Origin of the sequence: Calothrix sp. FACHB-168 (assembly GCF_963889195.1) — a bacterium.
GTDB lineage: Bacteria > Cyanobacteriota > Cyanobacteriia > Cyanobacteriales > Nostocaceae > Aulosira > Aulosira anomala_A.
The window spans coordinates 1-57671 of the sequence record NZ_CAWPNJ010000027.1 but is presented as its reverse complement, the minus strand read 5'-3'; the positions used below and the strand labels follow the sequence as shown (position 1 = coordinate 57671).

Sequence of the window (57671 nt, the reverse complement as noted above, 5' to 3'; positions counted from 1 at the left end):
AGTACTGCCGTCGCGTCAAACTGTGGAGAAAGTCCAATATCAGCCTCTTGCCCGACCTTTGTTTATCTACGTTAATTTTCGAGATAAGCAAGACAAAGGATTAGTGAACAAATTTGTAGAATTTTACATTGATAAAGCACCAACAACAGCCAGTGCTGTGGGCTATATACCTTTACCAAATGAAAGCAAACGTCTCAATTACGTTCACTTATATGAAGGAAAAGTGGGAACAGTATTTGGAGGAAAAGCAGAGATGAACCTAACAATTGGAGAGTTATTACGGAAGGAAGGACAGTTCTAGATATGGACAACCCATCCCAAGCAATCAACTTGTTCATTATCAAACTTTAGAATGCAAACTGTGCGAACCCTATGATGAACAAAAAGACTTCAAAACGCCTTTCCTTTCTTGACCGATTCTTGACCTTGTGGATTTTTTTAGCAATGGCTATCGGGGTCTGTTTGGGATATTTTTTTCCTGGAGTTGAAGCGTTTATCAATCAGTTCCAGGTGGGAACGACCAATATACCAATTGCCATCGGGTTAATCCTGATGATGTATCCACCCTTAGCCAAGGTGCGATACGAAGAGTTAGGGGATGTATTTCGCAACGGGAAAATTCTCGGTCTGTCTCTAATTCAAAATTGGATCATCGGGCCAATTCTGATGTTTGCTCTGGCAGCTACCTTCTTACGTGGTTACCCAGAATACATGACGGGATTGATTTTGATTGGATTAGCCCGCTGTATTGCAATGGTAGTTGTATGGAGTGACCTAGCACGAGGCAATACAGAGTACACAGCTGGATTAGTTGCCTTTAACAGCATTTTTCAAGTTATCTTCTACAGTCCTTATGCATGGTTTTTCATCAGTGTGCTGCCCCCAATATTTGGATTACAAGGCAGTGTCGTTAACGTAAGTATTGCTGAGATTGCCCAGAGTGTGTTCATCTATCTCGGTATTCCCTTTTTAGCCGGATTTTTCACTCGTTTCTTCTTAGTAAAGGTAAAAAGTAAGCCTTGGTATCATGAGGAATTTGTTCCCAAAATTAGTCCCATCACATTGATTGCTCTGCTATTTACAATCGTGGTCATGTTCAGCTTGAAAGGAAATTTGATTGTTCAAATTCCCTTGGATGTGGTTAAGATTGCAATTCCAATGATTATTTACTTCGTCGTCATGTTTTTGGTCAGCTTTTACATGGCGTGGCGAATTAAGACGGACTATTCGAGAGCCGCAAGTGTAGCATTTACAGCCGCAGGTAATAATTTTGAGTTAGCGATCGCAGTAGCAATTGCAGTGTTCGGTATTAATTCGGGTGCGGCTTTTGCAGCTGTCGTTGGCCCCCTAGTGGAAGTGCCTGTACTAATTGGTCTTGTTAATGTTGCCTTCTGGCTTCAGAAGCGTTATTTCGCACCAGCTGAATCGAGAACCCTATAAATTTAGTCCCATTATTACAGAGGAGTTGAATAATGAAACGTGTGATGTTTGTCTGCAAAAAGAATTCTGCCCGTTCCCAAATGGCAGAAGGCTTTGCTAAAACCCTTGGTAAGGGAAAGATTGAAGTAATCAGCTCTGGATTAGAAGCAAGTGTTGTCAGACCAGAGGCGATCGCTACCATGAAAGAAATTGGCATTGACATTACCGATCAACACTCCAAACCTCTGAGTGACTTTAAAGCCGAAGATTTTGATGTAGTAATTTCTCTGTGTGGCTGTGGGGTGAATTTGCCACCAGAGTGGGTCGTGCGGGAAGTATTTGAAGACTGGCAGTTAGATGATCCAGCAGAAAAACCTGAAATTTTCCCCAGAGTGCGCGATGAAATTAAAGAACGGGTGACTCAACTAATTGAGTCCCTCAAAGAAGAACTTACGCCTGCTGGATAGAGATTGTAATACTGGGATGAAACACAGGCTCGAACCAATGGAGCAAGAACCAATTCAACCGATAAGAGAAAACCTGTGGTGGGTGATTCCAGGAAAACTGGCTGGTGTGCGTAAGCCTATGGCAGAGGAGTTAACCGAATTACAGGCGGCTGGTATTCATGCGATCGTCTCCGTCATGGATGACCCATCTAATTTAGATTTGTATCAACAGGCAGACATTCCTTACCTTTGGGTGCCTATTAAAGGAGGCACCGCACCCAGTCAGGAACAGCTTCAGAACTTACAAAACTTTATTAACAGTCAAAATGCTCTTGGCAACGGTGTTGCAGTTCATTGCACTAGTGGCAGACGGCGCACAGGAACAATCTTAGCTTCCTACTTGATTAATACTGGTTCGTCTTACGACGACGCAATGCAGAAGATTTTGAATGCCAATCCTGATGTTGAGTTGCGAGAAGCCCAAACCACGTTTCTCAGAGAGTTAGCACAAGGATAAGGCAATTACCATTGAAGTACTTCCTAACATAGACATCCATGCTAAAGGGGTAGTCTCTGAAAAATTTCTTGAATGCTCAATCATGTTTAATCATAATTTAGCTTTTGTTGCTCAATGAGCCAGCTGTACTAGACTCAATCTCAGTAAAGCTGTATTATTAAACACTAAAAGCCAGAAAGTTGATGAAAAAGAATAACTCTTCGTCTGCATTAGAGCCAACAGTCACTTCGTTACAACAAGTGCGTCGTTTGAGATTATCCTTTCTTTACGCTGTGCCGATTGGGGTGTTAGGAGGACTGATCGGCTTGGGAGGTGCAGAGTTTCGGCTGCCAGTTCTGGCCGGAATTTTGGGTTATTCAGCACGGCAAGCTGTACCCTTGAACCTAGCTGTTAGCTTGGTGACAATTGCTGCATCCCTGGCAATTAGGGGCAGTACGCTCTCCTTTAACCTGGTGATTCCGTTGTTACCTGCGGTCTTGTCCTTAATTTTCGGAGCGGTTATCACTGCCTTTTTTGGGGTGGCAATGGCGGGAAGACTCTCAAATGATCAGCTTGAGAGAATCATCCTAGTGCTATTGGTATTAATTGGCGTTGCCCTATTAGTCGAAGGCTTTCTTCCTCAACAAATACCAGCCCTTCTACCTCCTACTTTAGGCTGGCGCATTGGAGCAGGTATTGTATTTGGATTAGCAATTGGGCTGGTAAGCAGTCTTCTTGGGGTTGCAGGCGGTGAAATAATTATCCCAACGCTTGTTTTTGCTTTTGGTGCAGATATAAAAACAGCGGGTACAGCCAGTCTCTTGGTCAGCTTACCAACTGTGCTAGTGGGCGTTATTAAATATGCCAGTCGAGGGGCCTTTACAGACCGCGCAGCTTTAAGCAATACTGTTGTTCCTATGGGAGCAGGTTCGGTGATTGGAGCCGTCGTTGGGGGAATGCTTGTCGGGGTTGTTCCAGCAGCAGTACTAAAAGTCATGCTAGGGATAATCTTGAATGTCTCTGCGTTTCGAGTTTTTCACAAAGCCAAATCTCATGACTAATGACCAGTATGGAATACTACTTTCAAACTTGTTTTGATTTTGGAAGAGTTAGTACCTTCTGCAATATCTCGAACCGTTCTGGTACTAAGCGATAGTAAATCCAAGTCCCACGTCGTTCCTTTTGGAGCAAGCCTGCTTCATACAATACCTTCAGATGATGGCTCACAGTAGGTTGTGATAAACCAAGTGGCTCTATCAACTGGCAAACGCAAGCTTCTTGTGCAGGTTGAACCGCAATAAAACTGAGCAACTGTAAACGAGCGGATTCACCCAGGACTCGAAATAACGCAGCAATCTGAGCTGCTTCATCCGGCTGCAACACCTCTTGCAGCAGGAAAGGACAACACGTTGAAGTAGAGATTGAAGAATTCATATTTATATATTGACACTCATCAATATAGTTTGGCAATATATAGATACTCATAAATATTGATGAGTATCGATTTAAGGAGAACTGCTATGTCTCGTGTTCAACTTGCTTTGAATGTTAGTGATATCGATGCTGCGGTTGATTTCTATAGCAAGCTTTTTGGTACTGAACCTGCAAAACGCCGCCCAGGTTACGCCAACTTTGCGATCGCCCAGCCTCCTCTAAAACTAGTACTAATTGAGAATACAGAGGGCGCTGGCACTTTAAATCATTTGGGTGTGGAGGTTGAGACAGCAGATGAAGTTTTAACCGCAGGCGATCGCCTGCAACAACTTGGACTAGAAACTCGGCCAGAGGAACAAGTGACTTGTTGCTATGCCCTTCAAGATAAAGTGTGGGTGCATGACCCAGATGGCGCACCTTGGGAGATTTATAAAGTTTTGGCTGACTCACAAGTGCGAGATATCAAACCTGTTGAAGTCAACAAGAAGGCGTGCTGCCAATAACCTAGCTGTTTTTAGTCTATAGCTCTACGCTTATTTGTCCTAGCTATTAATCTGTATCCTGACATCTCTATGACGACATTTGACCATCCCCCCAGAATTTTGTTTTTGTATGGTTCCCTGCGTGAGCGTTCCTATAGCCGCCTCTTGGCTGAGGAAGCAGCACGCATTATTGAAGAATTTGGGGCAGAGGTGAAGTTTTTTGATGCGCGTGAACTTCCAATTTATGGCAGCGTACCTGACACTCACCCAAAAGTACAGGAATTGCGCGAATTAAGCCTGTGGTCGGAAGGGCAGGTCTGGTCTAGCCCAGAGCTGCACGGTCAGATTTCTGGCATTATGAAAAACCAGATCGATTGGATTCCCCTCAGCATGGGAGCGATGCGCCCAACTCAAGGTAGGACTTTGGCTGTGATGCAGGTGAGCGGTGGGTCACAGTCTTTTAACGCCGTCAACACATTAAGAATTCTTGGACGCTGGATGCGGATGTTCACTATCCCCAATCAATCCTCCGTTGCCAAAGCCTACCTTGAGTTCAATGAGGACGGCACTATGAAAGATTCGCCCTACCGCGATCGCGTCGTGGATGTCATGGAAGAACTTTACAAGTTCACCTTGTTGCTACGAGACAAGGTGGACTACCTAACTGATCGTTATAGCGAACGCAAGGAGAAAGCAGCAAAACAAATGATTGAGGTAGCAAGCATTGCCTTAGAGATGAACACAAGCCAGAGTTAAATAGGCTAGTTACATGAACACCCCCTCCCACTTTCTCATGACAGCGGCTCTAGATAAGGCTTTAGTGCGAGTACCAATTGTTAAAAGTGCGTTTCTGCTTGGTTCTGTAGCTCCTGATATACCCCTTTGGGTTTTATCTATCAGCGGGGTTGTTTACTATCACTTCATTTTGGGTTGGAGTTTAGGAAACACTTCTCATCTGTTGTTTGACCAACTGTACTTTCATAACCCTGCTTGGATAGCACTCCATAATCTGCTACATGCCCCCGTGCTGCTTCTGCTTGGCTTAGGATTAGTCTGGCGACGCAGACGAAACATTGGGTCACGCGAGCGCTGGTTATTCTGGTTTCTATTAGCATGTCTATTCCATACTGTTGTAGACATCTTCACTCATGCCAATGATGGGCCACTGTTGTTTTTCCCTTTGGAGTGGAGCATCCGCTTTCATAGCCCAATTAGCTACTGGGACACGCGCTATCACGGACGAGAATTTGCACGATTTGAACAGGCTCTAGATGCAGTACTACTTGTCTATCTTCTAGCTTCGCGTTTTTTCTTAAAACGCTCCAAATTGTGTTGAGGTAATTGCGCGCAATTTTATATAAATTTTTTAGTGAAGAGATTGAGTAAATCTTTAAAATCGCATACCAACAAATAACCGAATGTTGGTAAAACGATAAGAATCGGGGATACTGGCGGTAACGCTAACCTTTGCTGCATCGAGTTTCGTCATATGTCTACACTGGATACCTTACCGGATCTCCAATTACCGAAAGTTGGTAAAATGGAAAAATTGAGCCTGCTATCTTCGGGTGCAAGTCGCCGAATCAACGCAGATATGAGGATGTGCGATCGCGGAAATATCTCTTCCCCTGTTTGGCTAAAACAGAGAAGTAAAAAGCTAAACCTTATATAAGGTAAGCTTTTTCAGCCTCTATTTCCGTTTGATAGGGTCGAGATTCCTATACACCATTGTCACCGGATAACTAATATCCGTTGTCTAGCCCGTGAGCTAGAAACATAGTACAAACGATTAAACTCTCTAATCTTTGCCAGGACTGCCTTACTGTCATCTCCTCGTTCTGGATAAAGTCGCTTACTCAAATCTTTACCATCAATACCCGCTTCTAAGAAAGTGCTACCTTGGCTATTGTGAACAGTTAATGCAAAGCAGTTTCTGATGTTGGCAAACTGCTCTGAATGTTTGTAGTACTGCTTCCACAGAAAGGGATTACGCTTGGCACTTTTAAGTAAGCGTTTGGTTTCTTGATCAAATTGTTTTTGCTCATCTTCATGCAGAACATAGATTTGACGCACAATCCCTTCATCTGTCTCTACCTTTAACCTCCAAGTATCATAGTTGTTGTAACGATCCCCAAAGACATCTAAAACAGTAAACTCTGTAGATGTAGAAAGAATCGTAGTTTTACCATCAGGAGCCATCACAGGATCTCTGGTGATTAATCTCTCTCCAGGAATAAAGCGATTGATATTTTCACCATATAAATGTGTGCGAATCTGATGATTGTAAAAGTCAACTTGAGTATTAGTCCAGGATAAAATTCGGAAACAATCTGGGTTTTGAGCAAATTCTCTCTTCATCTTTTTGCAGGCATAACGCAGCAAAGTTTGACGTTTAACCATCAGCGCCCCATTACTTTTATCAGGCAGATATTTGGCATAAGGCTCAAAAGGAAACTTGCTCTTGGTGACTGCATAGCGAGAAGCAGTGACAAACTCTAACAAAGGGCTACCAGTTCCTTGACGCACAACTTGAGTCAAAACTGCTTTATCTGGCACTTGAAAACTAGGAGATTTTCCTTCATTAACTGGATTTAACTGTGCTGGGTCGCCCATGAGAATAATTTTGATTTTTGTCCAGGTGGATGATTGGTTAGCAACATCCTCAATCCAGCGCCAGAGTTGTTTGCCAATCATGGAACATTCATCAATAAAGACAACATCAAATAGATTGATGTAAGAAGGCCCTGTTTGATCAAGTACTTTCTCTTTACCTCTAGTTACCATACCCAGTCCTAACAACTGGTGAATGGTGAAGAATTCTACCCCAGTTACGCCATTTTCTGCCGCCATGCGTTGCAGCACACCTACAGCTTTATTAGTGGGTGCAGTCAGTACAACTCGCTTACCCGCAGCGACAAGAACTTTAACTAGTTGGAATACAATAGTTGACTTGCCGGTTCCCGCATAGCCAACCAGCAGAAATAAAGCAGCCATCACAGTTGGCTGTATAAATGTCCACATTGCATCTAAAGCTTTTTGCTGCTGTTGGGTGAGTTGAAATGGAAAAGAACTTGTTGCAGCGAAAGTAGGAAGTGTTTGGATCATCATCGCGGGAGCTAATTCCATTAATTGATCCACTCAATGCAGCGATAGCTGTTGGTTTTACTTCTCCGAAAAACAATACTCCTTCTGGTTTGAGGAATATGTTTCCATATCCATTCGGCATCATCAGCAATCAATATCCCAAACCAGCCATTTGCTGTTCATGTGTGGACAGCATCATCTGTGCTAGTTCTATGTAAGATTCTTCACCTGTTCGCAGTACGAACATTGCAATCATGACAGTGTAGGCACAATACAATTCGACGATGTGATCGTGCATTCGAGGCCAAACTTGACCCCCAGACTGTTGGTACTGCTGAAGTAGATGAGAGAGTGCGGATTCACCAAAAATGGCGTAGTAAAGAGCGAAGTCTGTTGCTGGGTTGGCAACCGAGGCTTCTGTCCAATCCAGTAGTCCAGTCACTCGGTAGTTCTGGTCAACCAAGATGTGTCCTGGGTGTAAGTCACCGTGGATGAGTGCAGAATGTACAGGCCAGTACGTGTCATCGTCTAACCAGTTATGCTACCTCTACCAGATCGTCTCCGAGATATTGAGTAGGTGTTTTGCTTGCTCCATATTATGGGCGAGAGACTGCCGAACCTCAGCTGGCTGTAGCACCCTGACACCAGCCTTGACTGCTGCATCATGATTAATCGAGTGCAGGGCGGCAAGTGTGCTAGCCAAGGAGTCACTAGTAAATCTTACTACGCAGCAATACGTGTTTTAATATACCGAATACTCTAATATACTGAAAATAGTTTTTAGCGTAGGCGTGGCCCGCCTTAGACATCGCTCGTTTTTTATCCGGCCTCACTTTGGAGTGTTGCTCCCATCTCTATGTTATTTATCAAACAAAAATACCTGCCCTACAGGATTGCATTTTTCAGTGTGGGAGTAACTTTGCTAGTAAAGCTGGGACTAGAGCATCTAACTGGAATCACAAGTTCTTTCAGCTTGTGGCTGATTGCGATCGCTATAAGTACTTGGTACGGTAGTATCATTTCAGGATTGACATCATTGTTTTTGGCTGCTTTAGCTAGTCATTACTTTTTTACAAACCCATCTTCTACTCTCAATAGTTTGGAATTTGTATTATTTGTTATCGAGGGTCTATTAATCAGTGCGCTAACTGCTAACTTTCAGTCAAGCAAACAGCAGTCAGATTCTGATAAAACAGAAGCCCAAATTAATCTAAAAGATTTATTACAGAGTCAGCGTTCACTTCGACAAGGTGAGGAACTATACCGAACATTAACCCAAAATCTACCCAATGGAGTAGTTTTTCTCTTTGATCGAGATATGCGCTTTATGGGTGCTGAGGGTACAGAACTGCAAATTTTTGGTTTAGCAAAAGAAGAGTTTCAAGGTAAAACGCTGCACGAAACTGTTCTCCCTGAGACTTACGAACTGATAGAACCAGTTTACCGTAGTACCTTACAGGGTACTCCAATGTGTATTGAAATTCCTTATAACAATCAAGTTTATCTAATACAAACTTTTCCAGTTAAAGATGAAAATAGCAAAATTCTGACTGGCTTGGCAATCTTCCAAAACGTTACGAACCGCAAACAAGCAGAAGCAAAAATTATCAAGTTAAACCAAGCTTTAAATCGACGAGTTAAAGAACTACAAACTTTGTTAGAGGTGATTCCAACTGGCATTGGCATTGCAGAAGATCCAGAATGCCGAACTATTCGAGCTAATCCGGCTCTTGCTAAACTGCTTGGCATACCTATTGACGCAAATGCCTCTCTCAGCGCTCCTAATGATGAACGTCCAACTAACTTTAAAGTTTACCAGTCAGGCAGAGAACTAGCTCCAGAAGAACTAGCTATGCAATATGCTACCACTCATGGTGTGGAAATACTGGATTCTGAGATTGAGGTGGTTCGTGATGATGGTGTGAGAATTAACCTGTCGCAGTATGCTGCCCCTTTATTTGATGAAGATGGAAAAGTGCGGGGGTGTGTAAGTATATTTCTAGATATTACCCAGCGCAACCAGGCAGAAAGAAAATTGCAAGCTGCTAGAGATCAGTTGCAGACTGTACTGGAAGCTGTACCTGGAATTGTATCTTGGGTCAGTTCCGATTTGTGCTATCTAGGTGTCAACAAGCACTTAGCTGATAGTTTTAATTTGTCTCCTGAAGCTTTTGTTGGTCAGGATATTGGTTTTTTAGCTAGTGGTAATGGGTTTCGTGAGTTCGTGCAAAATTTCTTTGCTGGAGATGAATCTGAAGCATTATATGAGTTGAAATCCATAAGCGCAGATCGTAGTTATTTAATTGTGGCTCAAAAATATGACCAGAACAGAGCCGCATTTTTAATCGGCATTGATATCACTGAACAAAAGCGTGTAGAAGAAGAACTGAGACAAAAGACTGAGGAACTGGCAGAAATAAATCGAGTAAAGGATGAATTCGTCGCTGTCTTGTCTCATGAGTTACGTACTCCCATGCATAATCTCCACGGCTGGGCGCAACTATTGCTAACTGAATCTGAGATGGATGAAGCACTAAAAGTTGAGGGACTGGAAACGATTGAGCGGAATGCCCGTCTCCAAGTTCGCTTAATTGACGATTTGTTGGATCTGGCTAGGATGCAGAAGGGCGAGATGAATTTGGAAATCGAACCTGTTGACCTAGCAAGTGTAATTCGGTCAGCAGCAGATACTATTCGATTGTCAGCCGAAACAAAGGGCATTCAAATTCAGTTACATCTTGATGCTGTTGTGTCCAAGGTTTTAGGTGATGCCATTCGTTTACAACAGGTGGTTTGGAATTTGCTTTCAAATGCAATCAAGTTTAGTTCCAAGAATGAAAGTGTAGAGGTGAGGTTGGAACAAGTTGAGTCTCAAGCTCAGATTACTGTTATTGATCGAGGGAGGGGCATAGAAGCAGAGTTTATACCATTCGTCTTTGAACGGTTTAGTCAGCGTGATGCTTCCACTACTCGTTCTGCTGGTGGATTAGGGTTAGGACTAGCGATCGCTCTCACAATTGTAGAACTCCACAATGGCAATATCACAGCAGCCAGTGCAGGATTCGGCAAGGGTTCGACATTCACGGTGAGACTACCTATCGTGACAATGACAACGCAGTTAAGCAATGATGAACTATTCCTTGGAGAATTGCTGCATGGGAATAAAGAAATTGCCCAATTGCAGAACTTGTGCATTCTGGTTGTAGATGACGATGCAGATGCTCGGATGTTAATGCAGACTGTTCTTCAGAGCGCCGGGGCAGATGTATTAGTGGCAGCATCAGTAAGAGAAGCATTGGCAGTTTTAGAACAGCGTAGGCGTAGCCCAACCCAAACATCGCCCGCTCTACTGATTAGTGATATCAGTATGCCAGATGAGGATGGCTTTACCTTAATTCATCAGGTTCGCTCCCGCAGTATAGAGCAAGGGGGACAAATTCCTGCGGTAAACGAAGTTATGCCGAAGGCGATCGCTCTCACCGCATTTGCTGGAGCCAAAAATGAGCAACGTATTTTAGAAGCAGGGTTTCAACTTTTTATTACCAAGCCAATTGAGCCAATGGAACTCGTGGACAAGATCATTGAGGTGTTAAAAACTTGATCAAATGTCAATTCCTTTCTATTTTAACCAGTGCATCACCTCTAGCGTTGCTGTCCTAGTTTGAGTAGGCGGTCATTTAAGGCGATTCTTCCTAATTCAGAAATAACCTTAACTGGAACACCAACAGATTTAGCTGCTTCTGGGATTGTTACTCTGCTATTTCGCAACAGGTCTAAAACTTGCTGCACTTTAGGAACAACTGGATCGCTTGTGTTGGTGTAACCCCGATTTATAGCAATTCTCAGCCCGGTTTCAATATCATCTACTCTCGCTCTGCGATTTTTATCTATCAATAGTGTCTGCTGTCCGGCGATTGCGCTACTTTCAGAAGCCGCTCTGCGTCTACGCGCACTGCCGGAGACTGCGCGTAGCTTGCTTCCCCCTAGGGGTACGGCAACGTCTTCTGGTGTGTCCGCTATGCGTAGCTTGCTTCCCCCTAGGGGTACGACGATCGCATTTGCAATATGAATACCAATATACTCAGTGTTTCTACGCATTGAAACGATATCGAAGTTGTAGAGTCGTTTTTGTCCCGTTTTGTCTACAGTTTGGACAAGTAAGTTAGTAATGGCAGTGGTGGTAGCGCCTGGAAACTTTAGCGGTTGGATTGCCCTCAGAAAGATGGTTGTGGCGCGTCCGCTTTTTAAATCTGTATCTGTGGTGTAGACCAGTTGTGAAGGATCTGCTACCAAAATGTAGGCGATCGCCTCGTCGGTTTGAGTGAAGCTAATGGGCGTAGCACGTCCTGGAGTAACTTGAACCTGAATCCTACTGCTTGCAGCTGTATCCCGTTCAATCAAGCGATATGCAGGAGTTTGTGCCTGTACAACAGGTATCGTCACCCCAAATAGTATTGTGGTACTAGTAATAACAAGAGTGGCAAATAGTTTCATACCAATTTTTAATTTTGGACTAGAAGTTTTGACTTATAGGCTGTTCCAGTAATCTCAAATATTAAGTTGTAGAACGTTCAGTTTGTATCTATTCAATAGCCAGGATGCTGTATATGAATTGATTCCAATTTGTTTGAATTTTAAGCATTGGTGAATCAGGGGATGATTTCGTCGAATTTGTCAGGAATTTTCAATGGTTTCAACCGCCAATTCATCCCGCATTTATGCAACGCCGAATTTTAAATTGCTGACTACCCGCACCAAATTGGTATCATCGTTCAACTTTCAAAAAACTATTGACGACAACCGAGACTTCTGTACCTTCAGGTAAAAACTGGATATTTGGACGTTGTAGTAATTCCTGTACTGCTTGGTCAGAGCGTCTAGACAGACGTTCACTGACTGGACTAAAAAAGCCTTCTAGCGCCGCCGCCCAAATCTGAGGATTAGAGTTACTAGTAATAGTACTTTGGTTAAAAGTGCCACTAGAAACAACAGTGCTAGATTGAGTGCGGGGCTGATTTACTATGCTTCCCACCTTACCCAAACTACTAAGTAATCCAACTAATAAATCTTGTTGGGCAATATCTGTCCCCACATCATTCAGCTTTTTAGCAATTAACGGTTTTTGTCCTCGACCGCGAATTAATAGAGTCTCAGCGGGAATGGTTTCCTGTTTGACTGTGCCTTGGGAGTCAGGGTAAATAAGCGCGATCGCACTAGCAGATACTAAGTTATTCTTTTTACCTACTGCCACTGTTTTCGTTACTAAAACAGTACCAGCTGGGAGTGCCACCGTGCCGTCTGTGGCTGTGAGAGGTTTAGTTAATTCGATAGCAAAGCGATCGCTGGGATTATTCCCTCCCTGATCCCAAATCATCGGCATGACAATTCTACCTGGGGCAGATGTACCCAGTGCTACCTCTTTAGTTTCATTGACATTGAGATTGGTTGTAGCTACAGGGGTGCGATTGAGGATACCTACCATTCCTGGAGTCAAGTTATCAGTTTTACTGTCAGTGCTTTTGGAGCCAATTAAAACTGTTTGAATACCAGGGTCTTCAGGTGTGGAAATGGATGTCCTAGCTGTTGGTTTCAAGCCTGTTGGAGTTTGAGTGTTCACAGCAACTTCTGACTGAGTTTCAGCTGCTTTAGAGTTACCGATTTGCGACTGTCCCAGGCTAGCTAGTTGGTTCCACTTTTGGAAAGGATCGACATTACTTTCAGGCTGTCGTATTGGTGTTGAAGCTTGATAATTGACAGGATTTGGAGAAATATACCGCACTACTGGGGGCGCAGGTTGAGAAAGTCTTACAGGAGTTATTGGTGTTATGCGTGATGTAGGAGTTGTGCGCGGTGAAAAAGTCTGAGGAGGTCGAGATGGCGTTGGTTTGGATTTATTTTGTAGGGTTGGACTTGGGGATTTAGCCGCAACAGGTTCCACTTTGAGTTGTTGCCGTTGGTCTTGAAAGGCTAATCTGCTTTTCAGTTCGGCAGATTCATCCAAAACTGGTTCGCCTTTTGGAGATGTAGTAGGAGTTTGAACTACTTGTTTAACAGGAGGTTTCGGTTGGAGAAATCCAAACCAGATCAGTGCTACAGAGCCAATAACGATTCCCACTAAGCCAACTACTGAACCTAGTCGAACACTAGGTTTTTCTGCTAACGGTCGCTCTACTGCTCCTTCTGCATCTTGTTTCAAGCGATATTCTTCGGAAATGAGGTGATTTGCGGTAGGGTTATAACCTGCCAACAACTGCTCCTCTTCAGGGCTGATATCATCATCAGCAACCAAAGTGGCTTGGTTAGAGCGATGATTGCCGTTAGTACTGTTGAATTCCGGCGAAGAATCACCAGAGTTTTCATTTAGGTAGTCAAATTCATGGTTTTGATTTGAATTGGTCATAATTCTACCTTTTTCCTTTAGCGTCGTTGCTGAGAATTGAACTCAACCATCTTGGTAATTTGCAGTCCAGACGATCGCACTTCATAAATTTTCTGTTCTACCAGGGGGGCATCTTTACCCAAAGGAGATCGGGGAATCTCCACTGCTTGGACGGTAAATGTGCGGTTAAAAGAAATCCGCTCATCTCTACCAGTAGTACGGTCAACTAAGATACGGGTAGCAATCATGTCTATTTCCCATTCCCCAGGTCGTACTGCTCTCGGTTCTGACAAATAGGAAATAATAGTGGTGCTACGCAGCTGACCTGAAAAGAAGCTAGTAGGAACTAATTCGGCGATCTTCGGTAGAGAAGCTTTGGCAAATTCCGGTTCTAGCAGCAAGGAAGCAAACCAAGTATTTGTGGGAATCCGCCCATTTCTACCAACTTGAATGCCTTGGTCTGGTTGATTAGTGCCAGTGAGTTTGTCATCCCAGTTAAATGTTAGGGTTGTCCAGTCACTAACTACTTTTTGAATTACAGCTGGATAACGCCAGTTACGGTCTTGCTCGGAAATGTAGATTGTCTCGCCATTTACTAACTGGGCAAAGGTCGTCTTGCGATCGGCAATTTTATTGACCCTGAAAGCGGTGAATAGAGTCAACAAAAATATCAGACAGTTAAATGCAGTTAGGCAGATAAAGCAAACAGCCAGGAGGTTTTTGGCTTCTGGAAGTAATGGAGCTTGAAGTCGTTTAATTTGTAGAGTCATACCAAATTGGCATAGGTAGTATTATTTGAAAATCCACCGAACAGCCTTGTGTTAAAGGTTTTTAATTCGTCTTGGAAAGTTATGATTTTTAGCTTGAAAATAGGGACTGGGGAGTAGGGACTGGGGACTGGGGACTGGGAACGAGGGTAGGTTAATTTTCATGTCCTCGTTGTGTGATTCATCACATGACCGTTTAGCTTGAAAATAGGGAATAGGGAATAGGGGAATAAGGATTTTCATCCCTTGATTGTGGGATTTTCCCGTGATTGACTGTCTTGAAAAGTGACGCTCCTCCGTCGCTCTAAACGTACCCCTGCTCTTAAGCAAGCTGCAAGCGTCTCGTAGAGAAGTTATGCCGCAGTCTTTACGCTGCGCTAACGGAGAGGTGCAAGTCGGCGCACCCTGCGGGATCTTGCTACAGACTTTCCGCAAAATCCAAAATCTAAAATCCAAAATTGGTATTACCCCCTGCGGAGTAAAGCAATACTGGTTGCAGTTCCAATGGCACTGCTAAAAATATCGATTAAGCCTTTGACATTGGCAGAAATACCGTTATAGATTGCCATTCCCCCACCTCCAGCTATCAATACCGCCAAAACTGGTGCAAAGATGCTTAGGAAACATAAAAATGCTACATCAGATGCTAATTCAGCACCCGACTTCACCAGCACGACGGCTGCTAAACCTACTAAAATGTTGTAACCAAGTTGAACACCAAACAAGGAAATAAACCCTGTCAGCCACGCCCAAATAGGACGACCTTGTAATGGCAGCAAAGATAAACCAACTGCGATCGGTGCAAATAATGCCGTCAGCAGCAGAGCAGCTTCCAAGATGTTTACAAAGCCCCATTGCAGGGCATACAGGATAAAACGAATAATGGGGATGGCAGTATCTCGAAACACACTACCTGGATCATTGGCAAACTGAACAGCAGTACCGATTTGACCAGGCAAAGTTCTATTCCAGAGAAAACTACCAAAATCTCGTAGTGGTTGGAGTGGAGATTTAGCTTGCTCTTCAGCTTTGGTAACAATTGCCTGTGCCTGGGCTTGCTTTGAGTTCCAGCATTCAACTAACTCTGTACCGACTTTTCCTTGACATTCGCTATAGAGGTTTTCTAGCTGTTGTCTAGCGATACTGCTAATTGCCACATTGGTAATAGCATCTCGAAATGTTAGTTCACCAACTTGAAGCTGAAGAACGCTTTGCACTTGGTTGTAAGCAAAGCCTCGGATAACAGTAATTGTCTTCGCCAGCATATTGCCGTTGGCCCCCAAGAAAATCATAATCACGATGGGCCAAACAAAGATTGATGCCAGTTCTGACCATGATTGTTTTTCAATGATTTCCTTGCCAGTGGTTAGCGCCACAAATAAGATGCTGGCGGCTCCCAAGGTGATGCCCAATTTAATCAAGCCAATCCATAATGCTGAACCGAGCGGATCTAAAGTAACTAGCCAGACGGTATTCCACGACTCAACTGTGGCGCGAGAAAGTTCTAAAGAACTGGAGATAATTTCTAGGGCATCGGATTCTCCGCCTGTTACTGGAAATGATTGAGCAATAATGTGGATCATGAGTGTCGAAAGCGTTAGCGATCGCAGCTAAAATTGACAGGACTTACGGATAAGAAATGAGTTTGCGGAGCGTCCCGTTGGCGCAGCCTCTCGTAGAGAAGGGAAGACACGAAGAAATGGAAGGTTTTGCGTAAGTTGTAATTGATTTACAATGTCTAATTAATTACTTAGAGCTAGTACAGCACGACATAAATAAACCAACCATAGCCCTACTCTTAAAACTTGCTAGGAAATAGCTAAAAAGGTTGATTAATCAGCTTTTTGACTTTTGAATTCACGGCGGTACTAGCTCTAAGATTCCAATTGGTAGCTACTGCTTGTCAGAACCAAGGGTAATACCACCAGGCATGATCAATAACCCCGCCTGTTGAGTGGCAGCATTGCCTGCGGCAACACTCTTACGGCGATCGGCAGTATTGATGGCTGAAAGTTCCTTGGCTGTTTGAGCGGTTAGGGTGTTACTTAATGCCCTGTCAATGCGTGCTTGTTGAGCTTCTTGAAGCATCCGCTCGTTGACGCGACTGCTAAGGGCAGTCTGTTGGGATAGGTTTTGCAAAATCTGTTGGGTGACATCTAAACTTTGGGATTCCTCACCCAAGCTTACGTTTTCTTGAGTATCTTGTTGAGTAGCTTGCTTAATTTGAGCCATCTGACTTTGGGCTGTTTGGCTCAAAGTAGCCTGATTAGCGATCTCTGTGGCAACTGTTCTAGTAGCGTATTTACCAAGGTCTTCACGGATACCATAAGAGCTTTGACCATTGGTTTTGTTCTCCAAAGTTTCAGACAGCACGGCACCAGGGTCATTGTTGGCAGAACCGTTCATAATTCCTGCCAAAACTTTGTTTAAATCTGGAATTTGAATTGCACCCAAGGCAGAATTGAGCAGATTGCCAAGAGGATTAAATAGGTCATTTTGAGCAAAATTTTTGACATCACCCACAAAATCACTGATTTGAGATGCTGTGTCTGAGGTGAAAATACTACTACCAGTAGTTTTGTTACTAACAGCAGCAGCTACTGGATCTCGACCGTTGTCTTGAGTACGAGCAAGGGCTGGACTGGCGATAGAACCAAGTTCAAAAATTAGAATTAGTGCCATCAATCTGATAAAGGTAAGTTTAGATTTCATGATTCACCTTCCTTAATGCAGTTTTTAGATATATCAACTTGCAATCAGGCGTTCTTGAGCCTGTTGGCCATCGTTACTCTCTTGGCGATCGTTTTCTTGTTGCAGAGATGCTCCGCTTTGGTAGGGCCTGTCCGCAGGAGTTACGGCTGGGCGTAACCAATCGCGCAATACTGGGGTTTGATCTATCTCTTTGCCAATATGCTTAAAGCCTCTGTTTTCCTTCAAAGCAGGAATGTAAGCATCAGTAAACGCTCTCAGTCCTAACAGGTTGCCTTTAGCGGTATCTGGATACTGAGCCATCACTCGTTCTCGTGCTTCCCGTTCATCCTGGTTATTGGCAACACTGGCCAGCATCATTTCGCCAGGGTAAAAGCGGGTACGCCAGAATCTACCACCTGTTTCTACTAGCCAACAGGAATAAAGGTCGCTGGTACGGGGCAAAAATGCTTCAGTTGCATTCTGACTGATAATATTGATGGGATAGCCCAGATACTGTTGGAAAGAAGCAACGCCGCTACTGGTAATACGTCCGGTAATCCGGTAGGTCATGTTCTGCATAATTTGAGCGCCTGTTGAACACTCGCAAATGGTATCCGGGTCTTGGGACAGCAGCAGAACAGCAATGCCTTCTTTCCTTCCCGTGGCACAGGTTTCGCCTATAATCTGGGCAAAGCCATCTTTACGTAATAATACGGAAAGCTCATCGCCAATAAACAAACTCTTAGGATGGGATAGAGCGTTACGGATACAGGCGCTATGGGCGTTAATTGCCATCAAGTAAGCATCCTGTTCGTTACTCAATCCACTGAGGGCAAAGAATTTAATCGCCGGTAATGGGGAAAAAGTGCTGGGACGAGCGATCGCTTTTCCCAACCTAGATGCGAGTAAAGCACTAACCTGATTTTGGATTTGGTTAAGTGCCTGTCGGTCAATCTCTTCAAAGGATCTGAGATTAAGGCGCTCTCTGGTACAGAACTTAACGAAATCTGGTAGTGTGGGTATCTGCTGCCATTCTGGTGAAAGCCAGCCCATCTCAAAGGCTCGGTTGTAGCGAGTAATAATTTCTGGGTCTTTTAGAAATACGTCCAAAGCTTTGACTAGCAAGGCATCAACCCGTTGAGCTAGATGAGGATTTTTGACTTTACCCATTGCGATCGCTGTTAACGCTTTGCGAATAAAGTCCTTCCAAGATTCCATGCGCCGTTCCCGTTCTGACTTGTCGAACCGTCGCAAATCTGGCGGTTCCAGTAGGTTACTGCTGCCACTGGAAATATCGTAATATGCTCCTTGCTCGCCCAAAAGCTCAATTGCCGTCTTGAAGGTGCTATTGCCACTGGCAGAGATGTCCATACCAACAACGGGAATATTGTTAGCTAATGCCTCTAGAGCAAAGCGCCATCCCAAAACGCTCTTTCCTGAGCCGGAAGTACCTGTAATTAGAGCGCGTCCAATCTGTTGGTGAAATAAATCTACATAAATAGGCTTGCCACCACGACTGGTAAGGAATTCCACACCTTGTTTATCGATGTCCTTGGGGACAGTTAGGGGCATGATTCCAGCCACAGTATGGGTATCTAAAGTTATTCTGCGTTCGCTGAGATTACCTCCGTGCAGCAACCATTTGCAGGTAATCGGCAGAGTTTGCAGCCAAATTTCCCAAGCAATATTACGCTCTCGAATGACTTTGGCAGTCTCAAAACTGTTAGCCAATAAGTTGCAAGCGTGGGTTAACTCTTGGGCACTGTGACGATAAACTAGAAATACAGGCGCACAGTGCAACGCTTTTGTCCCTTCATAAAGTCGTCGTTGGGCTTCAAAAGATTCCTCCTGTTTGATTTCCGCTCCAACGTCCCGTCCTTGTCCTTTGGTTATGGCTAAAGTACGGGCTGTTTTGGATTGTTTTGCCTGACGCGCCAGGTTGTCTTGGATGAAGAAGTCATTGCTGCGGCTAATTTCAATCCAAGCTTCTGTATCGTGGACGTAGCTGGAAGCAAGGATTTTCCAGACCCACTTTAGCTGTTCTTGGGCATTAGACCAGCCTACAGGGGGATCTGTTACGACCACGACTCCACAAACCTTGCTTTTACCAGTCAGGTAAACTCGGTCATGATCTCCCCGATGTTCGGGACAAGCAGAACGTCCCTGTTGTCCTTCAATTAGTAATGTACAAATGTGCTTGTCGGTGGTTAGGGTTTCTGTTAACTCCAGTCCCGTCTCAGTTTCCTTCAGTGTAATGACTTGGGGAATAGGAGGTGCTGCACCCTCATTAAATCGATTCCAAAGCCACTGCCACAAATCTGTAGCATTGCAAGGTGTTACTTCTAAGCCAATTTTGGTATTGAGCAGCAATTCCCACTGGATAAATCCTTGCTGAAACCCTTGCAGTAAGAGCTTTTTGAAAAACTCCTCTTGGTAAATGCGTTTGTTCCCTGTAATCAATTCAACTGCCCAAGAGCCAAATTTTCTGCATTTTTCAATCAGTCCACCCACAAAATCCTTTTGCTGTGAACCAGCTTCATCATCGCTCGTCCAAGTACAGAAGGCGATTTGGCTCCAGATTTGGCGAGAACCTGCTTCCTTGAGTTGTTCCACCCGCAATTGCTCGTTGCGAAGCAGCACAGAAACTGGTTTCAAGTGGCAATCGTCTGCTAAGGCAGTTAGTGGGGTTTGGCGTTTCTGGGGTACTTCCTTGGCAGAGCCTGTCCGTAGGGGATACGATTCGGTATCATCACTATAACAGCCTGTACAAAAGGTAATTTTTTCACCAGGGGGTAGTTCTTTCAAACCCTCTTCGATAGAGCGGGCAAATTCGCTGACCTCATTTTCATGTAGTATGTCATGCAGTCCAGCGATGCGAAACCCAAACACGAGTTGATACTGAGAGTTGCCTTTATCTAATAAGAGGGCAGCCACTTCACGATCATCTTTCTTAATTTCTGCAATACAGCAGATGTTTACCTCATTTTGGAAGGGCATGAGCTTACTTTTGCCTCCATATTGATTCGGTACAATCAGTGGCTTGAATCGGATTTGCACTTGCGAGTCTGCATAACGCCGACGCACCCACCAAGGTCGATATTCGGGAATCGGTGAGATGTAAATGCTGTTACTATTGCACCACTCTGTTCCCGGTGGATTACGCCATCGATCTAAAAACTGATGGGGCTGTTTGCCTGTGAGAATCCACCAACTGATAATTAGCCAGAAGGAGGTGGCAAAGAACCAACCCATACCCAAACTGAGTAAACCATTGGTGAGAACATAGCAAACTACAATGATGGCAATCCAAGGAAGTAGCTGTTCAGCCGGAATTGGCCCAATGCTGGCTTGCTTGCCTAGAATCCGATTGACTTTGATGAATTCTCGATTGTCTTGTGCCATATTTGTGTAATTCTCTGGTGCTGCATTAATAGTCTGTCAACCAAGAAGTGACAAGTGAAGATAAGGGAGAGAATAAGACTTTTCTTCTTGTCATGAACCTCTCAAAGTTGCTTTGAGGAACTATTAGCAGGATTTTTCAACTTTTCCAAAATTTCTCAATAACTGACACCGCCTAAATTTTCTGAACAATATGTTATGAATCTGCCATCTTTGACAGCCCTATTTAACAAGAAATAATTCAGGAGTCATGAGTCAGAAGTCATGCTGAATTCTGTAGAAGTGGTAGATGAATGGTGAAACACTACACTAAATCTGCATAAGCTGTCGCGTCTTTACTTTTCCAAAACATTCTCGATATATCAAGGGTTACGGTTGACAAAAAGTGCAAATTGTAGGTGCGACAGTTTATTGAGTGGTCAAGTTTCATAGTGGCGAGTCCAAGAGGAAAGTGACGCTACTGAGTAGTTAACAGATACCAACTGCGGGGGCTGCCGTTGCGACTTTCCGCGCTCATCCCCCACTGATGAATTCTGACGAATATTTTCTGACTTCTGAATTCTTATTTAGTGGGTATAAAATTCAAGTTGGGTTTAGTTTATGGCTGTTGTTCCTGTGCCATTACCGACAAATATGAAAGTGATGACATCAATGGCAATTACGATGGAGAACGCTAGACCAACTTGAGTAACAATCGGCCGCCAGTCGTTACCTTGCTGTGCTTGGTTATAGGCAAATAGAGAAGCAGCAGCAACCAGCAGCAAGAATGCACCTCGGATGAGGTTGAATGTCAAACCAACAACGTTTGTATCCAAAGTGCTAGTTGAACCGCCTCCTGCTTGGGAACTTTGTTGAGCTAGATTGTTGAAGAAGCTTTCCAACCCGCTTAAGAAAATAGCTTGGGCTGGAGTTGTAAAGGTATCGAGTAATGCGGTAACAGTGATAATGGCGGCAACAATATGCCAAAAGCGAATTTTTCTACCTAAATACTTTTCTAGAATTGGTACTGTCCGAATTACGTACCCAATACTCAAGAAAACAATGGTGGCACATCCCAAAATAGTGACGAATATGGGTTTGGTAGCTAACAAATAAATTCCAATCGCAAGACATAGGAAAATGAAAAGTAAGTCTATGCGGTTGATTTTCAGGTGTCTCAAGTTGGTTGAAAATTTCCGAGATGACAGCAGTTTTAACTGAGAAATGTGAGATTTTGTGTTGTTCATTTTTCTCTTCTCGTTTGTAGAATTAAACTTGCATTTCTGGTTTGCTGGCTTTTCTTTGAGTTTGTTTCTGGCGTTGCCTTGCAGTATCTTTATCAGTCTGGGCTTGGGTAGAGCGAGTTGATTGCTGATTGTCCAGTAGCGTTTCTATCTCACGCAGGGGGATGCTACACTGCAAAATCTCCGGAGGTTGCCCTGGTACTAAAACGGCATCAAGTACTTGTTCATCGTTACGGTTAGGGTTAAATCCTTGAAGTAGCCGTGTACCATTGGGCAGTTTCACTACTTCAAACTCGTATTTGACTTTGCCCTTTTCAGTCCAGGTGAATGTCGGTTCATCGTTGCTGTTAAATCGCTTAGGTAGTTGTTCTTGAAATTTTTGAATTAATGCTTGGGTACTGGCTTTGAGGGCGTATTCTTCTTTCGACTGTGGCAGTTTGCAGATGCCCGTTTTTTCATCAGGGCTGAGATTGTCTTGTGCGATCGCCCACTGTCCCTGAGTGCGAGTACCAGCAAAAAGTGTTTCGCCTTGGGTATTTTCTAAGGCGATCGCTACCTGTTTGTCTTGTGCTTCTACCCATAAAGTTTTGTTACTGGAAATGGCGATACCTGCTTGGGTAGATTGGTCAAATAATTCACCAGCAACTTTGGCAAACCCCACTAAAGCATCAGCACAGGCAGCTTGTTGTTGCTGTGCTTGGCGTTTCGTCAGATGTTCTAAAATATCAACGTCTGCTGGTGGCTGATTAGCAGAGTTAGGTGGGACAATATCTGCATCAGTTTTTGACTCAACAACAGTAGAATTATTTTGTGGTGCTGCCATCTGTTTTTCCAATCGGCTAACTACCATTTCTAAACGGTCAAGTCGCTTGGAAAGAACTTTCAGGTAGGCTTCAATTTGGTCAAGCTGTTCGCTGACGCTGGCATCCTTATTTAATTCAAATGGTTGAGATTGGTATTTGGGGTCTATTTGCGAACCAAGATTGTCTACTTTCGAGCCAATTTTGGTAGCAGCTACAGCCAGTGGATTGTCTGCGGCTGACTCTTCAGATACAGTTTGAAAATCTTGAGACTTTTGAGACTTTTGAGACTCTGGTGAGTCCGGTTTTGCTTCTTGCAAGCGACTGGCTATGTTATCTACGCGGTCATTCTGCTGTTGCAGTTCTTTGAGAATTCGTTCAAGCCGCTTGGAATCAGCTTCGGCTGCTAGCTGTTCTAAAACTCCTTGTCCCACAGCAATTCCCAAAGATGCCAGTTGTCCTGCTAATCCTGCTAAATTCACCCCATTCACTTCTCGTCCATTGGTAGCAGCTGTGGCACTTAAACGCGAAGCTTCGTCCAGAGGTTCTCTGGATTTGGAGTTTTTAGCAGCAGTTTTATTGGTATTAGCTCTGTCTTGAGTTTTAGGTTGTGTTTTAGGCTGAGACTTACTTTGGGTTTTAGTTGAAGTTTTGGCTTGAGTCTTAGTTTGGGCTGCGCTAACACGACTAACAGATAGCTCGTCTTCTTCATCTAAGTCATCTAGGTCATCTAGTTTAGTGTTGAAATCATCATTTAATAGGTCGTCTAGTTCGTCGTTTATATCATCTTTTTCTTCATCTAAATCGAGTAGGTCATCTTCTAATTCATCATCGAGATCGTCTAGTTCTGTTTCAGCAAAACCGCAAATTTCAGCAATGTTAGAAGGGGTGAAGTAGTTTTCATCTTTGCTGGTAATTCCTTCGAGGTTTTTAATCAGGTATTTGCCACTGGTTTTGTGGTTGGGATCATTAGTGAGGTAGAAGCGATAGCCTCTAATCTCGTCATCATCTCCACCTCCTACACAGAGTTCTACTGTGATGGGGGCTTTACCTGATTCCTGGCTGTAGTTTTCTACATAGGCTTTAAAGTCTTCGTGGGACTGGATAGAATCATCCTGAATTGAGGATGCGATCGCTTTATCCAATGTGTTTTCAATATGGCGGAGTTTACGGCGATCTGTCAGGTTTTCCCATGAGCGATTTTGAGAATTTTGTCTTTGCTTAGGTTTGGTCAGTGTTTTGGTAGCCATAGGTACTCAAAGCTGATTGCCTTAAGAGTTAACCTAACAAGACTTTATCTGGAAACAGCTAGACCAAATGGCGATTTATAAGTTGTCCAGTTGGCTAATCTTGACAGTTCGCAGTTTTATGAACAAATATCCTCAAGCTAATTTTCTCACATGACTCAGAATAAACAACGTTTGAGAAAACCATAAATCATTAAGTGTTTCATATTTTTGTATAGCTACTTCATTTCTTATTGAAAATAGAAACTGAAGCTAGCCAAGCAGCAATTGCATAAGGAATTTCCACCTATAATGTTCTAGTAAAGTTTACTAGAATAATTTGGTCTACTACCAACTGTGAGATGAACAGTACAACACAACTATCACCGCCCCCAGGTGGGATTGATCCTCTCTCACTACCATCTGTCCCATTAGGAAATCGGGCGATACTTCCAGCAGTGCCAGCAGTCTACTTCTGCATAGAGGCAGACAACAAAATACTGTATATAGATTCCACACTCAATCTAAATCAAAAGTGGATTGCCAATAGTCAATACAGTCATCTCGCGGCGATGTCCGATGTTCGGATCGCGTGGTTGTTAGTAGATGAGCCTGAAAACTTGGAAGGTATAAAACAAGCCATGATTGAGTATTGGGAACCAACACTTAATGACTGGCGCTACAAACTACAGCTGATTCAAGATTTAACTATCGACGGGTGGCACGATTTCCAAAAGGTAAACTTGGAAATTTGGGCTATGTACAGAGATGCTGTGATGCCCACGCCTGCGCCTGAAAATATTGCTGCTGCTTACAGAAACGAGATTAGAAATAAGGCAGAAGAATTTAGAAAGGTCAAGTCTCAAGAGCGCCGCCAACGACTTGACCAGCTGCGGGCTGAGGTACGAGAACTAGAGAGCAGTGGATTTGTACCCCCAGCTGGTTGCTACCTCAGCACTTACAAAGTGAAAAAACTCTACGGCTCCTATGAATACTGGAAATTGTGGAGTCATTACCCAGTGTTCCCGGCAAAGATGAACGACAAGCAAAAAGCGTTCTGGTTAAGCCAGGGCAAGGACTACCAGAAAAGCGGCAAGGTTAAAACCATGCATCTAGGGAAGCCTGACACCTTGGCATACAACGTAGCAATACAAGGGTTAGCAACCCGTAGGCGTATTGAGGCATTGCAGCGAGAAATTGAAGTGCTGCTATGGAGTTTCGATGATGAGAGCAAGGAATAAACATAAACCCAACCCATATTGTTCTAGTAAGCTTTACTAGAACAATATGGAAAGGCACACACCAAGAAAAGCGATGCCTTTGTCGTTGGCGCAGCCTAAGAAGAGAAGTGCGGGCTACGCCTACACAAGTACTACTCAGAATTGTCTACATTTAGTTTGACTTTGAAATATTGCCGCTTTAGCTTCGAGTCGCCACGATTTGCATACTGGTTAGATTTTTCAAAAATGGTTATCAGTCCGCGTTTCTCCATTTCCTTAAAAAACCACTCCCATCTGGCCAAGTCTTCTGGTGTAGCAGTAAATCGCAAATCGTTAATTTCACCCATCAGCATCACCCCATCTGACTGTATCTAAGAACTCAATAGCATCACTTCCCCAGGTGTCCCAAGCTCTGTTTCCTGGTTCACAGTCTTCTTCGCATCCATGTCTAGACTGTCTAGCCTGACTATCTTCACCTGGAGGATCAAGAACATCCAGACGCGATTCAATCAGAGCGATCGCTGCTGCAAGAGTTGCAATCTGATCTCTGTCTTTCCTAATTTCCCCCATTAAGCCTATCTGATTATTAGCTATACGCCGTTTCAACTCATCCACCTCTACCTTGCTAATAGTTGGTTTAGCTTGGGTAGATTGAACAAGCAAAGGAACTGTTAGACGATTCTTCAACGCATCCAACACAAATTCTTTAAGAGAAATACGCTCATCTTGCGCTCGTGCCTTTACAGCCTCAAGTAGTTCTTTCTCGCCTTCTCCATCAAATTTGATGTTTAATTGTGGTCGGCTCATGACTAGACTTGACTAGACTTGTCTACCCAATAATAGAACAAACTGCATCCATCTGTAGGGGTTAGAGTGTTTTGTCCCATGACATGACACTACAACATCTACCCTAAAACAAGACTCAGCTAATTACAGATGGCTTTTAGGGTGATATCAGTTTTGCTATTAAAATTGCCTGTCAACGCCAAAATTAACCCCACTATTGAGGTCTTGTCATTACCAACATTTTTTCAAAAATCAGCACCTCATAAAAAGTGACGTTCTAGAACCCTGATCTCCTCGTAGACTATTCTCAATATACAAATTTAATGAGAAAATATAATTGGTTTATAACCATTAAGCGATAGTCTGCGATTATTGCCATATAAGGCTTTCAGGAGATGTTGGTAATGACAAGCTATTGAGGTAGGGATTTAGATTAGGTCAGCTAAGGAAATTTTAGTAGTACTATAGTACTACTAAAAATGATCTAAAGTAGCTATTAATGTGGACTGGACTGCTGTAATACCAAGGGTAATCAATATAATGCAGCGCAATCCTGCCTTGGAGATAATAAAAGCGTTGTCTTGCCCTACCTTCTAAAATTACTATGGATAACAAGGTTGAGTACAAGATTAGGCGGTTTGTGCGAGATTTACACATTAATCTGCTGTACACACTCAAAAAAGTAGAGAAAAAAGACTCTCAAGGCGAAATTGAAATAAATTATTCTTTGTATAAACGATGGAAGCTAAGAAATGAAAATCAAAAAAGTATCGCCTTTGCTTTTACAAGTATTGAAAATGTAAGCGGACAAACAAGCTTATGGGTACATGAATTACAGGTTATCCGTGACCAAGATAAAGCTAAGGGTTTGGGTTCATATTTGCTTCGTAAAATTATTAAAAATGGTGAAAAATTAAATTTACCAGTATCCCTTTTTGCAGACCCTGGTGGTGCGGGCGGTGTTTGGTTCAACCAAGAAGAATTAACAAATTGGTACGCCAAGTATGGATTTGTAAGGGAAGGTGGAGCGATGATTAAAAGACCTAAATTGCTTGACTCATGGTCATAATATTCAGATGTACCACCCTACCTATACTTTTTCAATTAGTACTAAATTTTATGAAACATATCTGTTACTATTGTAATGAAATTGCAACTACTAAAGAACACACTCCACCTAAATGTTTTTTCCCGAAAAAGAAAGATTTACCCTCTGGTAGCCCTGATTATCGAAAAAATTTAATTACAGTTCCATCCTGTGAAAAACATAATACTGGGCGTTCCAAAGATGATGAATATACAGCCGTGTCAATTATTATGCACTCTGACAACAGCGATTTAGCTTTTTCTTTGCTGATGTCTAAGTGGATAGACGTTTTAGTCAGGCAAAACGCATCACTAGGAAAGTTAATTTTCTCTAGGTCTACACCAGTGGTAGTGCCTTATATGCATGGAGACTTGTTAATTCCAGGCAAAACTTTAGCTATTGCTTACGAACGAGAACGCATTGATAAAGTGATTAAATCTATTGCTTATGCTCTTTATTATCACGAATCAAACTATAAAGATAAGTGGAAGGGAGAGTGCATTATTAAAAGTCCAAAGTTCTTAATGCCTGATTTATCTTTAAACCCAGATCATGATTATTTAGTTCGTGCTAGTCAAGCATTTAATGAATTAGGGCTAGAAAAGAAAGGAGGACATCCTAAGATTTTTTACTATCAAATGCATAAACTTAAAGATAAAGATTGGGCGATAAAAATGGTTTTTTATCAAAGTATTATATTTTTTGCATTACCTTGTTCTCCAGCATCTAAATTGATAATTTAGTAAAGAAAAGTACTTGTTGATTTGCTATTGATGCGTTTATTAGGGAGTTGAGGGAATGAGTAGATATCACTTTGCCCAGAGGTGGGACTAAAACGGCAACGAATATATTGAGTCAGATATGCACTGTGAGATTTGGAATGATGATAGCCAACTACTGATATGGACTGAATACTTCCCCACAGCGTTGGGAGCGCTGACATCTACAAGGGTTAAATCGTTTTTGACGATTGTGTAGACTTTGGTTGTTTCACTCACTGTCTGACCTCATTTCAAATAATATTTATCGATTTGTTCCCTCATATAAGCTAAGGCCGAATGAATATCTGAGAATGGTAGGCTTTCTTGTAGCACCATTAAATCCTTCACGGGCACATATAATTCACCCAAGTAGCAGCCAAGACGCAGATCAAACCACACGTCAATAATGCAGCCTTTATGCCAACCTTGCGAATAGTATTTATCGATCTGTTCCCTCATATAAGCTAGAGCCGAATGAATATCTGAGAAGGCTTGCCTTTGTTGCATCAACATTCTGTTGCGTACCGGGGCATATAATTCAGCCAAGTAGCAGCAACGCCTATCATCACGCCATACATCAATAATGCAGCCTTTATATTTTTCCGAATGCTTTAAATCCTTAGACAGTAAATCAATCATGATTATCACTCATTTTGTCAGACGTTACCAAGAAGACACTGTGTTTATACTCTATACCAATTAACCGCTTTGTTTCTTTAGGATTCTCCTCAATGTGATTCAGTATGTCACTCATGTTTTGGTGTCAAAAAACTTATCATTATGTTCTTTTACCACAAAATATACTATTTTCGAGATGTCTAATGTGTTACACAACTTGAAGTTATATTGAAGTAAAACTTAGCACAGAAGTATAGAGGAAAATATGAGAGATCGCTTAATGGATAAACTGTTTAATGAGGCAGTCAGCCCAATCTTCTCTTCAAACAACTTAACTAAATATTCAGCGCTCAAACAAAGAGAAGACGAATTCAAAGCATTATTTAATATTGAACTAGTAGAATATGTTGACTCGAAGAGAGGATTTAACTTATCTCTATTTATCCGCGACTTTTTGAGCGAAGCTAAATTGCCATATAATAGTGCCGTTCAGCAAAAATATGGAGAGCGAGCAGCGAATTTGATTGGGGAATTAATTTGTATTTGAAAGCCATATTTTCCCAACAAAACTTAAGCATAAATAAGGATTTTAATTGATTTTTCCTGAATGAAATATTCTATAAAATTAAATCAAATCTATATCCTGACTGCTAATATGGTGTCCATTATGTGATAACTCATGTTTTCTGTGAGGTGATCGTTCCCTCTCTAAAATCATCGCTTCTAGCTCACTGGCACGTTCTTCTGAAAGTGGAAATATCTCCTCACCCGTCTGGAGATTACCTCGACAAATCGTCCGCTTACCTTCATTTCGCACAATAAAATCACCACTGGGTTGCACATAAGCAGTCCAATGGCTACCAATTTTAAACTGCTCAATTTCATTACTTGCAGATTGATTGGCTTGTCGCTGTTCTTTTGTAGTAGCGATCGCTCCTACCAAATTATCAAACATTTCTTTACGCCAAAGTTCACGGTGAATGGCTCGGAATTGCCCAGCAGCATCTAACTTTGGTTCTGATTCCGGTAATGGAACTTCTGGCAGATTGATTGACTCAGGATTAACTTTGAGGATAATACTAGAGCCATCTGGTTGCAAAGTAGCTGCAAATGTAGCACCAATCGGCAGTTTCGGACTGTCAGGAGCAAAAGTGCCTAAATTCTTACCATCAATCTGTAATATCGGTGTACCGTTGTAACGATAAAACTCTGGATGTGATTCGGGTAACTCAAAAACTCCCACTTCCAGAGTAACGCTGCGCTTTTTCCATTGCTTACTAGCAAAGTTTTCATTGGCGAAGTGATTGTATTTGATACCCAACACTTTAATTTCATCAAACTGAAAATCCTGAAGCTGCTGACATACTTCCTCTGTAAACAGGTTATATGCCAAAGCACCAACCCCTGAATCCTGACGTGATGTTGCCCAACTATGATCTGTTGGAGGAATAATTCTCAAATCCTTAGGGATATTAAGTTCATCTAAATCGTTAATGTTTTCGCCAAATTTAGCAGTTAATTTATCAACTATTTTGGGGGATAAGTCTTTTAAAGCAAATTCAATCAGAGGTAATTGAGGATGAATCGTGGCATCAAATCTAATTCCCTTTTGTTCTAAAGATTCTTTCCATTTAATAGCACCTGCACCGAAAGGAACACTCAAAACATAAATATCCTGTGGTAATGCAACACTTGGCAGTTCATAATTATGCTGAAACGAAAACGTAATTTCCATCTGTTCTGCCAGCTTTAAACAGTCTTTGCGATGCCGATCTAATTCTGGACGGGTGTGTTGTGTGTGCCACAGTGCTGCCGCGCCTTCTGTGCGAGACGCTACGCATTGACTGAGCCTGTTCCCAGGATTTACAAACCTCTCTTCTGGACTGGTGAATAATTCATCAATTTCCGCCCGATAGCTTTCGTAGAGCTTTCCTAGTTCCTCATTAAAAGCTTCCCTGTCGTCTCCCACCCGTTCCTTAATTTCGTCTCTAGCTTGCTGAAACCTTGTTTTCAATTCCTCCGCCCATTCCAAGGCATCTACAGATAGCGTCTCTTTGGGAAACAGGTAGCGAAATTCATGCCTATCTCTGCTGCGAATGCGTGTTGGTTCCCACAAAGGATTGACTACAACTCTTGCAATGACGTTGATTGAGCCGGGAGCATCCGCAGGTATGGCAAAGGAGCGATAAAGCCGTTCATCTTTTTTAAAGTCAAAGAAGTAACTGGGGTGAGACTCTGACCATTTTTTAGCATCGGCGAGTAAATTTTCCCCACCTATTTCTTTGATATCTTCCAATCTTTCTGCACTTTTGGGCGAATCTACCTCAACCTGAAGTGCCTGAAATAGACGGTTTAGTAGCTTCCTTTGTCGTTTTTTAAATCGCTCTACATTCTCCCCGTCTTGGGGCATTGATGACTGTACACGCCCAATGTTTGTTGCTACTAGCCCGACTTTATTTTGACTGCTGGCAGCAGCAATCTCTGCTAAATTTTTGTATTTTAAGTTGCCTTGTTCATCTGTAATTTCCGTATACGCCAGCTTAGGGCGTTGTTTAACTGGCTCAAATCGTCCCACTTCACCTGCGCGGAGAGTTTCTTGAGCAATATTAGGCAGTTTACTAGCAGAACTGACCATTAATTGGTCGCCGTCAAAATCGGCTTGGTGGTATTCCTCGGCATCCTTGGGGTGAATCCACACTACGTTGCGAGTTTTCTTTAATTCTGGGTCGTGGATATTTTGGTAGAGGCGGATGTTGTCTGAGTTGACAATGGGGTAACGGGTGAGAATGACATCTCCTTCTGGTAGATGGGGTACACAGATTGTGCCACGAGTTAGGCGATCGCATGGCATTGCCATACCCGAATTATGGTTGTATCCTCCCTTAATCGCTAAGTCCCGCCATTGATTGGCTATGTAATCGGTGGCAAACTTGCGAAATTTGGGGGTTTCAATCAATTGACCATATTTATCGCTACGGAGTAGGGAAATCCAGCGAGATTCCTGTGCTTGATTGTTAGCATTACCCTCAATTTCGTTAAAAGCTTCTTCTGACTGCTCTTGCTGCGATCGCTGTTGTTTGTCATATTGTTGGATGATGTATTTTGCCAACAACAAGGGATTGCGCTGTAACTCGGCAAGTTCTCTAGCTTTTTCTTCGGTGGGTTTGCTCAAATCTTGTTTGACTGCTTCTTCTGAGTACCAAATGGTAAACTGCCAACTATTATCGTAGCTGGTGGCTTTGGCGTTACCTCGATTACCGATTACCGCTTGGGGAAACTCATAGTCACCGCAGGGTATTAAGTTTTTGAGTTCTGACTTTTTAATGCCTTTAATTGAGGAACGATCCATAATAATGTCGTAGCCTTTAGCATCAGTCAAATTCGCATCGGGTAAGAAAGTACCTTTGGACAAGAAGCTGGTTTTTGGACACTCGGAATTATCTGGTTCAGCCCAATTACTCCTCCAGGCAAACCGAAATTGGAATGGACAATTGCCTTCTCCTCCCAATTGTTTGGCAAGTTGGGGCGAAATCTTGCCGTGACAGTCTCCTGTTTTATAATGAGCATACTGTGGATCTTCAAAGTCCACAATTTTCACTCGCAGCCCTGTAAAAGTTTCTGAGCCTTTGTAGCAATTGCTAACTAGTAAAGAACCATAGCGACAGGCAGTATCTGGTTCTGTAGCGAATAAGCGTCTAATTTTTTTATGCAGTGAACCATCAGCAAAGTAATAACTATTGCCAGAACTAAAAGCTAACTTGCGTCGGATTCCATCCTGAAAGGTTCTTTGTCTTAAATGGTTGGCATCTGGATTTTTACTGTCAATTTTAACCAGTAGTAGAGATTGTAAATCTTCTGCTTCAAACATTTGTTCAAGCAGAGAATTTTTAATGATTTCTGGTTCAGATAAATATCTCCCCTTACCATTGTTATACGACCCATCAAAGATAGGTATGCTCAGACCAGAACCTTCTAAGACTCTAGTGGTTAAATCCATTACCAATAATCTATTAGATAGCTTATCTAGCAAGCATGAAACTCCAATATTCACCTTGGCACGAAATTACACTCGATAAAATCATCCAAGTGGATAATTTACTGATTTTATGGCAGGCGGTATTTTATACGGTATTAGCTCTGCTAGCAGACTTCCAAGAAAGTTAAATAGCTGAACAGCGCTTTTAATCGTATTATCATTGTTCCACTGTGTTACTTAAGCTACACAATTTTAAAGCTACCACTAGATTTTATGAATAAAAGAATTCAACGACTAGAAGATGGTTTATTAGTAATGCTTTATGACGATGACCCAGATTCACCAGGAGATGAGTTAATCACTCCTTCTGATGATATATCCCAAGATGAGCATTACCCCGAATATGCTCATCTGAAATCTGGTGAAAGCATAATAATTAAGGAAAATCCTATCAAACCTACATCAGGTTCTTATTATCCAAGTGGATATGAAGATTTAGATGAATTCCTCAATAGCGATCCTGGGGCAATTGATCGACTAGGTGATGAAAGTTCAACTACTCGTGGTTGGCGTCCACCTGAACCAGATGAATCTTGGTAAAACTTCCCGGAGCAGACTCCTGAATCTCTATTTACCAAATTTTCTATGGGAATAACATTTTTGAACAAGCTGTTTCCACAGTTAAAAAAAGAAGAATTCAGAATTCAGAATCAATGAGTGGGGATTTAGACCCACACTTTGACAAAGCTCAGTGACCATCATTTGATTGTTGCACCACCAAATTTTGAATTTGGCAGGGGACTTAAACCCGTTTATTCAGATGCCCTCTACGAGAGGCTGCGCGTAGCTTGCTTTCTGGGCAGGAGTACGCAGACTCGCTCTAAGCGTTGGCGCAGCATCTCTAAGAGTTGCTATGCCGTTGGCGAACGCGAACAGCTTGTCGCAGACAAGCCTCTGGTAGAGAAGGCTTTACGCTGCGCTATCCGCTACTCGTACAGAATTCATTCTCAATTCTGACTCCTGAATTCTGATTGGTAAATAAACTGTGAAAATACTGCCTTTCCCTACAGTCGATGAAACAGAGATATTCCCTTGATGGGCTTCAACAATTTGACGGGACAAATATAATCCTAAACCGTTCCCCCGACGTTGATGCTTGCCCTGTCGAAAGCGATCAAATAAGAGTAATTGTTCTTCTGGATTCATGCCAATACCTGTATCCTCTACTTCAATCGTTACCCCTTGAACAGTTGAATTGAGGCGAACTTCTACTGACCCAGCATCACTGAAGCGAATGGCGTTACCAACTAAGTTAGTGAGTAGTCGGCGTAGTTCCAGGCGATCGCCTCTAACCCTAACTAAAGAAGCTTCAGTACCCTCTGTCAAGACAGCTTTGAGAGTTAAATGTTTAACATCAGCCAAAGGCATTAGTTCTTGCACTACTTGCTGACATAATTCCCACAGGTCAACCACAAAGAAATCCAAAGTTTTGCCTCCAGCTTCATACTGGTAAACTTCTAACAAGGTATCGACCATTGACAACAAAGTTTGGTTACTCTGAGCCATTTGTTCTAAAGATTCACGCATTGCTGATAAGGTATTGCCAAAAACACCTCTTTGCAGCAACTTTAGGAATTGGTCAGCAGCTATCAACGGAGTTCGCAGGTCGTGAGTGAGACGGGTTACAAAATCTTCCCGTCGCTGAATGAGGAATAGTTGTTCGTCCATACTGTGTTTCAGTCTCAACAAAGCCCGCACCCTAGCCAGTAATTCCTTCTTATCTACCGGCTTGCGAATAAATTCATCTGCACCTGCATCTAAACCTTTGACGACACTTGATTTTTCAGAACCTGTCACCAGCAAAATTGGGATAAAAGGTAAGTTTGAATTGTGCTTAATTTGCCGGGTAACTTCGTAGCCATCCATATCCGGCATCACCACATCTAGGAGTACCAAATCGGGAGGAGATTCAGCAATTTTTACCAATGCTTCAGCACCACTGTCGGCTATGATCACGTTGTATCCCTTCAGCTTCAAAGTGACTTGCAGCAAGCGCAGGCTGTCAGCTGAGTCATCCACCAGCAGAATTCTTTGGTTTCTTTGTTCTGAAGTTATATTCCAAGATAAAGTGTTCATAAAACGCCTTTGATAAACCTAATTTCTTTTGAGTAGAGAAAAAGAGTAATAAAGCTAAATTTCGTTGTCAAAAGTGCATTTTCAAGCGCCATGCTAACCACTACGCAGCGATGAAAATTCATCAGATTTTTCTAAAAGTCAAGGCATTGGTCAATATAATTACTAATTCGTAATACTCGCCTCTAACGAGAAGCAAGCTACGTAATTGGTAATTAAGAAACTGGTTATAGTCTCCCATCTCTACAGGTCACAACCTTATGATTGAGGTCTAAATTTCCATGCATAACGTAACTACGATTAATAATTACGAATTGTTAATCTGGCTATGTTATGTGTAAGAGCCAAGGTTCTCGCTTAGAAATAAGCTACATCCTCCTCTAAGTGTGATGTGGACACAAGTCAGAATAAACTGTATTGGTTTCAGTTTAACTTCAGTGCTTTTATATTTTTTTATACTTTAGGAAGATTTTTTCAGAGAATTTTCAGATTAAACGATGTCCATTTTGAACACTGGAGCTTTTTTAACAGCCAGTTGAGATATGTAGCCTTTGATATATAAACTTTTCAACCAATACTGTAAAAACTACTGGTTTCAACCTGAATGAGGTTTAATAACATTGAAATGCCGGTTTCCATCTCAATAGCCACATTTTGGCTGAATAGCTAAAATTTTTCGTCCAATGGAGTAATCCTTTCCTTGAAACCATATTCGACAGTTAAAAAAGTATAGTTACCAAGCTGCTGAGGTAAATAATGGTAGATATTCGAGTAGCAATTATTGAAGACCATAGCTTAACGCGGATTGGGATGCGTAGTTCTCTCAACGAGCAAGAAGGTATTCAAGTCGTGGGTGATGAAGCTACAGCCTCCAATGGGTTGAAACTGCTCCAAAGTACAAAACCAGACATAGCGATCATTGATATTGGCTTGCCGGATAGAGACGGAATATGGCTGGTGCAGCAGTTTCGGGAATCTTTAGTGTCAGAAACAGCAGCACAGACTAAAGTAATGATGCTTACTTCGTTTGCCAAAGAGCAGATGGTACTGGCGGCGTTTGCAGCTGGGGCAGACTCTTATTGTGTGAAAACAATTAAGTTCGAGTTGTTGTTGGAAGCGCTGCATATCACCCATGAAGGTCAGTCGTGGATTGACCCAGCGATCGCTCGTATTGTTCTCAAGCATACTCGTCAAGGAGCGACGGCTATGGTGAAACCGAGTGCTACTCAGACGGTAACGATCTCTGCAATTGACCCAGAGCAAGCAAGCATTCTGCAAGCAGATCCACTGACAAATCGGGAACTGGAAGTCTTGGAGTTAATTGTCCAAGGCTACAGCAATAACGAGATTGCCCAGAAACTCTATCTCAGCTTGGGAAGTGTAAAAGTATATGTGCGTGGGGTTTTGAACAAGCTTTGTGCAAGCGATCGCACTCAAGCGGCTGTATTAGCGTTGCGGGCTGGTTTGCTCAATTGAAGTCACTGTACAGAAGCAACTGTACAGTGCTTGGTTGTTAACTTGAGAGGGGAGCGATGTCTACGACGGTCTACGCGCAGGAGTGACCCAGGAGAATCGCCTGCATAATACTGACTTGCGTTGTATACAGTGATTTTCCGCTACCACTCTCTAAGTCGAAATAAGTAGCAAATCGTCGTAGTTTCCCTGTCGTCAATTGCAGCAAATAATCAAAGGCTTCCGCAGCAACTCGCTGGTTAATACTCAAGGACTGGCTATTGAGCAAGGCCATTTGTTCACAGGACAAGTTGTTGTCTGCCAACTCTTCTGGTTGTGAAACCAGTAGATCGGGTTGCTGTATGATTGGCGCAGGTAAACGAAAGCAGCCCAAAGCCTCAAAATGATAGTCATTGGGGTTAGTAGACAGATGAGAACCTAATAGTACCTGACCACTACGCTTGGAGTTACCGCAATCCAAATGCCAAATGTGAGGCGCGGGGCGATGAGTGTTGTGCTGAAGTACTTGGGTAATTGACTCTCTGGCTTTGGCATTATCTACGCAAGCAGTGACAACAATCAGAGTATTATAACTGGGGACAATCCATTCGGGTTGGAAGGGTTGAGCGATCGCTGTAACTTCCATCTTCCAAGCCAGGGAATAGCGCAGCGCCAGGGTTTTGGCTTTGTTGAGTCCGATTTCTGCATCACAGAAGCACTGGCGGAAAACGTTAACTGACTCAACACGATCCGGGTCAACAAAGTAGAGTTTCACCTGTTTACCTTGCTGAGAAAGAACTCTACCTAACCGAATCAAAGAAGGAGCCAACCAAGAACCAGTACCGCCGCACCCAACTAGCCACAGTTCTATCTTCGAGTAGTTGACAGTCAGGACAGGAGAAGAATTTGCCAAATCAAGATTTAGCTCCATAGTACGGTTGGTTAAGTTGATACAGGTATTGGTGAGGGAACAGACATTTGCTAAATTGAAATTCACCTCTATAGCTTCTCCATCACATTTACAGGCGGTACATCGGTACTGTAAAATTTGCAGCCAGATGAAAGTGAGACATCAACCATAAAAAAGTCTCGGTCAATGTCAAACACTGCTCTAGCAGGTACATCCCAACAGTGGCGAAACAGTCCAACCCGGATTTTAATCTCTGGTTTCAGGGTATTAACTCTACCCAGTACTCCATAAATGCGAAAGCCAGATTCATCAGCATTATCGGTGGTAGAGAAAAAGGCAGGTAAGGAACCGTGGGAATGGATATCTACAGCCGCTTTCTGGTGGGAAGAGTCACTCCCAGAATGAGTTGGCTGGCAGCTAGTTGGAGTTTGAATTTGCTCTGGGACTTGTAAATCCCAGCCTGCATCAGTACAGTGGAGGTGAAAGAGAATTTCATGAAATTGATTGCCAGCTTGATAACTCGACCGCCACATTTCCAGTAGCAGCGATTTGGGAATTAAGGGAGTGACTTTGAGATAAGGTGTTAGGTGAGGTAGTCCTTTGATAGTTTGGGAACACAAGCAAACGGGCATTAATACCTCTATGCCAGGACGAATGGCTCTAGCAAAGATGCCATTTCCGGCATAAAGGTACTCTAGTCCACTGCTGGTGTGTGTTGGTAAAGAAGGAGTTGTGACAATTTTGTAACCAATAATGCCTTCAAGCAATGGGTTCATCGAGGATTTCCTGCACAAGCATAGCAACACTTTTTTGATTGCCGATAGGCACAAGGTCAGATACAGGATAGGTTACACGTCTGCATCTTTTGTGCAGTTTTAGAAGTTGGTGGCGAACATCGTTGCGGTATTTTTGTGATTTCTTTATTGTTAAATGGTTAGTGAAAATACTGCAAATAAACAAATTCCAAGCATGGTTAATTGATAGACCATTAGCAGCAGGTGGTTCGTTCACTCCCCAGCACACTTGTCCAGAACTATAGACATTGGGTAGTGGTACATGAAAGGTTGGTGATTGAGGAGTAAATTCCTTATCTTTAATTGCCCAAACCCAATATTTTAATCCCTTACCCACAAACACCATCGCAGGTAGCGGAACAGTTAAAGAACCGAGTTCATCGCAGTTAATTGTATAAGTGGCTGGCGGTATGAATTTTACCAAATATGTATCTGTACTGCCCGTACCCCAGCGCACAATTCCTGGTTCCATCCAACCGGTATCAATGGGTTCATTGCTGAAGGCAGTTCTCAGGGCTGCGGGTGAAATGGATTTGTAGACATGAGCTTCGGGAATTTCTTTGTCTCGGTGGTGGAATATATAAATACCATCCAGAAACAGCAATTCTGCTTGAATAACTGGAGATTTACGGGGAGGGTCTGCCAAAATTGCTCGTAGAATCTCGCCGGATAGAATTGCTGTGGATGTAGTGTCGTTTAATGTGGTTTCGATGCTTGTTTCCATAGTTGTAGTAGGATTTGAGCATGAGGTTTCAAGTCTGCTTCTAGCCAATCAATTAAATCGGTTGCACAGTTCAGCATTCGGCTGGCTTGCTGCCATTTTCTGCTCAGGAAGTTAATTGATGCTTTTGACCAAGGCAGAGATGTGCTGTCAGGTTGGTAGTAATAATCGTCTACGTACTCGTCTAGCCAGATGTTTTTGGTTTGATGATCTAGGAGCCTTAAAGCTAGAGGCAAAAACTTTAAAGGGGTATGTGACTGATAGCACTGCCATTTCAGTTGTTTTTGGTCAATTTTGCCTGGGTGGTCGATGTCACTGTATGTAATTCCGTAAATTGCAAATTCACTATCAAACCACTCACTGCCTTCTGGGTTAATGTCATCGAGCCAACAGCGACCATCATGGCTAAAGGGTAAAAGTAGCTGCCAACCATCTTTGAGATGTTCAATTTCTCCATCCATTGTCCAGTCAATACCCATTGGGGTAATAGGAATGCTGTGCAATCTTTGTTCGTAGGCTGTTTCTACAGTCCAGTGGGATAACGGAAGTAGATGAGTGTAAATCAGTACAATAAATTCCAGTTCTCTAGGACTATGGCAATCTACATCTGTAAGTGGGTAAATAGGAGTTTGGCTGGCTTTCCATTCGGTAGGGAAGTAGTGCTGATACAGTGCTAGTAAGGAGTAAATGTTGAGTTGGGTTTCTAGATATTCAAGTGATTCAGTGGCATCTAAGGTGAATTGGCACTGACTAAGGCTGTAAATCGCCTCTGCCATGCTGATGGGTACAAGGTGAGACATATTATTAGCGGCAACTCGTCATTCATAGGAACGAAATTGAAGAATAGATAGAGGTAGTGGTCTAGTAAGGCAACTTTACTGGGTTAATAGCAGCTAGAAAAATTCCTCTTCTCCCCCTGCCTGCCTCTATCCGTTATTTTTGGATTGACACAGTAGTAGGGTGTGGGGGGTGTAGTTCAGTCAATATGCAAACTGCTGTAATTTGGACAATAATTTACCTCTCAAGTCAATTTCCAAGCCCTTTTGTCAGTACTCAAAAACCTTCAGGAAGAACGCTAGATGTGGGAGTGCAGACTATTAGGGATTTTAGGGTTTGATTGAGTTCTTTTGAAAATTCTGTTCCAGTTGCGATCGCCTCTTCAATCTGGACTGATAGCTGTGCTGCATTTTGCCAGTCAATTCCAGTAATAACCTGACGTTGACGCATTTGGTAGCACATTTCGACTGCGGGGTTGATTTCTTCAGGAGCCACTATCAGGCAATCTAGAGAAGAAACGCCTTTTTTACCAGGCTTCTTGATGATGTGAATGGGTTTTCCTGGTTGACGCTCAATGTCTGCGTTTGCCAGTTCAGCGCAAAGAGGAGTGAAGGCATCTCGTAGTAATTGGTCGTCAATGGCGATCGCTTCTGGAATCCAGTGCTGTTGACCTTCGTAGATGACGAGTAGTTTATTGCTATTTGTAGCAGTCATGGCATTTAAAACAGTGAAATTTGCGTAGTATTACTAACTGTCTTGGTGGTATCATAGCTAGCAGTTTGAGTACGAATTGGAGTCTGGGCAGTGGGCGATTTATTGGTTTTGACAGCTTTAGTCTGGGCTATATTCCGGCGAATCTGGCGATTAGGAAAATCGGCTTTCAGTTCGTCCAGTAGTTGAACAATTGCAGGTGGTAAATCACCGAGTTCTTCTTGATTGAGCATGGTAACTACAGGGAAATCACCATGACTGCTGGCAGCAATCATTACAGGTCTATCTCCTGTTTGTTGTGTAGGTAGTAAAGTGATAACGATTTGAACTTTGCATTGCTCGAAAATAAATGGTTCTAGTTGATTTACAGTGTTGATAGCAGATGTTTCTATCTCATCGTCCTCTAACTCATAAGAGTCGATTTCATCTTCGGCGTAGCTATTTTCATCACTTACTGGTTCTAAAAGTTGCAAAAAGTTAGGTTTACCTGCACGCAAGCGTTCTCTGTCAAATAGCAATCCTAAAGCTTGGAATTGTTCTTCAGGAGTGGTTTTTCCTTGCTGTTCTGAAATGTAAGATTTTAAGGTTTCAGATGTAACAGTGAGGTTGGCTTTGACAATGGCCTGTTCTGGTGTTAGCCATTTTGTAGTCATAGCTTTTTTGGCCTTGTTAACTGGTGTGCAAGCAGTTGTGGCGGTAGCCAAAAGTAGAAACTGTTTTTGAGAGTAGGGTACTGCTAGACTAAAAACATATCCCGTTTGCTTTTCTCGACTGAGCCATGTCCACGGTAATTACCACTACCTTGACCCTGGAGGAGTTTCTCAAGCTACCAGAAACAAAGCCTGCAAGCGTTTACATTAATGGTGAGATTATTCAGAAGCCAATGCCGAAAGGGAAGCATAGCCGATTACAGTTAAGGCTGTGCAACAGTATCAATGATGTTGCCGAAAGCCTGCATATTGCTTATGCCTTTCCAGAACTGCGCTGTAGTTTTGGTATCCGCTCAATAGTACATGATGTAGCGGTTTTCAACTGGTCGCGTATTCCCTTTGCTGCTGATGGGGAAGACGATAGTGATTTTCTGCTTCCTCCAGACTGGACAATTGAAATTCTTTCTCCCGAACAAAGTTCAAATCGAGTCACAGGCAATATTCTCTATTGCTTAGATCATGGTTGCCAATTAGGTTGGTTGATAGACCCAGAAGATCGTTCTATTTTGGTCTTCCGTCCAAATCAACAACCAGAACTTTTGCAGGGTGATGAGCGTTTGCCAGTGTTAGCTGGGATAGACTTAGAATTAACTGTTGCTCAGGTGTTTGGTTGGCTAAAAATGAGCAGTTAGAGAAACAGATAAAACACCATTTATTTTAGTAACTAGGCTGAATTCAATTACGTTTCAACATATTTGACTTTCATAGTGCGAACCTACTTAAATGTCAAAAAAGAGTTATAAGTAGAAAGAGTTATAAGTAGCAGCCAACAAAACAGTAAAATCCCTGCTGTTGGCTGAGAAATTAGTTAAAGCTATTATTAAGTCAAAAGTGAGTCTTTGAAATCGTGAATTGCCGTTGCTGTCAAAGCATAAATAACTCGGCGCTTACGCATGATGTGAGTGCCATCTACAGGAATACCTTTCTTCCAAGCAGCAATGATAGCTTTCTTGTCTGCTGAGTAAACAGTCTTTTCTCTGCGGTATTTTGGAGACAATTGTTCTGCATCTATCAGCACCTCACAACTTGGCGGATTTTCTTGAATTGTGATCCGAAGTGAATTACCAATCATTTGCTCAGGTAGAATTCCTGCGGCGGTTTGTTCTAAAATAGTTTCATCTAATTTTTGTCGCCAGCGTTCTAGTCTTAACAGTGCTGATTGATGTACAGATTTTAGATGTTCTAGTCGTTGCTTAATAGCCACTATTTCAGCATCCAGTTGCAATGCTAATTCTGCTTGGATATCAACAACTTCTTCTTGAACTTCCTGAGTTTCCCAAATAGCGGTGATAATAGCAGCTTCCTCTTCAGGAGTCTGGCAATTAGTTAGCTGTTCCCAGAGATGAGCAGCAGTTTGGGAAAGTCCTGCTAAGGATTGTTGAGCGAGTGTTAAATTCATGACTACCACTCCTCACAAACTTGGTAGTATTCATATTCAGCTTCAATCTGTTCTAAAATAGCTATAGTACCTGAATCTAAATTAGTATTGTCAGATAAATTTGAATTGACCTTTTGTGTAAGTTGAGGATTTTGATGAGCAGCAGTAGTTGAATCAGGTGAAGTTGGAGTTGTTATCAATGTTTGCATAAATGTTGCTTGCTTAACACCAGCAATAGTAGCGCGATAGCGCCTCTGGGGAGCAACCGCAGCAACTTTATGTGCCGATGGCTAGGATTTCAATCCCTGACACAAATACCCTAAAAAGTTTAATTTATTAGTGTTTATTAAAACGGAAGAGCCATTATTATTGACGTAGATCATCAATAGGCGGATGCCAACCTGCTGTTAACCAAAGTTGACGGGAATTTAGAATAAACCCATCATCGTGGTCTTGATCGTTAAAATCAAAACGACTGCAAGTTGCACGACCGATAGGAGTTGTTCCAATGATATTTAACCCATTTTCTGTCCAGATAAAATGCTCTGACCAATTTTGATTTCTCGGATTAAATAATGGAACTTCTGTTTGTGTTTCTGGATCAATCCCAGTTGTAAAATTATACCGTCTTTGATTACAACGATGACAAGCTAAAGCCAAATTATTGAGATCGTCTGTTCCTCCTAAAGATTGAGGAATAATATAATCAATTGTAAAGGGTGTTGCATTTGAGCGTTCTGGAGAGTGACAATATTCGCACAAGTATTTTGCCCTTTTACGGACGTTTAAGCGAATAAAATTGTTGATAACCACAATTAAGAAGCAAGTTTAGCGTTGATAAAACTAAAGATTTTTTCTAATTCCAATAAACCAGCTAGTTCTGCTTGTTCATCTGGATTGAGTAAATTTTCTTTATTTTTTTCTAATAGTTCCTCTAAACGAATTTGTAACTCTTCAGTAAAAGAAAAAGGACGAAACTGATCGGAAAGATTAAGTTTTATTCCATTTGGTAGCCAAGATGAAGGCTGTTCCATTAATTCTTTCATGGGTATCTCCGTTAATCAAGTATTTTGGTCATTAGGTTGACTGGGTTTAGATACTAGAATATTCGGCAATTTACTGAGAAAAGTTCATTGTTTTTTGTCGTTGATGTACAAATCTAAACAGAGTTTGAAGATTGGATTGATTAATTGTTATTTTAACAGGATTAATCAAAGTTTTCACTGACTCTAACGCTTCTTTAGGTAAATTATAGCACTTGTTAAAATTAACACTTATCTTTGTCTATACAACTGTTGCTAAACCATTAATTCTCTATATTAAATTATGCCGGATAATCAAAAAGACTGCTATTAAATTAGCAATTTCAAAGCTGTATTTATGTCAGTATTGTGATATCAATCATCCCTAAAACATAGACATCAGAAGATAATTTTAGATGCTCTTTTGCTTGTTTATCAGGCATATATCCTGGCGTACCAACAGCCCAAGTGCCAATAGAGGGTTTGCTAAATGAGAAGAATGTTGATTTCTTTAAGCGCACCAAAATTAATCAAAACCAGCTTACCATATTGCTGACGGCGGATGAGATTAGGGGGTTTCAGGTCATGGTGAATAGTATTATTATACACTTGGTCAGTATCTGAGATGAGTTTTCTTGATTACAATTAGGGTTGATACTTGCAAATAAAAATTATTAAATACGAGCAGCCTGATAAGTACTAATGTCTACTGGCTATTATCCGGTTATTCTTTATCCACCACTAGCAAGGCGCTTTACTAACGATGATCGAGGAAAGGGGTATCTAAAAGCGTTGCTTCAAGGATGCGTTGCATTACCAGATGGGAATGGTACAGCCAAGCAAGGTGTGACCGAAAAGGAGTTTTTTCGCCATTTACTGTGTGCGTTTCCAGGAAATCTTATCTGTCAAGCGGTTGAGTTTGAGATTCCAGGTTATCCTCAACGCTACTCAGCTGATTTTATCCTTTACCATCAATCTTCTGGGTTAGCTTTCGATATTGAGATTGATGAACCTTATGCTGGAGATACAGGTAAACCTCACCACTGTATTGATGTTGATGACGATAAAATCCGTAACCGTTTTTTCTTAGAGCGCAATTGGGGTGTGGTGAGATTTGCAGAAGTTCAGGTGGTACGTCATCCTTGGAGTTGTTGTAAGGCGATCGCTCAAATCATCGCTCGGTTGACTGGAGATGATAGTGTATTCATATTATTGCAAAGATTGGCTGATGTTCCTTTGCAGAAACAGTGGACAAAGCGTGAGGCTAGGCTGATGGCTAAGAACAATTATCGTCAGTCTTATTTACCAATTATATACAACTCAAGCCAGAGACAACAAAAATAAGCGGCTATATGTATCCGTTAAAAAAGTCGCTGTCAAGGTTATGTGAATTGTGAATTTCGGGCTTTTCAACTTTATCAAGTTAGAATATACAGCAGTTTACATAGAAACTAGGCTATATGAAAATTTCTACACTTGAGATCAAAAACTATCGAAACTTAGATGGTGTGAAAATAAATTTTCATCCTACAACAAACTTTATTATTGGAGAAAATAATCTAGGCAAATCCAATTTACTTTATTTATTAAATATCCTATTCACCAGAAATAGTTTTAGCGAATCAGACTTTCTAAATCTAGATGATCCAATTCATATCTCTTTTTCATTGAGATTATCAGATATTGAGCAAGGTTTTTTTGATGACTTATTTGATCCTAGCGATAGAGAAAAAATTAATATAGTCGCTATCCAAGAATCTCCTGACGAAGGAATTAAATTTCAACATAAAGAGTCAGGAACAACTATCTTAAGCAGCATAGTTAGATGTGTTAATTACATAAACTATGACTCACTTAGAAATCCATCATCAGAACTAAATTTTTCTAATAATAGAGGTGTTGGAAAGTTTCTGAATCACATCATAATAAAATATCTACAAGATGGGAGCTTACAAGACTCTGATTTTGTAATTACAGAAAAGATTGATGAATTTCTAACCGAAGTTAATCAAACCTTGCAAAAACTAAAGTCTTTTAAAGAGTTCTCTATACAGGCTATCAGAGAAGAGAATAAAGAGGATTTGTTGGCAAAACTCATACTATTGACTGATGATAACAACCGAACTTTAGAAAACGTAGGTTACGGCGTACAATTTTCAATAATTATCACTTTGTCAATTCTTGAGAGGCTGTTAAGTCTAAACAAGCAGCGGTTAGATAGATGTATTGTTGAAGATAGCTCAAGCTCAAAAAAATGTATTCCAATTCTAATAGGTTTGGATGAGCCTGAGATTCATTTGCATCCTTATGCACAGAGAACTTTAATCAAATACCTTGTGCGAGTAGTAAACAATGATGATCCGGATTTTAGTTCCTTGCTTTCGGATATATTTCAAATAGATAGGCTACTTGGACAAATTTTAGTTGTTTCACATTCGCCTAATATTTTACTTAATGACTACAGGAAGTTTTTGAGATTTTGTAAAGATGAAAATGGTCATCTGATTGTTAAAAGTGGGTTTGATATAAAACTTGATGAAGCTACAGAAAAGCAATTACTTAAAAATTTACCTTATATTAAAGAAGCGTTCTTTTCAAAAGTAGTGATTTTAGTAGAGGGTGACACAGAACTTGGCGCTCTCCCCATTTTTAGTGAGAGGATGAATATTGACCTGGATGAATTTGGAATTAGTATTATTCAAGCGGGAGGTGCAAAGTCAATTCCATCTTTAATGAAATTATTAGATGAGTTCGGCATCAAAAATATCGGATTAATGGATCGTGATCAAGAATCAAGATACAGCGATCTTATAGGTTTGTCTTTTACTCAAGGACAAGACTTTGAAGAGGATATATATGAAAGCTTCAGCTTAATAGGCTACGTAAAATACTTAGAACAAGAATTTCCTAATGAAAGAAAGACTAACTTCTTCATTGGCAAAGCTAAAAGTATAGGTGTTCCTCTCGATCCTCAGAATCTTATTTATCCACAGTTAGAGTTGTTATCGCCAGATAAAATTCAAGAGCTTAAGGATTTATCAAAGGAAGATATTCTTAAGAGCATGAGAAATAGTAAGAGTATTTTGGATGGAGGAGACTTGGGTAATTATGTTACTAGTATTCCTCAAGTTTATAAAGATTTAATTCAAAACACAGTTAATTTATCAAAAAATGCTGGATCAATCGGAACAAAACCAACTATTCCAGAAGCTTAGAACCTTACATTCTGGTGATCAAAAGCAGCTTGAGGTTGTTTTCTCGGAATCTAAGAGACTAATTGTTGAGGCTCCTGCTGGTTATGGGAAGACAAAAACCATGATCAGCAAAGTAGCTTATCTACTGGCTACTGGGCGAATTTGTAATCCTAAAAAAATTCTTGCATTAACATACAGCGTTAATGCAGCATATAAGATTAAAAAAGAGCTTTCTGAACAATTGCCTCATCTGATCCAGATCAGCAATTCAAATAAATTCAGAATTAGCGAAAAATTATTTGTCTCAAATTATCATGGATTTTGTAGACATATTCTGAAAAGGTATGGGTATCTACTACATTCCAATCTTGCCAATTTAGATTTACTGAAATCTGTAGACGACTCCAAGACTGAACAAATTACTGAGCTTCTAGGAATATCCTCTGAAAAAGCTTTATTTTTTGCTAAATATAGCGATGCTGTTAAGTCTGTAGACAAGCAACATCTATCAAAATTCTTCAATTCATACACGGATGGAATTATAAAAAGCTTTCTCGAAAAGGATTGTATAAGTTTTAATGGAATCCTTGCGCTCACGCTAAGGTTATTTATCAATTACACTGAGTTACTTAAATTTTATCAAGGCTACTTTCCTGTGATTATTGTAGATGAATTTCAGGATACTAATATTCTCAGTTGGACTTTGTTGAAAAAATTAGTTTCTGAAGAATCACAATTAGTTTTTATGGGAGATTCTTTACAAAGAATATATGGCTTTATAGGCGCTATACCCAATTTAATAGTTGAAGCAGAGCAATTGTTATCTATGGATAGGATAGTCCTAGAAAAAAACTATAGATTTATGTCTAATCCACAGATGCTTCAACTGGATAAAAACATCAGATTAAATGGAGAACATCCTGCTAATCCAACTATTAAAATAAACGCAGAAGTTTCACTTATATACGTTAACAATCAATTAGAGGAGGCAGAAAAGATTGTGAAAAAATTAAATTCCTTATTAGCTTTTGAGCCAGAAAACCCGAGCAAAATTGCAATTCTAGTTAGAGGTGGAGGAACAAATATTAATATGATTATTGATTTGATGCTAAGAAAAAATATTTCTTATTTTTATGGTATTTTTAATGAAGATTCATCGGAATATTTGAGATTTCATCGAGAGTGTACTTCTCAATTTACCGAACATATACGAAGTGATATGAGAATTTCAAAAGGGACGCTGAATAAGTTCTATTCTAAGATGGAAAAATTATTTCAGGACAAAACAACACCAGTAGTAACATCTCTGCTGAATTTATTAGAGGTATTTTTGTATAAAATTTTAGGCGATTATTCGTTTCTAAGTGTTGAAGATAAATTGGTTTTGATAAGAGACACTTTTGAGAATAGAAATTTGAAGCAAAATATGGAATACGTTAGTGAAAATATCATTATTTCAACTATTCATGGGGCTAAAGGGTTGGAATGGGATTATGTCTTAATGCCAGACATGGAGCAATATTCTATGCCCAATTGGTATGGACTATGTGGATCTTGCAACCACAAAAGCAACTGCAATTTAAAGGTAAATAGTATAAATGAAAAAAAATTCTTAGAAGAATTAAGCGTGTTTTATGTAGGAGTAACTAGGGCAAGAAAACAGATTTTCTTCTCGGCTAGCAAGACTCGTTTAAAAGCAAATGGAACTACGCAACAGGCAAATTTGACTTGTATGCTAAAACTTCCTGGCATAACTCTTGTAGAGGAGTAAATTGTGTAGGTATAGGGTTCCTTTAAATTCAGAGCAGCCTAACAAACGTGTTGCATCGGACGGTATATAAATTATTTTTATCTGTTGTATTTGACAATTTTTTAGCCCAATTCAAGCAATGCTATTTAAGCTGTCGCATCTTTAATTTTCCAGAGTATTCTCGTTGCAATAAGGGTTCTAGACCATAAAAAGTGCAAGTTATAAGCACGCCAGCTGTTATAAGCTGTCGTAGGCTTTTCAAACATCTCTCCGTTGTGGGGAAATGTTTGAAAATAGGTTACATCGATTTTGTCGACCTCGCGTTAACTAATTTTCTTGGTTTTCTGAGGCACTGTTTTTTTGATTTGCGGTGTGACTTCCACTCACGAATGCTCACGACAATTGAGCCAAAGTCTCGACTGGCAAAGGCTGTTGTTTTATTCGCACTGTGCCAAATTGTATCCGCCTCAGTTAGTTCAAGTGGAGGTGTACAGCGATCGCAATATCGGTCAAATAGTTGGCGTGGTTCAGGATGATAAGCGATTCCGTGTCTAGTGAGTAAATTAGATGTACCCAGTAGATTACGAGCTAATTTGTAGCCAGAATTGTTTCTGTTTCCCTTAAATTCGCCATAAGTTAGTAAAGTGCGATCGCTCAAAGTTAAACAGATAGACAAAGGAACAGACACTCCGCTAGCGCGTAGTTGTTTAAGAGATGAGCGATTATCTCTGGTTGTAGCCTGTATTACTGTTCCTCGTCGGCAATGCAAGGTTGAGCGAGGGACAGTCACAGAAGGTTGCAGTAGCACTGCTTGTGGGTCGATAACTTCTCCATTTTTCGCTCTTGTGAGAAGTTGTACCCACTTGCACCAACGTTGCTCAGAAAGTTCGTAGGGAAATAAGGCTGTAGAATCAAATGCGGTTTCTAGCTCTTCCAAGTTGTACTGACAGTTTGACCAATGCTCTAGGGTAATGGGGATGGTTGCACTCAATATTCCATCCACCACCCGTCTGCGAACCATACCTGGCAGTCTCATGGAACGAGCTAAGTTGCAAATGGCTGGATCTGCATTTTGGATAATCGTTAGTTGGCGATTGAGGTACAGCCATTCAGCAGGATTCAAGGAATGGCTGCATTTAAAGTAAACGTGCAGGGATTTTCCACCTGTGTAAACAACGGCGGCGGGTTCCAAGTTGATTTCATCCTTTAGCCAATCTACAGCTTGTCGCTGCTCACTCAATGCCAAATCATCAATTTCGTAGAACAAGCACCGACATTGACTAACGTGCTGATTGCTGATGCCCTTGTGTGGTTGGTTGGGGTAAAAGCTGACTGTAGCACCAAGATATGACATTTTAAATGCCAATGCCCAACCATCAGTATATCGTTTAGGTGTCAGTCGCCAGCAGGTGTTGCCTTGTTTGTCTCGACCTCCGTAAGTACAGCAGTAAAGTTGAAATCCTTGCTGGGTGATTTTACCGCAGAGAATGTAGTGGGAGTAGACAAATTGACCATTGCGACAGTAGTTATTCCAGTTTTCAGGTATTAGGTCTGTGGGCAAGTCCCAAGAAATCCTGAGCCAAATTTTGGTTCCGGTGGTAAAGCCTATTTGTCTTAAGAATTTAATGGTTGTTTGTCTGGGATTGAAGGTCATGGCAGTTACGCCTAAAGGTTCATTTCCCAGTGGCGCAATCGCGCTCTTGTTTACAAAATCTCAGTTAAAGCCTAACTCTGGTTACTAATATTAAAGTTCCCAACCTTGAGACTCTGCTATTCGACTTTGGTTGGGTTGCAGTTTGCTCAGGGTTAGCATCTCATTCCAGCTTGTTTTACCTGGAGAAACTTGTTTGGCTTGAGGTAGTTCAGCTAGTATCTCAGCTATCAAGTCCTCAACTTTATCATGATCTTTAAAAGCGATGACTACTGCATCGAGCGATCGCAAAAGTTCTAAAGGTAATTGCTCGCTATCATCTACACTCCAATACAACGTAGGTTTGCGCTGTTTTTTGTCAATGGTTGATTCTAAGGCAATGACAGAGAGAACTTCAATCGGGTCACTCACCAATACTGCTCTTTCTACTGTGGCATCTGTAGCAATCCAAAAACTACCTTTTTTTGTCGGTTCAGAGTTCAGGGGAATGGCAGTGAAGTTACCTGTTGGTTCTAGCTGCTTGGCAAGAGTTGGAAGATCATCGAGCGTGCGTTCCACAAATATTGCTTGACCTGCAAGACTTGCATAGAGCCAACCCTTTTCATACAGTTCTGTGAGCAGAGAATTGGGTAAATTGTACTGCTGGCTTAAGTTTAGGCGTATTTGCTGCCAGTTTGTTGGTTCTGGTATAGGCAAGGAGTTTGTTTGAGTAACTGCTGGCGTGTGATTGTCAACAGCTTCTTCCATAAGTTTTTTGATGCGTTTGTCATCCTGTTTTGAAGGCACTGCTGGTGTGAGATTTTCGACAGCTTGCTCCATGAGTTTCTGGATACGTTTTTCATCCCGCTTGGGACTGTAGTTTACACCTCGATGCTTTTGTAAACCAGGAAAGGTATATGCTTTACCGAGATGCGTACCACTAAAAGCCACACCATCAAGTTGATAACTAATGCCTTTGACAATGCCTGTGCGAGTATAACCAACACGGACATTAATACCTTGTTGTTGCGCTCGCTCTATTAACTCTGGCATAGTGGGATGGTCGTGGGTTGCTTGGTCGAGCGATCGCTGAAGTCTCACTCTAACGCTTTCCTCTCCAGTTCTGGCAAGGTGCCTACGTTCGCCAGTAGTTTGACTGTGCTTATCTTTTTCCCAGCTTGGTTGCACCGATTGCAAATTGTATTCCTGCTCCAACTTGCGAATTACCGTTTCACTTCTGCGATCATCCCAGCTATCAGAAACTGTAGTGCCATCTAATTGAATGCGACTGGCAGCAATATGTATGTGTTCATGAGTCCGGTCAGTATGCCGCACTACGACATATTGGTTCATATCAAAACCCATTGCTTGCAGATACTTTTGGGCGATTTCATCCCAAGTATCATCATCTAAACTCTCTTTGTGGGCCAAACTGAGAGAAGCGTGATAAACAGCCCTGCTCACCTTCGGGTTTAATCTTCGAGATATACCAAATTCAGCTGCTAATTCCCGTGGGTTTGTTCCTTCCATATTCCCACCGATTTGTCTTGCTCCATCTTTGCCAAAGAGGTAGTTTAGCAGTCCCCGAAAACTTTTACCTTTGATGTGCTTGCCAATCATCCTTCATCTTGTAAATCAGTGATTAAATCAATTTCAGCAATCTCTCGCCGCACCTGTTTCACCAAATCTCTTACCTGTGACAACAATGCTCTATCTACGACCACAGGTTCTCCCATAAGTACTGAAGTATTGATTGCTTTAGCTATTTGGTTGAGGTTATTGCCTATTTTCCCCAACTCCCAGTAAGTTTGGCCTGCTACTTTGGTGACACGCCTGGGCAATCTATTTTTCAGAGTCTTGGCACGAAACAATTCACTCATAGTGAGATTATTTTCATCTGCCATTAGCTGTGCTTTCTCATATTCTGCCAAAGTCAGTCTAATGTCTATCCTGTGTGAGCGTTTCTGTCGCATTATTGATGCATTAGTCATTAGCTGTTTTAAGTTTGACGACAGCACTATCATTTGTCATTGACCAAGCGGTTACTTACGATTCTGGTTCGATGCCAAGATGCGATGCGAGATAATGAAATGCGCTGCAATAGCTTTGCTTGAGTACTAAGAAAGTCAAGATAGCGCTAAGGGTATCTCAAACGAAAGCGATCGCCTATGGCGGGGCGTAGCTCATCGCGCAATTGAAAAGCTAATCCGCCCAAACCTTGCAGAAATTTTCCAGGCTGAACTCCTAACGAGGTTTTTCGTATTATCTTCCCCTCTGTCACGGTGGTTGACCTACTTAGGTAGGGGAACCGTGAAAAGAGGGCAAGTTTGTTGCCGCACCTGGGGGTGCGTTTTTTCTCCCCAGAAAAAATGTCCGGACAGCAACATAGCTTGCTACTCACCAAAGGTTTTTTTGGGCTGCTCGAATCAACTGCTGGATGAATATGCGATGGATCTCTGAGGAATTTGCATTGGATCTCTCATCGCATAATCTTTATCAATAGTCAAGCATTGTTGCAAATAAAAATTATACTTACAATACGTATGTCAGACAAATGGATCTCTATTGGATCAACATTGTCACTGTAATGGATCTGCAATGGCTCGTTCGTGGATCTGGCATGGATCTGTTATGGCACACTTTTCTAAATCGAATTTCTTAGCAGAAAAGTAACGACTTAATTAACAGCAGCGAAAAAAGAATAACCAACTGGATAAAATTTGCCTTCAATAAAATGGTCAGTAGAGTGATGTTCACAGCCAGTATTTACATTTAAGTTAAAAGCAGCTTTTATGGATAATCACAACCACAGTCAATGTCAAACCTGATAGTCAGTTTTGACCCTGGTGCTTCCTTGACTAAGATTGTTTACGAACTAGCAACTGAAGGCAAACCATGTTTGATGACAATGGAACCAGAGATGCTGAAGTTGCCTCAAAGTTCGATTGACGCTTATATGTCAAGTCGCAAGGGTCTGGAATCTCCTAAACCAGCAGATGAAGCCTGGGTGTCAAGTCCTGCGGATGGTGATACACAATGTACGGTAGTTGGATTCCTGGCACGGCAGTTTTCAGCATCTGCCAGACTCGATAAGCTCAAGTACGAAACCTCAATTCATAAAGCCTTGGCGGTTATTGGTGCGATCGCTCAACATAACAAATTGCCTAACAGGTTTTCACTATCACTGACCTCACTACTACCCTATGGTGAATATCAAAATCGCCAAGCATTTGAGCAACAGTTACAGTCTGCGCTCAAGGATTTTAGGTTTCGGGGTCAAAGGTTGCGAGTGAAATTGGAGCGATTCGAGTGCTTACCCGAAGGTGCGGGATTAGCAATGATTCGCCAACGCCAGAATGGTAAAGAATGGTTTAACGCTCAAACCATCGCAGTGCTAATGTTCGGGCATCGCAATACCAGCCTTCTATTATTTGAACGGGGCAAGATGACGGCAGGTTACACCAATGGGCTGGGCTTTCACCAAATGGTAAAGCGAGTAATTGAGCGCACATCGGGACAGGATGCCACTGCTTTGACCTCTGCCATCTATGCAGCCGGTTCAGATATCACACCTGACAACCAAGCAATTCGCACTCTGGTCAAAAGTAGAGAACCTAAAAATCTTGATTATGAATTGCAGATGATTGTTAATGCCATTGCTACTGCTAAAGCTGAGTATTGGTCTAGGCTTTACGATTGGCTGGAATCAACTTTACCTGCGGTGAACGAGGTGATTTTGAGTGGTGGCGCAGCATTGTACTTAGAGCAAGAGTTACAAGACTGTTTTCAAGAAATTTCAACTTATTGGGGTGCTGACTTACAGCAACAGGTACAAGAAGTATTCAAGGATAAAAGTAATGATTATTGCCGTACTTTCCGAGAGCAGGAAGCTTTGTCGTTTAGGTTGATTGATGCGTTTGGTTTGTTTATGCGGTTTAGAGCGCAAATCGAGAAGGTGGCATAACTATGACTAATAATAAATTACGTAAAAATCCTGACACTAATAGACAGCGCAAAATTTTTAGATTTTCTTATCATCCTTACTCAAATACAGTAGACGGCCAGTTAATCACATATTTGCAACAGGGAGATGAAGCGCGTTCTAGCAAAGAGATGGTATTGCAGGCATTACGAATGTGCTGGTTGCCTTTAGCATACAAAACACAAGCAGATGCAGGTGTAGATATTAGCGATCAAGAACTGCGTCGGATAGGGTTGATTTGTTGTCATGCCCTGGAACAACACTTGGCATATTTGCGAATGGAACTAGGATTACCGCATAAATCAAGTGATGTTTTGCCTATGCCTATAAGCACTATGACTAATCCTCAAACACTTACTACTATGTTCGGTCTAGATGCAGGTAATTCCAATCACAGTAATCCTGATGATAGTAATAACAATAACAATAGTAGCAGCAAGTCGAAACACAAAATAGATTCTGATTCCTTCATTCCTGGTGAGGGATCTTTCTATGATGAAACAGACGATATGTTTGAGAATATTTAAGTATTTATTAATGCACATTTAGTCAAATCACAAAGGAGATTTAAGATGGCAGCAATTCATTTCATGGATGGTGAAAAAGGTGGAGTTGGCAAGTCTTTGTTTGCACGGGTTATGGTGCAATACTGCATTGACAATAAACTCTCTTATGAGTTAGTAGAAGCAGACAAAAGTAATCCAGATGTGGGCGCATTTTACCCAGACAATCATAAAACAGCAGTTTTTAGCGAATCAGAGCGTAAAGCTTACGATGCTGATGAAATTTTTAATTTAGCGCTAACAACTTCTGTCATTGTCAATTTACCTGCTCAAGTATACCCAGCAGTAACTGATTGGATTGAGCGTAATCAAATCCTAGAAATTACGGGGAAAAATAAGGTCAAAATATATAAGTGGTTTGTTTGTAGTGGTGGATATGACAGCGTTCAATTATTTATGCAATCTCTCGAACGCTTTGAGAACAAGATTAAGCACATATTTGTACGCAATTATGGTTTATGCGATGACTGGAAACACGTAGATGGACGTAAGAATTTACAGGATTTAATCAAAGCTCATAAAGTAGCTGTCATCAATTTTCCCAAGTTCAGCTATCGAGAGCGGGATATCCTTGATGCCAATCAGATAAATTTTTCTGCGGCTAGAGATTATGGAGAGTTAGGTGTATTGGGTAAGCAGCGATTACACAATTTTCTCAAAAAAGCTTCTGAGGAAATTGATCAAGCTAAAATTTGGAACGTCCCAGCAGCTTCAATTATTTCTCCAACAGAAAAAGTTGATGATGCTAATGTCAACGGCAAGGTTGCTACCAAGAAGTAATCTAATTCAGGAGTGCTGTAGATGGATAGCGGGGCGTTTAGCCCGTGCAATTAATTTTACTTTTTTACTCAACACTCGTTACTCAGCACTCAGCACTGTTTTGGTGACATCTCCCACCATCAAATTAAACTACCAAATGAGCGTAGGGTACGAGGGCGTGAATTAGCTAAAAGCAAATATAGATATGAGTAATTCTCACACTGAAGAACTCGATTTAGATGATGAGTTTTTGGATTCAGTAGCTGCTAGAGGCAAAGGACTGAGCCAAATTCCTTACCCAACTTTATTAGATTTAGCCATTCGAGGTAAAGACGATTCATTTAAAGCTAGGGTTTGGGAAATAGTAGTCCAAACCGGACTTGACCCTGATGACCCAGCATTTCTGATGATGATTGCTACTGGCAGGCTACAAGTACTATTGGAAGACAATCCCAAAGAAATGGAAGCAATGTTTGACCTGTGGCAAACGCAGCTTTATGACCATCTCCAGACATATGAAAAGGCAGCAGTAAAAGGTCAGCAAAAAGCGATCGCTCAATCAGTGGCGGCATTAATTAGGCGTACTGAATTTGAACGTGCTATTCATTCAGTTCCCTCTTTAATTGCTGCGGGAATACTGCTATTAATTGCAGCTGGAGTAGGCGGACTAGTAAGTGTAGGTGGAATGTCCTGGTATCAATCCACTCATCTAGATCCTGCTGGGCTACGTCAACTCACACAAGCCCAAGCCAATGCTTTGGAATGGGCAACCAGTAATGAAGGTAAGTTTGCTCACAACCTAATGCAATGGAATCAAGATTTGCTGAGTCGTGACCAAAACGGTCAACTTACTTGTGCTAAGGATGTTAAGCGTTTGGGGGTAACACTGGAAATTGGAGCAAGTAGCAGAAAAGCCTCATCTGGGTTCTGCACGTTATGGACATCACCTAGTAATCAGCGCCAGTTTGTATCTAAACCGCGTCTACCTTGACAACCGTAGTTTTTTGGAATCAGGGTAAAGTTCAGAACTCAAGCCACGACCGAATAATACACTCTCCTTAAAAACTCCAGGTTTCAAAATGGACGAGTTTAAGTTAAAAAATTAGTTGTCAATTTGTCAATCGTAGAAGAGGATTCAGCCGATGTTTACCTGCAAAGTTAAGTGGCTTTGGCTGCTGGTAATAGGAGGTATAGTTACAGCTTGTACCCCTACTACTGTAAATGTCAGTGGCAAGGATGAGAAGAATACGACTCAAGCTCAAGCTCAAACTGTACCTGATTATCCGCCAATGTATGATGTGGATGTTAAAGTTTGTGGCAACATCATTGCCCCTCTCAAGGATGGAAAACGTTGTGTCAATCAACAATTACGTTTGTGGGGCCCAGTAGGAGAGGCAAAATTAGTTCGTGCTGGTATTTCTCTACCATCAGTTTCTAGCGTAGAGCATAAATTAGCGATCGCCTCGAAAGGCTGTTATCCTGTTTATTCCCAACCTTCTCAACAGCAGTTTTATTGGGCTAATTCCATTATTCAAGTCAACAGGGGAGGAACTGCACCCACAGTCGAAGTCAAGCCAACTCAACTTTCAAACCAGCAGATTTATGAGTTGATGACTAGTAAACTTTCCAGTCGGACAATTACAACATTTGGTGGGGTGGGATGCGAAGCTGCATCTTCGGTAAAATAAAGCTTTTACGGTTGAGGGTGGGTGGGCAAAAAGTTACCCCACATTTTAGTGGGGCTGCTGTGAGAGCCAGCAGGTAATTATGAAGCTTCAGCCCATCTAGCTGTACGTTGTTGTTTATGAGCTTTGCGCCGCTCCCGTACTGCATCCAAATCTTTCAGTCCATACAGACGTTTGGCGTATGCTAGTAGTTCATTGATGGGAGTTTCGCTATAATCCTGGCGAAACTGAATGTTATGTTCGTTCCAATCAAATTCTTGCTGATTAAAACGTGCTTGAGCAGCAAGTTCTCTACCTGATTCCTCACGTAAAACTTCCAGTACCATTAATCGTACTTTATCCTGATAACCTATTACTTGATCCAACGCTTTTGTTTGTTGCTGATTACGAGTCATTTGAGTCATTTGATTATCCTTTGATTAACAAATTGCTACATCTCACCTAAATAGCATCGACAGATGCCTTCTGAGTTAGAGTTCACTTTTGAGTCTTTTGAATTCAGCAGCAATCGCTGCCTTCAATTCTGTTTATTGAATGCGGGTGGGCGGGAAATAGAATGCCCTGAATTAGATAATTCAGAGCATTGTAATTAATCGTCAATTTCTACATCTTCGTCATCTTCATCTTGTTCAAAATCGTCATTTATCAAGTCATCAGAGTTGCTACTTAAACCATTGAGTCCATCCATGCGTTTAGACCGAGCAGCTTTATGAGAAGCACGCCTATCTCGTATTTCATCAAGATTATTCAAGCCGTAAAGTTTGCGGGCATAATTCACCAGTTCTTTTAATGGTGTGTTTACATAGTCTTTACGGAACTGGGAATTGTGTTTATCCCAATCAAACTCTTGTCCGTTAAATCTGGCTGCTGCTGCTAATTCTCTTCCTGATTCTTCCCGCAATACTTCAATGACCATCAGGTGTACTTTTTCCTGATAAGTCATTACTCGTTCTAAAGCAGGAATATGCCTTTCAATTTTACGTGACGGTTTGGCAGTTTTGCGAGCGTTAGCGTTAACCATGAGAATTACTCCTTGATATTTAGTATTTTTCTCATAGAAACAGCATCGAAAGATGCAATTGGCTCCAATTTCAGTTCTTTATTCCTGGAGTTTAGACTAAACACATGACAAAGTAACTCAGGATAACTGAGTGACAAGCTTTACACCCAAAAATGGAAAAATCAACGAATTAAGTAGATTGTGGT

The 57671-nt window shown here is 41.7% G+C and carries 56 protein-coding genes and 2 pseudogenes (1 of these 58 running past the window's edge); 26 read left to right on the top strand and 32 right to left on the bottom strand.

From position 1 onward, the window contains the following. From AACW45_RS17015 to AACW45_RS16995, 5 genes and pseudogenes are all read left to right on the top strand, one after another. Positions 1-301 (top strand): annotated as a pseudogene (locus AACW45_RS17015) (PstS family phosphate ABC transporter substrate-binding protein); its annotated part reaches 701 nt to the left of the window's first position; the annotation flags it as partial. Positions 302-372: 71 nt separating this feature from the next. Then, the gene (arsB, locus tag AACW45_RS17010) at positions 373-1440 is read left to right on the top strand and encodes an ACR3 family arsenite efflux transporter (RefSeq protein ID WP_277880409.1); all 1068 of its coding nucleotides are present in this window, start codon (positions 373-375) and stop codon (positions 1438-1440) included. Between the two features lie 32 nt (positions 1441-1472). After that, positions 1473-1886 carry an arsenate reductase, glutathione/glutaredoxin type gene (gene arsC, locus AACW45_RS17005; protein ID WP_190633698.1) on the top strand — a complete coding sequence of 138 codons (414 nt, stop codon included), beginning with the start codon at positions 1473-1475 and terminating at the stop codon, positions 1884-1886. A 37-nt stretch (positions 1887-1923) separates the two neighbouring features. After that, positions 1924-2382 (top strand): phosphatase domain-containing putative toxin, encoded by a 459-nt coding sequence (locus AACW45_RS17000; RefSeq protein ID WP_190633697.1) that lies wholly within the window; start codon positions 1924-1926, stop codon positions 2380-2382. A 182-nt stretch (positions 2383-2564) separates the two neighbouring features. Next, positions 2565-3422: a sulfite exporter TauE/SafE family protein gene (locus tag AACW45_RS16995; RefSeq protein ID WP_190633696.1), complete on the top strand. Its 858-nt coding sequence runs from the start codon at positions 2565-2567 to the stop codon at positions 3420-3422. A gap of 22 nt (positions 3423-3444) precedes the next feature. On the opposite strand, the gene AACW45_RS16990 is transcribed toward AACW45_RS16995, so the two are convergent. Next, positions 3445-3846 (bottom strand): ArsR/SmtB family transcription factor, encoded by a 402-nt coding sequence (locus AACW45_RS16990; protein WP_242045701.1) that lies wholly within the window; start codon positions 3844-3846, stop codon positions 3445-3447. Between the two features lie 35 nt (positions 3847-3881). Between AACW45_RS16990 and AACW45_RS16985 the strand changes: the two genes are divergently transcribed. From AACW45_RS16985 to AACW45_RS16970, 4 genes are all read left to right on the top strand, one after another. Next, entirely contained in the window at positions 3882-4298 is a 417-nt protein-coding gene (locus AACW45_RS16985) for an ArsI/CadI family heavy metal resistance metalloenzyme (protein WP_190633695.1), read from the top strand. A gap of 69 nt (positions 4299-4367) precedes the next feature. Continuing rightward, complete coding sequence (gene arsH, locus AACW45_RS16980) at positions 4368-5033, top strand: arsenical resistance protein ArsH (RefSeq protein WP_190633694.1); 666 nt, start codon at positions 4368-4370, stop codon at positions 5031-5033. Positions 5034-5046: 13 nt separating this feature from the next. Next, positions 5047-5613, top strand: a complete 567-nt coding sequence (locus AACW45_RS16975; protein ID WP_277880408.1) for a metal-dependent hydrolase — start codon at positions 5047-5049, stop codon at positions 5611-5613. A 153-nt stretch (positions 5614-5766) separates the two neighbouring features. Further along, positions 5767-5949, top strand: coding sequence for a hypothetical protein (locus AACW45_RS16970; RefSeq protein WP_190633692.1), 183 nt, complete (start codon positions 5767-5769; stop codon positions 5947-5949). Between the two features lie 59 nt (positions 5950-6008). Here the strand turns inward: AACW45_RS16970 and AACW45_RS16965 are convergent, their stop codons facing one another. Next, positions 6009-7403 (bottom strand): ATP-dependent DNA helicase, encoded by a 1395-nt coding sequence (locus AACW45_RS16965; protein ID WP_242045700.1) that lies wholly within the window; start codon positions 7401-7403, stop codon positions 6009-6011. Between the two features lie 109 nt (positions 7404-7512). Next, positions 7513-7872, bottom strand: a pseudogene (locus AACW45_RS16960) (phosphotransferase); the annotation flags it as partial. A 345-nt stretch (positions 7873-8217) separates the two neighbouring features. Here AACW45_RS16960 and AACW45_RS16955 point away from each other — a divergent pair. Then, complete coding sequence (locus tag AACW45_RS16955) at positions 8218-10962, top strand: hybrid sensor histidine kinase/response regulator (protein ID WP_277880407.1); 2745 nt, start codon at positions 8218-8220, stop codon at positions 10960-10962. A gap of 41 nt (positions 10963-11003) precedes the next feature. Here the strand turns inward: AACW45_RS16955 and AACW45_RS16950 are convergent, their stop codons facing one another. From AACW45_RS16950 to AACW45_RS16915, 8 genes are all read right to left on the bottom strand, one after another. Further along, positions 11004-11855 (bottom strand): hypothetical protein, encoded by an 852-nt coding sequence (locus AACW45_RS16950; RefSeq protein ID WP_242045698.1) that lies wholly within the window; start codon positions 11853-11855, stop codon positions 11004-11006. A 271-nt stretch (positions 11856-12126) separates the two neighbouring features. After that, positions 12127-13761, bottom strand: coding sequence for a TrbI/VirB10 family protein (locus AACW45_RS16945; protein ID WP_190633690.1), 1635 nt, complete (start codon positions 13759-13761; stop codon positions 12127-12129). A 17-nt stretch (positions 13762-13778) separates the two neighbouring features. Continuing rightward, on the bottom strand, positions 13779-14510 hold the full coding sequence (locus tag AACW45_RS16940; protein WP_190633689.1) for a hypothetical protein: 732 nt from the start codon (positions 14508-14510) through the stop codon (positions 13779-13781). A gap of 461 nt (positions 14511-14971) precedes the next feature. Next, positions 14972-16090 carry a hypothetical protein gene (locus AACW45_RS16935; RefSeq protein ID WP_179075923.1) on the bottom strand — a complete coding sequence of 373 codons (1119 nt, stop codon included), beginning with the start codon at positions 16088-16090 and terminating at the stop codon, positions 14972-14974. Between the two features lie 310 nt (positions 16091-16400). Beyond that, positions 16401-17219: a hypothetical protein gene (locus tag AACW45_RS16930; protein ID WP_190633688.1), complete on the bottom strand. Its 819-nt coding sequence runs from the start codon at positions 17217-17219 to the stop codon at positions 16401-16403. Between the two features lie 33 nt (positions 17220-17252). Continuing rightward, entirely contained in the window at positions 17253-20600 is a 3348-nt protein-coding gene (locus AACW45_RS16925; protein WP_242045697.1) for a hypothetical protein, read from the bottom strand. 590 nt (positions 20601-21190) lie between these two features. Next, a complete protein-coding gene (locus tag AACW45_RS16920) occupies positions 21191-21823 on the bottom strand; it encodes a hypothetical protein (RefSeq protein WP_190633687.1) in 633 nt (210 codons plus the stop codon). A 22-nt stretch (positions 21824-21845) separates the two neighbouring features. Next, a complete protein-coding gene (locus AACW45_RS16915; RefSeq protein WP_190633686.1) occupies positions 21846-23870 on the bottom strand; it encodes a hypothetical protein in 2025 nt (674 codons plus the stop codon). A gap of 338 nt (positions 23871-24208) precedes the next feature. Between AACW45_RS16915 and AACW45_RS16910 the strand changes: the two genes are divergently transcribed. Further along, positions 24209-25087, top strand: a complete 879-nt coding sequence (locus AACW45_RS16910; protein WP_190692830.1) for a hypothetical protein — start codon at positions 24209-24211, stop codon at positions 25085-25087. A gap of 131 nt (positions 25088-25218) precedes the next feature. On the opposite strand, the gene AACW45_RS16905 is transcribed toward AACW45_RS16910, so the two are convergent. Continuing rightward, a complete protein-coding gene (locus tag AACW45_RS16905) occupies positions 25219-25413 on the bottom strand; it encodes a hypothetical protein (RefSeq protein ID WP_199331162.1) in 195 nt (64 codons plus the stop codon). Beyond that, complete coding sequence (locus AACW45_RS16900) at positions 25406-25873, bottom strand: hypothetical protein (protein ID WP_190633684.1); 468 nt, start codon at positions 25871-25873, stop codon at positions 25406-25408. The genes AACW45_RS16905 and AACW45_RS16900 overlap by 8 nt, the downstream gene beginning before the upstream one ends. A gap of 583 nt (positions 25874-26456) precedes the next feature. On the opposite strand from AACW45_RS16900, the gene AACW45_RS16895 reads away from it, so the two are divergent. Next, positions 26457-26921 carry a hypothetical protein gene (locus AACW45_RS16895; protein WP_190633683.1) on the top strand — a complete coding sequence of 155 codons (465 nt, stop codon included), beginning with the start codon at positions 26457-26459 and terminating at the stop codon, positions 26919-26921. A 50-nt stretch (positions 26922-26971) separates the two neighbouring features. Further along, a complete protein-coding gene (locus AACW45_RS16890; protein WP_190633682.1) occupies positions 26972-27682 on the top strand; it encodes a hypothetical protein in 711 nt (236 codons plus the stop codon). A gap of 264 nt (positions 27683-27946) precedes the next feature. On the opposite strand, the gene AACW45_RS16885 is transcribed toward AACW45_RS16890, so the two are convergent. Next, entirely contained in the window at positions 27947-28339 is a 393-nt protein-coding gene (locus AACW45_RS16885) for a hypothetical protein (protein ID WP_199331161.1), read from the bottom strand. 244 nt (positions 28340-28583) lie between these two features. Between AACW45_RS16885 and AACW45_RS16880 the strand changes: the two genes are divergently transcribed. Continuing rightward, a complete protein-coding gene (locus AACW45_RS16880; RefSeq protein ID WP_190633680.1) occupies positions 28584-28865 on the top strand; it encodes a hypothetical protein in 282 nt (93 codons plus the stop codon). Positions 28866-28943: 78 nt separating this feature from the next. Here AACW45_RS16880 and AACW45_RS16875 read toward each other — a convergent pair whose 3' ends face one another. Then, the gene (locus tag AACW45_RS16875) at positions 28944-32315 is read right to left on the bottom strand and encodes a hypothetical protein (protein WP_190633748.1); all 3372 of its coding nucleotides are present in this window, start codon (positions 32313-32315) and stop codon (positions 28944-28946) included. A gap of 35 nt (positions 32316-32350) precedes the next feature. Here AACW45_RS16875 and AACW45_RS16870 point away from each other — a divergent pair, with 35 nt between their 5' ends. Beyond that, the gene (locus tag AACW45_RS16870; RefSeq protein WP_277880406.1) at positions 32351-32482 is read left to right on the top strand and encodes a hypothetical protein; all 132 of its coding nucleotides are present in this window, start codon (positions 32351-32353) and stop codon (positions 32480-32482) included. Between the two features lie 85 nt (positions 32483-32567). Then, complete coding sequence (locus AACW45_RS16865) at positions 32568-32894, top strand: hypothetical protein (RefSeq protein ID WP_099068943.1); 327 nt, start codon at positions 32568-32570, stop codon at positions 32892-32894. Positions 32895-33263: 369 nt separating this feature from the next. On the opposite strand, the gene AACW45_RS16860 is transcribed toward AACW45_RS16865, so the two are convergent. Further along, positions 33264-34430 (bottom strand): hybrid sensor histidine kinase/response regulator, encoded by a 1167-nt coding sequence (locus tag AACW45_RS16860; protein WP_190633679.1) that lies wholly within the window; start codon positions 34428-34430, stop codon positions 33264-33266. Between the two features lie 753 nt (positions 34431-35183). Here AACW45_RS16860 and AACW45_RS16855 point away from each other — a divergent pair. Continuing rightward, positions 35184-35903 (top strand): response regulator, encoded by a 720-nt coding sequence (locus AACW45_RS16855; protein ID WP_190633678.1) that lies wholly within the window; start codon positions 35184-35186, stop codon positions 35901-35903. Positions 35904-35973: 70 nt separating this feature from the next. Here AACW45_RS16855 and AACW45_RS16850 read toward each other — a convergent pair whose 3' ends face one another. The 6 genes from AACW45_RS16850 to AACW45_RS16825 form a co-directional block, all read right to left on the bottom strand. Beyond that, the gene (locus tag AACW45_RS16850; RefSeq protein WP_199331160.1) at positions 35974-36876 is read right to left on the bottom strand and encodes a ThiF family adenylyltransferase; all 903 of its coding nucleotides are present in this window, start codon (positions 36874-36876) and stop codon (positions 35974-35976) included. 2 nt (positions 36877-36878) lie between these two features. Beyond that, the gene (locus AACW45_RS16845) at positions 36879-37565 is read right to left on the bottom strand and encodes a hypothetical protein (protein WP_190633677.1); all 687 of its coding nucleotides are present in this window, start codon (positions 37563-37565) and stop codon (positions 36879-36881) included. Then, on the bottom strand, positions 37549-38307 hold the full coding sequence (locus AACW45_RS16840; protein ID WP_190633676.1) for a hypothetical protein: 759 nt from the start codon (positions 38305-38307) through the stop codon (positions 37549-37551). Before AACW45_RS16840 ends, AACW45_RS16845 begins: the two co-directional genes overlap by 17 nt. After that, on the bottom strand, positions 38280-39104 hold the full coding sequence (locus AACW45_RS16835) for a hypothetical protein (protein WP_190633675.1): 825 nt from the start codon (positions 39102-39104) through the stop codon (positions 38280-38282). Before AACW45_RS16835 ends, AACW45_RS16840 begins: the two co-directional genes overlap by 28 nt. A gap of 253 nt (positions 39105-39357) precedes the next feature. Further along, positions 39358-39795, bottom strand: a complete 438-nt coding sequence (locus tag AACW45_RS16830; protein WP_190633674.1) for a hypothetical protein — start codon at positions 39793-39795, stop codon at positions 39358-39360. A 5-nt stretch (positions 39796-39800) separates the two neighbouring features. Beyond that, the gene (locus tag AACW45_RS16825) at positions 39801-40445 is read right to left on the bottom strand and encodes a hypothetical protein (protein WP_190633673.1); all 645 of its coding nucleotides are present in this window, start codon (positions 40443-40445) and stop codon (positions 39801-39803) included. A gap of 125 nt (positions 40446-40570) precedes the next feature. On the opposite strand from AACW45_RS16825, the gene AACW45_RS16820 reads away from it, so the two are divergent. Beyond that, the gene (locus AACW45_RS16820) at positions 40571-41134 is read left to right on the top strand and encodes a Uma2 family endonuclease (RefSeq protein WP_190633672.1); all 564 of its coding nucleotides are present in this window, start codon (positions 40571-40573) and stop codon (positions 41132-41134) included. A 188-nt stretch (positions 41135-41322) separates the two neighbouring features. Here the strand turns inward: AACW45_RS16820 and AACW45_RS16815 are convergent, their stop codons facing one another. From AACW45_RS16815 to AACW45_RS16795, 5 genes are all read right to left on the bottom strand, one after another. Further along, entirely contained in the window at positions 41323-41901 is a 579-nt protein-coding gene (locus tag AACW45_RS16815) for a siphovirus Gp157 family protein (protein WP_190633671.1), read from the bottom strand. A 2-nt stretch (positions 41902-41903) separates the two neighbouring features. Beyond that, positions 41904-42089, bottom strand: a complete 186-nt coding sequence (locus AACW45_RS16810; protein WP_190633670.1) for a hypothetical protein — start codon at positions 42087-42089, stop codon at positions 41904-41906. Between the two features lie 157 nt (positions 42090-42246). Further along, a complete protein-coding gene (locus AACW45_RS16805) occupies positions 42247-42693 on the bottom strand; it encodes an HNH endonuclease (protein WP_190633669.1) in 447 nt (148 codons plus the stop codon). Between the two features lie 2 nt (positions 42694-42695). Next, positions 42696-42926 carry a hypothetical protein gene (locus AACW45_RS16800; protein ID WP_099068956.1) on the bottom strand — a complete coding sequence of 77 codons (231 nt, stop codon included), beginning with the start codon at positions 42924-42926 and terminating at the stop codon, positions 42696-42698. 332 nt (positions 42927-43258) lie between these two features. Continuing rightward, positions 43259-43426: a hypothetical protein gene (locus AACW45_RS16795; protein ID WP_190633668.1), complete on the bottom strand. Its 168-nt coding sequence runs from the start codon at positions 43424-43426 to the stop codon at positions 43259-43261. A gap of 178 nt (positions 43427-43604) precedes the next feature. Here AACW45_RS16795 and AACW45_RS16790 point away from each other — a divergent pair, with 178 nt between their 5' ends. From AACW45_RS16790 to AACW45_RS16780, 3 genes are all read left to right on the top strand, one after another. Continuing rightward, the gene (locus AACW45_RS16790) at positions 43605-44246 is read left to right on the top strand and encodes a hypothetical protein (RefSeq protein WP_190633667.1); all 642 of its coding nucleotides are present in this window, start codon (positions 43605-43607) and stop codon (positions 44244-44246) included. A 116-nt stretch (positions 44247-44362) separates the two neighbouring features. Then, positions 44363-46117, top strand: a complete 1755-nt coding sequence (locus AACW45_RS16785) for an ATP-dependent nuclease (RefSeq protein WP_190633666.1) — start codon at positions 44363-44365, stop codon at positions 46115-46117. Next, the gene (locus AACW45_RS16780; RefSeq protein ID WP_190633665.1) at positions 46074-47867 is read left to right on the top strand and encodes a UvrD-helicase domain-containing protein; all 1794 of its coding nucleotides are present in this window, start codon (positions 46074-46076) and stop codon (positions 47865-47867) included. The genes AACW45_RS16785 and AACW45_RS16780 overlap by 44 nt, the downstream gene beginning before the upstream one ends. Before the next feature lie 277 nt (positions 47868-48144). Here AACW45_RS16780 and AACW45_RS16775 read toward each other — a convergent pair whose 3' ends face one another. The 3 genes from AACW45_RS16775 to AACW45_RS16765 form a co-directional block, all read right to left on the bottom strand. Further along, a complete protein-coding gene (locus tag AACW45_RS16775; RefSeq protein WP_190633664.1) occupies positions 48145-49500 on the bottom strand; it encodes a hypothetical protein in 1356 nt (451 codons plus the stop codon). Between the two features lie 90 nt (positions 49501-49590). Beyond that, positions 49591-51096 (bottom strand): relaxase/mobilization nuclease domain-containing protein, encoded by a 1506-nt coding sequence (locus tag AACW45_RS16770; protein WP_190633663.1) that lies wholly within the window; start codon positions 51094-51096, stop codon positions 49591-49593. After that, on the bottom strand, positions 51093-51467 hold the full coding sequence (locus tag AACW45_RS16765; RefSeq protein WP_223265518.1) for a plasmid mobilization protein: 375 nt from the start codon (positions 51465-51467) through the stop codon (positions 51093-51095). Before AACW45_RS16765 ends, AACW45_RS16770 begins: the two co-directional genes overlap by 4 nt. Before the next feature lie 824 nt (positions 51468-52291). Between AACW45_RS16765 and AACW45_RS16760 the strand changes: the two genes are divergently transcribed. The 5 genes from AACW45_RS16760 to AACW45_RS16740 all read left to right on the top strand — a co-directional run bounded on the left by AACW45_RS16760 (position 52292) and on the right by AACW45_RS16740 (position 56468). Beyond that, a complete protein-coding gene (locus AACW45_RS16760; protein WP_190633662.1) occupies positions 52292-53440 on the top strand; it encodes a ParM/StbA family protein in 1149 nt (382 codons plus the stop codon). A gap of 2 nt (positions 53441-53442) precedes the next feature. Next, positions 53443-53985, top strand: coding sequence for a hypothetical protein (locus tag AACW45_RS16755; protein ID WP_190633661.1), 543 nt, complete (start codon positions 53443-53445; stop codon positions 53983-53985). A 45-nt stretch (positions 53986-54030) separates the two neighbouring features. Then, positions 54031-54801: a mobilization protein gene (locus AACW45_RS16750; protein WP_190633660.1), complete on the top strand. Its 771-nt coding sequence runs from the start codon at positions 54031-54033 to the stop codon at positions 54799-54801. Positions 54802-54985: 184 nt separating this feature from the next. After that, positions 54986-55771, top strand: a complete 786-nt coding sequence (locus AACW45_RS16745; RefSeq protein WP_190633659.1) for a DUF6753 family protein — start codon at positions 54986-54988, stop codon at positions 55769-55771. Between the two features lie 151 nt (positions 55772-55922). Continuing rightward, positions 55923-56468, top strand: coding sequence for a hypothetical protein (locus AACW45_RS16740; RefSeq protein WP_190633658.1), 546 nt, complete (start codon positions 55923-55925; stop codon positions 56466-56468). A 77-nt stretch (positions 56469-56545) separates the two neighbouring features. On the opposite strand, the gene AACW45_RS16735 is transcribed toward AACW45_RS16740, so the two are convergent. Both AACW45_RS16735 and AACW45_RS16730 read right to left on the bottom strand, forming a co-directional pair. Continuing rightward, entirely contained in the window at positions 56546-56869 is a 324-nt protein-coding gene (locus AACW45_RS16735) for a hypothetical protein (protein ID WP_094332201.1), read from the bottom strand. Between the two features lie 185 nt (positions 56870-57054). Next, the gene (locus AACW45_RS16730; RefSeq protein ID WP_190633657.1) at positions 57055-57486 is read right to left on the bottom strand and encodes a hypothetical protein; all 432 of its coding nucleotides are present in this window, start codon (positions 57484-57486) and stop codon (positions 57055-57057) included. Positions 57487-57671 lie beyond the last annotated feature (185 nt).

Bases quoted from the DNA above. Each gene is read 5' to 3' on its own strand.
- arsB (WP_277880409.1), top strand. From the start codon at position 373: ATGATGAACAAAAAGACTTCAAAACGCCTTTCCTTTCTTGACCGATTC.
- arsC (WP_190633698.1), top strand. From the start codon at position 1,473: ATGAAACGTGTGATGTTTGTCTGCAAAAAGAATTCTGCCCGTTCCCAA.
- AACW45_RS17000 (WP_190633697.1), top strand. From the start codon at position 1,924: ATGGAGCAAGAACCAATTCAACCGATAAGAGAAAACCTGTGGTGGGTG.
- AACW45_RS16995 (WP_190633696.1), top strand. From the start codon at position 2,565: ATGAAAAAGAATAACTCTTCGTCTGCATTAGAGCCAACAGTCACTTCG.
- AACW45_RS16990 (WP_242045701.1), bottom strand. From the start codon at position 3,846: ATGAGTATCTATATATTGCCAAACTATATTGATGAGTGTCAATATATA.
- AACW45_RS16985 (WP_190633695.1), top strand. From the start codon at position 3,882: ATGTCTCGTGTTCAACTTGCTTTGAATGTTAGTGATATCGATGCTGCG.
- arsH (WP_190633694.1), top strand. From the start codon at position 4,368: ATGACGACATTTGACCATCCCCCCAGAATTTTGTTTTTGTATGGTTCC.
- AACW45_RS16975 (WP_277880408.1), top strand. From the start codon at position 5,047: ATGAACACCCCCTCCCACTTTCTCATGACAGCGGCTCTAGATAAGGCT.
- AACW45_RS16970 (WP_190633692.1), top strand. From the start codon at position 5,767: ATGTCTACACTGGATACCTTACCGGATCTCCAATTACCGAAAGTTGGT.
- AACW45_RS16965 (WP_242045700.1), bottom strand. From the start codon at position 7,403: ATGGAATTAGCTCCCGCGATGATGATCCAAACACTTCCTACTTTCGCT.
- AACW45_RS16955 (WP_277880407.1), top strand. From the start codon at position 8,218: ATGTTATTTATCAAACAAAAATACCTGCCCTACAGGATTGCATTTTTC.
- AACW45_RS16950 (WP_242045698.1), bottom strand. From the start codon at position 11,855: ATGAAACTATTTGCCACTCTTGTTATTACTAGTACCACAATACTATTT.
- AACW45_RS16945 (WP_190633690.1), bottom strand. From the start codon at position 13,761: ATGACCAATTCAAATCAAAACCATGAATTTGACTACCTAAATGAAAAC.
- AACW45_RS16940 (WP_190633689.1), bottom strand. From the start codon at position 14,510: ATGACTCTACAAATTAAACGACTTCAAGCTCCATTACTTCCAGAAGCC.
- AACW45_RS16935 (WP_179075923.1), bottom strand. From the start codon at position 16,090: ATGATCCACATTATTGCTCAATCATTTCCAGTAACAGGCGGAGAATCC.
- AACW45_RS16930 (WP_190633688.1), bottom strand. From the start codon at position 17,219: ATGAAATCTAAACTTACCTTTATCAGATTGATGGCACTAATTCTAATT.
- AACW45_RS16925 (WP_242045697.1), bottom strand. From the start codon at position 20,600: ATGGCACAAGACAATCGAGAATTCATCAAAGTCAATCGGATTCTAGGC.
- AACW45_RS16920 (WP_190633687.1), bottom strand. From the start codon at position 21,823: ATGAACAACACAAAATCTCACATTTCTCAGTTAAAACTGCTGTCATCT.
- AACW45_RS16915 (WP_190633686.1), bottom strand. From the start codon at position 23,870: ATGGCTACCAAAACACTGACCAAACCTAAGCAAAGACAAAATTCTCAA.
- AACW45_RS16910 (WP_190692830.1), top strand. From the start codon at position 24,209: ATGAACAGTACAACACAACTATCACCGCCCCCAGGTGGGATTGATCCT.
- AACW45_RS16905 (WP_199331162.1), bottom strand. From the start codon at position 25,413: ATGGGTGAAATTAACGATTTGCGATTTACTGCTACACCAGAAGACTTG.
- AACW45_RS16900 (WP_190633684.1), bottom strand. From the start codon at position 25,873: ATGAGCCGACCACAATTAAACATCAAATTTGATGGAGAAGGCGAGAAA.
- AACW45_RS16895 (WP_190633683.1), top strand. From the start codon at position 26,457: ATGGATAACAAGGTTGAGTACAAGATTAGGCGGTTTGTGCGAGATTTA.
- AACW45_RS16890 (WP_190633682.1), top strand. From the start codon at position 26,972: ATGAAACATATCTGTTACTATTGTAATGAAATTGCAACTACTAAAGAA.
- AACW45_RS16885 (WP_199331161.1), bottom strand. From the start codon at position 28,339: ATGATTGATTTACTGTCTAAGGATTTAAAGCATTCGGAAAAATATAAA.
- AACW45_RS16880 (WP_190633680.1), top strand. From the start codon at position 28,584: ATGAGAGATCGCTTAATGGATAAACTGTTTAATGAGGCAGTCAGCCCA.
- AACW45_RS16875 (WP_190633748.1), bottom strand. From the start codon at position 32,315: ATGGATTTAACCACTAGAGTCTTAGAAGGTTCTGGTCTGAGCATACCT.
- AACW45_RS16870 (WP_277880406.1), top strand. From the start codon at position 32,351: ATGAAACTCCAATATTCACCTTGGCACGAAATTACACTCGATAAAATC.
- AACW45_RS16865 (WP_099068943.1), top strand. From the start codon at position 32,568: ATGAATAAAAGAATTCAACGACTAGAAGATGGTTTATTAGTAATGCTT.
- AACW45_RS16860 (WP_190633679.1), bottom strand. From the start codon at position 34,430: ATGAACACTTTATCTTGGAATATAACTTCAGAACAAAGAAACCAAAGA.
- AACW45_RS16855 (WP_190633678.1), top strand. From the start codon at position 35,184: ATGGTAGATATTCGAGTAGCAATTATTGAAGACCATAGCTTAACGCGG.
- AACW45_RS16845 (WP_190633677.1), bottom strand. From the start codon at position 37,565: ATGAACCCATTGCTTGAAGGCATTATTGGTTACAAAATTGTCACAACT.
- AACW45_RS16840 (WP_190633676.1), bottom strand. From the start codon at position 38,307: ATGGAAACAAGCATCGAAACCACATTAAACGACACTACATCCACAGCA.
- AACW45_RS16835 (WP_190633675.1), bottom strand. From the start codon at position 39,104: ATGTCTCACCTTGTACCCATCAGCATGGCAGAGGCGATTTACAGCCTT.
- AACW45_RS16830 (WP_190633674.1), bottom strand. From the start codon at position 39,795: ATGACTGCTACAAATAGCAATAAACTACTCGTCATCTACGAAGGTCAA.
- AACW45_RS16825 (WP_190633673.1), bottom strand. From the start codon at position 40,445: ATGACTACAAAATGGCTAACACCAGAACAGGCCATTGTCAAAGCCAAC.
- AACW45_RS16820 (WP_190633672.1), top strand. From the start codon at position 40,571: ATGTCCACGGTAATTACCACTACCTTGACCCTGGAGGAGTTTCTCAAG.
- AACW45_RS16815 (WP_190633671.1), bottom strand. From the start codon at position 41,901: ATGAATTTAACACTCGCTCAACAATCCTTAGCAGGACTTTCCCAAACT.
- AACW45_RS16810 (WP_190633670.1), bottom strand. From the start codon at position 42,089: ATGCAAACATTGATAACAACTCCAACTTCACCTGATTCAACTACTGCT.
- AACW45_RS16800 (WP_099068956.1), bottom strand. From the start codon at position 42,926: ATGAAAGAATTAATGGAACAGCCTTCATCTTGGCTACCAAATGGAATA.
- AACW45_RS16790 (WP_190633667.1), top strand. From the start codon at position 43,605: ATGTCTACTGGCTATTATCCGGTTATTCTTTATCCACCACTAGCAAGG.
- AACW45_RS16785 (WP_190633666.1), top strand. From the start codon at position 44,363: ATGAAAATTTCTACACTTGAGATCAAAAACTATCGAAACTTAGATGGT.
- AACW45_RS16780 (WP_190633665.1), top strand. From the start codon at position 46,074: ATGCTGGATCAATCGGAACAAAACCAACTATTCCAGAAGCTTAGAACC.
- AACW45_RS16775 (WP_190633664.1), bottom strand. From the start codon at position 49,500: ATGACCTTCAATCCCAGACAAACAACCATTAAATTCTTAAGACAAATA.
- AACW45_RS16770 (WP_190633663.1), bottom strand. From the start codon at position 51,096: ATGATTGGCAAGCACATCAAAGGTAAAAGTTTTCGGGGACTGCTAAAC.
- AACW45_RS16765 (WP_223265518.1), bottom strand. From the start codon at position 51,467: ATGACTAATGCATCAATAATGCGACAGAAACGCTCACACAGGATAGAC.
- AACW45_RS16760 (WP_190633662.1), top strand. From the start codon at position 52,292: ATGTCAAACCTGATAGTCAGTTTTGACCCTGGTGCTTCCTTGACTAAG.
- AACW45_RS16755 (WP_190633661.1), top strand. From the start codon at position 53,443: ATGACTAATAATAAATTACGTAAAAATCCTGACACTAATAGACAGCGC.
- AACW45_RS16750 (WP_190633660.1), top strand. From the start codon at position 54,031: ATGGCAGCAATTCATTTCATGGATGGTGAAAAAGGTGGAGTTGGCAAG.
- AACW45_RS16745 (WP_190633659.1), top strand. From the start codon at position 54,986: ATGAGTAATTCTCACACTGAAGAACTCGATTTAGATGATGAGTTTTTG.
- AACW45_RS16740 (WP_190633658.1), top strand. From the start codon at position 55,923: ATGTTTACCTGCAAAGTTAAGTGGCTTTGGCTGCTGGTAATAGGAGGT.
- AACW45_RS16735 (WP_094332201.1), bottom strand. From the start codon at position 56,869: ATGACTCAAATGACTCGTAATCAGCAACAAACAAAAGCGTTGGATCAA.
- AACW45_RS16730 (WP_190633657.1), bottom strand. From the start codon at position 57,486: ATGGTTAACGCTAACGCTCGCAAAACTGCCAAACCGTCACGTAAAATT.